This is a genomic window from Caballeronia mineralivorans PML1(12), assembly GCF_001028175.1.
GTDB classification, from domain to species: Bacteria; Pseudomonadota; Gammaproteobacteria; order Burkholderiales; family Burkholderiaceae; genus Caballeronia; species Caballeronia mineralivorans.
In genome coordinates this window covers 1-40,963 of sequence record NZ_AEJF01000107.1, presented here as the reverse complement: position 1 = coordinate 40,963, position 40,963 = coordinate 1, and the positions used below count along the sequence as shown (strand labels likewise).

Annotated in this window: 38 protein-coding genes and 3 pseudogenes; 5 read left to right on the top strand and 36 right to left on the bottom strand. The window is 59.6% G+C overall.

The window, feature by feature from the left end:
* From EOS_RS48130 to EOS_RS16785, 7 genes and pseudogenes are all read right to left on the bottom strand, one after another.
* Nucleotides 1-302, bottom strand: a pseudogene (locus EOS_RS48130) (IS5/IS1182 family transposase); the annotation flags it as partial.
* 456 nt (nucleotides 303-758) lie between these two features.
* The gene (locus tag EOS_RS48965) at nucleotides 759-1,184 is read right to left on the bottom strand and encodes a rubredoxin (RefSeq protein ID WP_075645356.1); all 426 of its coding nucleotides are present in this window, start codon (nucleotides 1,182-1,184) and stop codon (nucleotides 759-761) included.
* Nucleotides 1,185-1,296: 112 nt separating this feature from the next.
* Entirely contained in the window at nucleotides 1,297-2,319 is a 1,023-nt protein-coding gene (locus tag EOS_RS16805; RefSeq protein WP_047847793.1) for an LLM class flavin-dependent oxidoreductase, read from the bottom strand.
* Between the two features lie 37 nt (nucleotides 2,320-2,356).
* On the bottom strand, nucleotides 2,357-2,761 hold the full coding sequence (locus EOS_RS16800) for a DoxX family protein (protein WP_047847792.1): 405 nt from the start codon (nucleotides 2,759-2,761) through the stop codon (nucleotides 2,357-2,359).
* A gap of 19 nt (nucleotides 2,762-2,780) precedes the next feature.
* Entirely contained in the window at nucleotides 2,781-3,452 is a 672-nt protein-coding gene (locus EOS_RS16795) for an alpha/beta hydrolase (protein WP_082163387.1), read from the bottom strand.
* Between the two features lie 23 nt (nucleotides 3,453-3,475).
* Nucleotides 3,476-4,150, bottom strand: coding sequence for an NADPH-dependent F420 reductase (locus EOS_RS16790; RefSeq protein WP_326972932.1), 675 nt, complete (start codon nucleotides 4,148-4,150; stop codon nucleotides 3,476-3,478).
* 54 nt (nucleotides 4,151-4,204) lie between these two features.
* A complete protein-coding gene (locus EOS_RS16785; RefSeq protein ID WP_047847790.1) occupies nucleotides 4,205-4,522 on the bottom strand; it encodes a DUF4148 domain-containing protein in 318 nt (105 codons plus the stop codon).
* A gap of 143 nt (nucleotides 4,523-4,665) precedes the next feature.
* Between EOS_RS16785 and EOS_RS16780 the strand changes: the two genes are divergently transcribed.
* The gene (locus EOS_RS16780) at nucleotides 4,666-5,586 is read left to right on the top strand and encodes a LysR family transcriptional regulator (protein WP_047847789.1); all 921 of its coding nucleotides are present in this window, start codon (nucleotides 4,666-4,668) and stop codon (nucleotides 5,584-5,586) included.
* Nucleotides 5,587-6,191: 605 nt separating this feature from the next.
* On the opposite strand, the gene EOS_RS16775 is transcribed toward EOS_RS16780, so the two are convergent.
* From EOS_RS16775 to EOS_RS48765, 13 genes are all read right to left on the bottom strand, one after another.
* On the bottom strand, nucleotides 6,192-6,602 hold the full coding sequence (locus EOS_RS16775; RefSeq protein ID WP_235442846.1) for a PH domain-containing protein: 411 nt from the start codon (nucleotides 6,600-6,602) through the stop codon (nucleotides 6,192-6,194).
* 58 nt (nucleotides 6,603-6,660) lie between these two features.
* Nucleotides 6,661-7,356: an LPD7 domain-containing protein gene (locus EOS_RS43555; protein WP_152693132.1), complete on the bottom strand. Its 696-nt coding sequence runs from the start codon at nucleotides 7,354-7,356 to the stop codon at nucleotides 6,661-6,663.
* Complete coding sequence (locus tag EOS_RS43550) at nucleotides 7,353-8,486, bottom strand: hypothetical protein (RefSeq protein WP_152693131.1); 1,134 nt, start codon at nucleotides 8,484-8,486, stop codon at nucleotides 7,353-7,355. Before EOS_RS43550 ends, EOS_RS43555 begins: the two co-directional genes overlap by 4 nt.
* A gap of 644 nt (nucleotides 8,487-9,130) precedes the next feature.
* Nucleotides 9,131-10,942: a DUF4209 domain-containing protein gene (locus tag EOS_RS16765; RefSeq protein WP_047847788.1), complete on the bottom strand. Its 1,812-nt coding sequence runs from the start codon at nucleotides 10,940-10,942 to the stop codon at nucleotides 9,131-9,133.
* Nucleotides 10,943-11,182: 240 nt separating this feature from the next.
* The gene (locus EOS_RS16760) at nucleotides 11,183-12,607 is read right to left on the bottom strand and encodes an SEFIR domain-containing protein (protein ID WP_047847787.1); all 1,425 of its coding nucleotides are present in this window, start codon (nucleotides 12,605-12,607) and stop codon (nucleotides 11,183-11,185) included.
* A 179-nt stretch (nucleotides 12,608-12,786) separates the two neighbouring features.
* The gene (locus tag EOS_RS16755) at nucleotides 12,787-13,365 is read right to left on the bottom strand and encodes a PIN domain-containing protein (protein ID WP_047847786.1); all 579 of its coding nucleotides are present in this window, start codon (nucleotides 13,363-13,365) and stop codon (nucleotides 12,787-12,789) included.
* Nucleotides 13,365-13,961, bottom strand: coding sequence for a helix-turn-helix domain-containing protein (locus tag EOS_RS16750; protein ID WP_082163386.1), 597 nt, complete (start codon nucleotides 13,959-13,961; stop codon nucleotides 13,365-13,367). Before EOS_RS16750 ends, EOS_RS16755 begins: the two co-directional genes overlap by 1 nt.
* A gap of 1,353 nt (nucleotides 13,962-15,314) precedes the next feature.
* Nucleotides 15,315-15,935, bottom strand: coding sequence for a PIN domain-containing protein (locus tag EOS_RS16745; RefSeq protein WP_047847785.1), 621 nt, complete (start codon nucleotides 15,933-15,935; stop codon nucleotides 15,315-15,317).
* Nucleotides 15,935-16,285, bottom strand: a complete 351-nt coding sequence (locus tag EOS_RS16740; protein WP_047847784.1) for an STAS-like domain-containing protein — start codon at nucleotides 16,283-16,285, stop codon at nucleotides 15,935-15,937. The genes EOS_RS16745 and EOS_RS16740 overlap by 1 nt, the downstream gene beginning before the upstream one ends.
* A gap of 16 nt (nucleotides 16,286-16,301) precedes the next feature.
* Nucleotides 16,302-17,144, bottom strand: coding sequence for an ATP-binding protein (locus tag EOS_RS16735; protein ID WP_047847783.1), 843 nt, complete (start codon nucleotides 17,142-17,144; stop codon nucleotides 16,302-16,304).
* Nucleotides 17,145-17,999: 855 nt separating this feature from the next.
* Nucleotides 18,000-19,412: an ABC-three component system protein gene (locus EOS_RS16730; RefSeq protein WP_235442845.1), complete on the bottom strand. Its 1,413-nt coding sequence runs from the start codon at nucleotides 19,410-19,412 to the stop codon at nucleotides 18,000-18,002.
* A gap of 6 nt (nucleotides 19,413-19,418) precedes the next feature.
* Nucleotides 19,419-19,922: an IS630 family transposase gene (locus EOS_RS48770; protein WP_268760333.1), complete on the bottom strand. Its 504-nt coding sequence runs from the start codon at nucleotides 19,920-19,922 to the stop codon at nucleotides 19,419-19,421.
* A 10-nt stretch (nucleotides 19,923-19,932) separates the two neighbouring features.
* Entirely contained in the window at nucleotides 19,933-20,424 is a 492-nt protein-coding gene (locus EOS_RS48765) for an IS630 family transposase (RefSeq protein ID WP_047847781.1), read from the bottom strand.
* Nucleotides 20,425-20,591: 167 nt separating this feature from the next.
* Here EOS_RS48765 and EOS_RS43545 point away from each other — a divergent pair, with 167 nt between their 5' ends.
* Nucleotides 20,592-21,200 (top strand): DUF4145 domain-containing protein, encoded by a 609-nt coding sequence (locus tag EOS_RS43545; protein ID WP_160312505.1) that lies wholly within the window; start codon nucleotides 20,592-20,594, stop codon nucleotides 21,198-21,200.
* Nucleotides 21,201-21,387: 187 nt separating this feature from the next.
* Here the strand turns inward: EOS_RS43545 and EOS_RS16710 are convergent, their stop codons facing one another.
* Nucleotides 21,388-22,434 (bottom strand): DNA-binding protein, encoded by a 1,047-nt coding sequence (locus EOS_RS16710; RefSeq protein ID WP_047847780.1) that lies wholly within the window; start codon nucleotides 22,432-22,434, stop codon nucleotides 21,388-21,390.
* Nucleotides 22,435-22,577: 143 nt separating this feature from the next.
* On the opposite strand from EOS_RS16710, the gene EOS_RS16705 reads away from it, so the two are divergent.
* Nucleotides 22,578-23,789 carry a tyrosine-type recombinase/integrase gene (locus EOS_RS16705; RefSeq protein WP_047847779.1) on the top strand — a complete coding sequence of 404 codons (1,212 nt, stop codon included), beginning with the start codon at nucleotides 22,578-22,580 and terminating at the stop codon, nucleotides 23,787-23,789.
* A 91-nt stretch (nucleotides 23,790-23,880) separates the two neighbouring features.
* Here EOS_RS16705 and EOS_RS49530 read toward each other — a convergent pair.
* The 15 genes and pseudogenes from EOS_RS49530 to EOS_RS16645 form a co-directional block, all read right to left on the bottom strand.
* Nucleotides 23,881-24,021, bottom strand: a pseudogene (locus EOS_RS49530) (IS110 family transposase); the annotation flags it as partial.
* A 238-nt stretch (nucleotides 24,022-24,259) separates the two neighbouring features.
* A pseudogene (locus EOS_RS49525) lies at nucleotides 24,260-24,442 on the bottom strand (IS110 family transposase); the annotation flags it as partial.
* Between the two features lie 103 nt (nucleotides 24,443-24,545).
* On the bottom strand, nucleotides 24,546-25,742 hold the full coding sequence (locus EOS_RS16700; RefSeq protein ID WP_326972931.1) for a porin: 1,197 nt from the start codon (nucleotides 25,740-25,742) through the stop codon (nucleotides 24,546-24,548).
* A 713-nt stretch (nucleotides 25,743-26,455) separates the two neighbouring features.
* Nucleotides 26,456-26,593, bottom strand: coding sequence for a hypothetical protein (locus EOS_RS47095; RefSeq protein WP_160312504.1), 138 nt, complete (start codon nucleotides 26,591-26,593; stop codon nucleotides 26,456-26,458).
* Nucleotides 26,590-27,603: a hydroxyacid dehydrogenase gene (locus EOS_RS16695; protein WP_047847778.1), complete on the bottom strand. Its 1,014-nt coding sequence runs from the start codon at nucleotides 27,601-27,603 to the stop codon at nucleotides 26,590-26,592. The genes EOS_RS47095 and EOS_RS16695 overlap by 4 nt, the downstream gene beginning before the upstream one ends.
* 5 nt (nucleotides 27,604-27,608) lie before the next feature.
* Nucleotides 27,609-28,862, bottom strand: a complete 1,254-nt coding sequence (locus EOS_RS16690; RefSeq protein ID WP_047847777.1) for a Zn-dependent hydrolase — start codon at nucleotides 28,860-28,862, stop codon at nucleotides 27,609-27,611.
* Entirely contained in the window at nucleotides 28,859-30,565 is a 1,707-nt protein-coding gene (locus EOS_RS16685) for a dipeptide ABC transporter ATP-binding protein (protein ID WP_047847776.1), read from the bottom strand. Before EOS_RS16685 ends, EOS_RS16690 begins: the two co-directional genes overlap by 4 nt.
* A gap of 3 nt (nucleotides 30,566-30,568) precedes the next feature.
* Complete coding sequence (locus EOS_RS16680) at nucleotides 30,569-31,408, bottom strand: ABC transporter permease (protein ID WP_047847775.1); 840 nt, start codon at nucleotides 31,406-31,408, stop codon at nucleotides 30,569-30,571.
* Nucleotides 31,409-31,415: 7 nt separating this feature from the next.
* On the bottom strand, nucleotides 31,416-32,402 hold the full coding sequence (locus EOS_RS16675; RefSeq protein ID WP_047847774.1) for an ABC transporter permease: 987 nt from the start codon (nucleotides 32,400-32,402) through the stop codon (nucleotides 31,416-31,418).
* 45 nt (nucleotides 32,403-32,447) lie between these two features.
* On the bottom strand, nucleotides 32,448-34,052 hold the full coding sequence (locus tag EOS_RS16670; protein ID WP_047847796.1) for an ABC transporter substrate-binding protein: 1,605 nt from the start codon (nucleotides 34,050-34,052) through the stop codon (nucleotides 32,448-32,450).
* Nucleotides 34,053-34,181: 129 nt separating this feature from the next.
* Nucleotides 34,182-34,961 (bottom strand): LamB/YcsF family protein, encoded by a 780-nt coding sequence (locus EOS_RS16665; protein WP_047847773.1) that lies wholly within the window; start codon nucleotides 34,959-34,961, stop codon nucleotides 34,182-34,184.
* A 20-nt stretch (nucleotides 34,962-34,981) separates the two neighbouring features.
* Nucleotides 34,982-35,992: a 5-oxoprolinase subunit C family protein gene (locus EOS_RS16660; RefSeq protein ID WP_047847772.1), complete on the bottom strand. Its 1,011-nt coding sequence runs from the start codon at nucleotides 35,990-35,992 to the stop codon at nucleotides 34,982-34,984.
* Nucleotides 35,989-36,729 carry a 5-oxoprolinase subunit PxpB gene (gene pxpB, locus EOS_RS16655; protein ID WP_047847771.1) on the bottom strand — a complete coding sequence of 247 codons (741 nt, stop codon included), beginning with the start codon at nucleotides 36,727-36,729 and terminating at the stop codon, nucleotides 35,989-35,991. Before pxpB ends, EOS_RS16660 begins: the two co-directional genes overlap by 4 nt.
* Nucleotides 36,726-37,946 carry a pyridoxal phosphate-dependent aminotransferase gene (locus EOS_RS16650; RefSeq protein WP_047847770.1) on the bottom strand — a complete coding sequence of 407 codons (1,221 nt, stop codon included), beginning with the start codon at nucleotides 37,944-37,946 and terminating at the stop codon, nucleotides 36,726-36,728. Before EOS_RS16650 ends, pxpB begins: the two co-directional genes overlap by 4 nt.
* Before the next feature lie 46 nt (nucleotides 37,947-37,992).
* The gene (locus EOS_RS16645; RefSeq protein ID WP_047847769.1) at nucleotides 37,993-38,766 is read right to left on the bottom strand and encodes a LamB/YcsF family protein; all 774 of its coding nucleotides are present in this window, start codon (nucleotides 38,764-38,766) and stop codon (nucleotides 37,993-37,995) included.
* A 141-nt stretch (nucleotides 38,767-38,907) separates the two neighbouring features.
* On the opposite strand from EOS_RS16645, the gene EOS_RS16640 reads away from it, so the two are divergent.
* Both EOS_RS16640 and EOS_RS16635 read left to right on the top strand, forming a co-directional pair.
* On the top strand, nucleotides 38,908-39,924 hold the full coding sequence (locus EOS_RS16640; RefSeq protein ID WP_047847795.1) for an ABC transporter substrate-binding protein: 1,017 nt from the start codon (nucleotides 38,908-38,910) through the stop codon (nucleotides 39,922-39,924).
* 97 nt (nucleotides 39,925-40,021) lie between these two features.
* A partial coding sequence (locus EOS_RS16635) for an ABC transporter permease (RefSeq protein ID WP_047847794.1) occupies nucleotides 40,022-40,963 on the top strand: 942 nt, incomplete at its 3' end.

Genomic DNA, 40,963 nt, shown 5'->3' with positions numbered 1-40,963 from the left:
CAGACCTGCATCTCTTCGAGCAATCCTTCGTGCTCCGAGTGTGTTACCCGGCGTGCGGCGCTTGGGGTGCATTTATCTTTCAATGAGCACTGTTGGCACTGCGAGCTCCAGTAGCGATCTAACTTCAGGCCACGTTCAGTTGTCCTGTAGCGCCATATGAGACACTCGCCCGCCGGACATCGATACTCGTTCTTCTCAGCGTCGTAAATATAATTTTCTTTGCCGAAGCGGCCGTCGAAGGTCGCACCCGGGGTGTTCGTCTTGGGAACAAACGCCGTGATGCCGGTCTCGTGGCAACCGAGATAACGCAGTCACCGTTCCGCGTATAAAGGTGTCACCCCTTGAAAAGCCAGGGTAAAAGGGAAAAACGTCTCCCTGACGCATTTTCTTGCGTCGTTGCAAACGATCTCAGCCATATGGTGTCGCGTTACTAGATGACGCGTCCGATAGCTCGTCTGCTTGGTTGCAGAACTGATTCGCACCAGTAACCCATCGGGATCAAGGCGACCGTCGCTGCTTTGACGCTCACCGCTCGCTCAAATCGCGCTTCACAAATACCGTCGGTTCCAGGAAAATGTCCAGGTATGCATACAATTCGAGGGTTGCCCATGTGTGGGCACCAGGCTCATTTCGGCTCATGGCCTGGGCGTATCACCGGTCGCTACTACGGGATGGCCGAGGGCTGGTCCCAATCAATTCACTGGGTTCGGACCAACACTTTTATCGGGCTCTTGGCCCCCCGCCAAACCGTAGCATCCTCAAAATTCCACTAAGACAAAGTCTTCCTTTCCTACATCGCATAAGGGGCAGCGCCAATCCTCGGGGACGTCGGCCCATCGGGTGCCGGACGCGATGCCTTCCTCGGGAAGGCCTGTTGACTCGTCATAAATCCAGCCACAGATCACGCAGACCCATTGCTTGAAATCGCTGGATGGAACTTCAGTAGACGTGCTAACAGGAACCGCTCCTTGATCTGCATTGTGCCCTTCGAGGGCATCGCTACCCGAGCAGTCCATACTGAACACTACGGGGGCGGTCGTGCCGCCCTCCAGTTGCGACTGCAATGCCTGCAACAGCGCCTGTGCTTCCTCGCGCGTCAGATCGATCCAATACGGATCGCCGGCTCCGTCGTTCAGACGGTCAGGCGAAAACTGAATTTCAACCGCTACACCTTTTTTATACATGGCAGATCACTAGCAATGAACCGGCCTGCGGCCGGTGGTAGATACGCAGACTTCGTGAATGATGAGAAGCACCGGCCAGCATCCCTGTGTGGTGCTGCAGGCAGTTCGCCGGCTATGCAATAGCCCGTCGAACTGCGGGGATTACTTCGGAGGCGAGCAGTTCAATCGATTCCCTGACCATAGCGAATGGAAGGCCACCGATGTCAAGCTGCGCCATATAGCGCTGATGCCCGAATAGCTGATGTTCCATCAGGATCTTGTCGACGATTTCCTCTACGCTTCCGACGAAGAGCGCCCCGCGCGGCGAAGATACAGCTTCGTAGTCGCTCCATGACATCTCTGCGTGCCCGCGGGGAAGATTGTTTGCTATGTAGTGCCGGTAGTAGGGAAAGAATTCCTCTCGCGCACGTCGGCCGTCGCGTTGAACATGGAGATGGCCGGAGACAGCCATTTTCAGTTGCGCTGGGGAATGCCCGGCCTCCATACCCGCAGTCCGATAAAGGTTGACGAATGGTACAAACTGCTCGGGCATTCCGCCAATGTTCGCAAGATTCAACGGCAAGCCTGCACGGCCAGCACGAATAGCACTCGACGCCGTTCCGCCCGCGGCGACCCAGATTGGAATGCGACCATGCAACGGTCGCGGCATGATCCTGGCGTCGGTCAGAGGCGGCCGGTGCCTACCTGACCATGTGACGGACGCTGGTTCGTTGATCGAGACCAGGAGGCCCAGCTTTTCGTCAAACAGCGAGTCGTAGTCAGTAAGCGAATGGCCGAACAACGGAAACGACTCGCTATATGCGCCGCGTCCTACCAGCAGTTCGGAACGTCCGCCCGACAGGAGGTCGAGCGTGGAGAACTGCTGGTAGAGTCGGACAGGATCGTCGGAGCTAAGTATGCTTACGGCGCTCGTGAGCCGGATGCGTTGTGTCACACTCGCTACCGCACCCAAAACGACCGATGGAAACGATACGGCGAAATCCGGGCGATGGTGTTCGCCCACACCAAAGACGTCGATTCCGGCCTCATCGGCGATCCGCGCCGCACTGACGATCTCGCCGAGGCGTTGACGCGCGTGCTCGGTGCTGATTTGTCCGGGAGCAAGATCGCCAAACGTGTAAATGCCGAATTCCATTGCGTTCTTCCTGTGACGTCGTAATGGTCCGTCGCGCTCAGACCTTGCGAACGGTCGGTTTCACAGCAAAGACACCATCGCCAAGCAGCGCCAGCGTCGCAGCCGCAATCGCGAGGAAAACTGGGTACTCCCAGCCACCGTTCGGATTGGTAAAGGACCAGCCGTTGCCAAAGTGCACGGTCGACGCGGCGAACAGCTCGATGGCGGCAACTGCCGCGACGGCGCGCGCATAAACGCCCGTCAGCAGGAGGACCCCGCCGACGATTTCAAACAAAATGATTGGCCATGCGAACCAGCCTGCGAAGCCGACCGATTCGAAGAATTTTGCGGTGCCTGCGGGTGTGAAGACGAACAGCTTAGTCAGTCCGTGCGCAAGGAACATAATGCCCAGCGCGAAGCGCAGGAGGAAAGCCGCATAAGGAGCGGTACGGTCATCGGTCATGATGAAACTCCAGTTCTGGTTAAACGAGATTGGTTTGCTGGCTGACCCAGCGTGAAAAGTCACCGACTATGTCGCCCGTCAGGGTGTGGCCCACGGAATACAAGTGCATTTCATGCGGGACACCGAGCCGGGTCAACCACGAGTGAGCGTGTTCTGCGAACTTCACTGGCAGTTTGTCGTCGAGTCGGCCGTGTGAAATGAATGCCGAGAGTCTGGCGAGCTTTTCGGCTGGTGCGAGATGCGGCTCCAGCTCCGGAAGAATGCGACCGCTCAGGACGGCAAAACGCTCCACGTCCTCGGGCGAGGACAAAGCAACACTCGCGCTGAGAATCCCGCCCTGGCTGAACCCCGCCATCAAGACCGGCACCGATGCGTTCGCGTCGGTGCTGGCCATGGCCCGGACCAGCCTCAGAAGGCTCAGGCGACTTTCGTCGGCTTGGGCCGCATTGATGACCGGTCCTTGCGAGCCGAATCGCACATCAAACCAGGCATATTGTCCGGAGCCGAGCTCCAGTGGGCCGCGCACGAAGACCACTTGCACCCGCTGGTCGATCGTGTCTGCAAGCGGCAGCAGGTTAGTTTCATTGCCTCCGACTCCATGCAGCAGAAAGAGTCGTGCGGCGGGCTGACCCGCTGCCGGGCGTAGACGAAACGCGAGACCGGAAGCGGCGTCTTCGTGCAGGACGTTCATGATCTGCTCTACTCCGTGTGCCGTCACTTTGCGATCCAGGTGGGCGCGATCGCCGTGCCCAGACCCGCGCCATAACCCAGATAAATATTCAGGCCCGCAAGAGGCTCGAGGTAGCGGGAGTTTTTCAGCGGGCCGGCGTCGATAGGCTTAAAACCGAGGCTTTCGATGAGTGCCTTGACGGTCTGTTTGGCAGGCTCACTGTCACTGGCGAAGAACACCGGTGCGGTCTGCTCGTTGGCAAAGACGGGCCCGTCGGCTAGAACCTGAGCAAACAGGGTGTTGAACGCCTTGACCAGTTGAACACCGGGCACTGCCTTGGAAATTTCTTCCGCGGCCGACGTGTCATGGCCAATGATCAGGCCCGAATAGTCGGCATTCAGCGGATTAGTGATGTCAATGACGACCTTGCCAGTGAGGTCGCCCAGACCTTGCAGGGCAGGCACGGCATCGCCGTAGCCCGTCGCGAGAATGACAAGCTCGCTGTTACCCAGCGCTTCGGTGAGGGGAGCGGCCTTTACACCAGCGTGCCCAGCGGCAACTGCCTGGGCCTTGGCGATATCGCGGCCGGTGACGCGGACCGCATGGCCTGCGTTGGCGAGCTGCTTGACGAATGCCGATCCCATGTTGCCGGTGCCGATGACGGTGATGTTCATATCAATAACCTCGTTAAGCTGACACGTTGAGTAGAAAGTAATCACATTTGGCGCGCAGCGTTTCAGCAGTGAATTGCTCGCGGCTCGCCAATCCGACGGTCAATGACCCGCGTAAATCGACTTCCCTGAGGTATTCGCTGCGGACACACCAGATTGCGACAAACCGCTGCTTGCCCCACCAAAGCCGGTGTTTTCAGCTCGTGCCGCGCCGTTCTGTGCAGCCACCCGAGCCTCAGCAGCCTGGATGTCGGCCGGGTAGTACGGATCTCTGCCATGGGGGCTATAACCGGCCTTTTCGAGCAGGAGCAATTCGGCGCGCACCTGAGTGCGGCTCACGGGCTGGTTTGATTGGGCGAACGATACGACGGGAGCGGCGAATGCAGCGGCAACAACAACGGCTTGAATGAGCGACTTCATGATGGCGTACCTCAGAGTTTTGGCTATTCAGCTGCGAACCTTTTTGTTCATAGCCGTAACCAGTGAGTCCATTCTATTGACTCGACGCAGGTTGATAAACCGCTATCATCTGGACATATAGTCCCACTTATCGAGACAATAAAATGGATCGAACTCTTGAAATGAGCGTTTTCACGGCCGTCGTCGATGCCGGAAGCTTCGTTGGCGCGGTCGATGCACTGAGGATGTCAAAGGCCGCGGTCTCCCGTCATGTTGACTCCCTCGAGCAGCGCCTTGGCGTCCGCCTGCTACAGCGCACTACGCGCCGGCTTTCGCTGACTGAGGAAGGAAGGCTCTTCTATCAGCGCTCGAAAGAGATTCTGGTTTCGCTGGATGACGCCGAATCGGAGGTGACCTCGCGCACGCAGGAGCCCAGCGGACTGATCCGTGTCAATGTGCCGTTGACCTTCGGCATCATGCATCTGGCGCCGTTATGGGGTGCCTTCATGGAAACGCATCCGCAGGTCGATCTGGACATCACGCTCAACGACCGCGTCGTGGACCTCGTCGACGAAGGTTACGACTTGGCGGTACGGATCAGTATACTTCCGGACTCATCGCTGGTGTGTCGCAAGCTTGCAGCGACGGAGATGCTTGCATGCGCATCACCGGGTTATCTGTCGCGCCACGGCATACCGGCTCATCCGAAGGAACTTGCTGCCCACCGGGTCGTGGCGTACTCGCATCTTGCCGGGCGGGACGAATGGAAATTCGAGGGCCCGGACGGCGAAGTGGTCGTACGCACGCGTGCGCGGGTTTATTCAAATAATGGAGATACCTGCCGCGCGATCGGATTGCGCGACGGCGGCATCATATTGCAACCCAGTTTCATGATTGGAGAGGATCTGAAGCGCGGGGATCTGGTGAGAATCCTGCCCGATTACCGTTCGGTCGAACTGGGCATTTACGCGGTATATCCCAGCCGGAAGCAGTTGCCGATCAAGGTTCGGCGGCTGGTCGATTTTCTGTCCGACGCGTTTCTGAAACCAGCGTGGGCGGTTACTCATTCACGTTCGCAGGCCTGAGTGCGCCCCGCCAACTTTGCGACGCCCGTTTTGTCCTTGCACTAAGGAAACCCCGGAGGACAGTGTCACAATTGCACGATATTTTATTTAGGATAGCTTTATATTTTATGGTAATTGAAGAATGACGTAATAGCGGAATTAATGGGCAGGGCCAATGCGCTAGCAGAATTAACGAACATCTCGCCGCCTGCCAGCGATTGACCGATATCGGAACAACGCGACTATCGGCTGTCCATTCTCTGTTGTAGTGAATGCCCGTGCATGACCGATAGCGTCAGTTCAACTTAGGTCCCTGAAGCCGACATTCGCGCTAACTGGACGAGCTCGCCAACGACCTCTTGCTCTAGGGATTCACTGCGACGGCGTCGAACGGCGTAGTGCCGTGAAGTGACGAACCTTGCCGCTTGATGATCAACTGTTTTAAGCGTTGTCGACCCTGCTCCACGTGGCCGACGTAACTACGCAGGATCAATGCGTCATTTCCACAGCTAGACTCGACCCATATTGACTTCCCGTACGCCTTTCACATCGCGCAATGCGATCGCCGCGCGGTTAAGCTCGTTGCGCAACTGTTCCGCGTCCTTCATCCCCGGCAATCGCCACACCTAGTTGTTCGAATCGCTCGTCATCACGACGACTGCGCCGATTCCGAACATGCGTTGCCACCAGGGATGAACCGAGGTCACGTCTTGAATCCGGAACAGCTCGACGCTCTGCACCGTTCTATTGAGGATCCCTTTGCGACAGGTGATCCGTTCCACATCGATCTCAAACTCAGTGAATTTGACCTGCAGATATGCGAGTCCAATGCCACCAAGCACCAGAAGGACAGCCAGCACAGGAACGAACCATGGCACCGGCCACTGGGTTGACGCGTATTCGAAGCCGATACCAACGGCCAAGATGGCAACTGCGCCTTTGATGAAGACCGGCAGGTTGATAATCTGCGACGGTGCCCCCCGAAATATCGCTGCGTTAATAGGTTCGCTTCTCGGAACGATGCCATAACGTGCCATAGGTTTTTACCTTTAAATTGTGCTTTCTGAGCCGCGACCGAATGCGGCCGTGCGGTCATTATCGATCGATCTCGGGCTGGTCAGGCTCGCCCGAGTCGGGTTCTGGATCGTCATTCTCTCTCTGTTGTTCCGATGCGCCGGGCGCGTCCGGCTTCGAAGTGCGCGCAGGCAGTTCGTCACGGTCCTGACGACGCGCGGTGTCATCCCGCTCGCGTTCAAGTGCGCGCCGGCCATCTGCCTCAGCATCCAGTTCGGCGCGCCGCGCATGCAAGATGCCGCTCACCACCTCATCATCAAAATCCACATTCATGCGCGCCTCGGCCGCCACACGCGCAGTCGCCATCTTGAAATCCTCAGGCCCGGTAAGCGTGAGCGTCGGCCCGAACTTCTGCTGCGCGAGGCGTAGGCCGATCTCGATCGCGTCGCGGTCGTGGACCCACATCCGCACCGTGCGGCCTTCGTCGATCATCAGCGCCACACCATCACGCTTGTAGTCGACATTGCCGTTTTCCTGCACATGATGCGTGATGACCGGGCCGCCATAGATGATTTCGTTCAGCTCGCTGGCACTGACCCGGCGGCTCGCTCCGAACGCGATGCCGGTGCTCTCGCCGTCGTCGCCCGTTCGCGGCGTTGGCTGCGTTGTCTGCATCCTTCTCAGCTCACGCAGTGCCCGCACATTACCGAGTTGCGCCTGATCCTGCAGGAAGTCCCGGTACTGGTCCGTCAACGGCCGGCGCATCGCCGCTTTCAATGCATCCCGCTCGCGAGCGATCTGTTTTCGCAAGACAGCCTCAGCTTCAATCCGCTCCACGCGAGCCACTGACACCGCAGCACGGCGCGCGGCCAGCGACATGCCGTGTTGTCGACGACGGCACTACGTTTCGCGTAAAAGGTCGATTTAATCGCACTGCGCCACGCTTGCTCACGAGCACCTTGCTCCAGCCATTCGGCACGCAGTGCATCGCCGTACTGCTTCCGAAAGCGCTGAAACTCGCTCCACAGATCCTGCTCCGGCGTGCGGCGGGGCGCATGCGCGGGATCAAGTCCGGTCTGCGCCCGGTATTGCTCGCGCATCAACTGGACCGCCTCCGACCACGGTAAATTCATCTCCTTCGTCAGAAAATCGGAGACATTCAGATTACGCGAGCCGGCCTGAATCCGGTCGCTACCGTCGCGCCCCTTCGTGATCTGATATTTACCGACGACCAGTCCGTGCGAGTGTGAAAGAGCCGCGAGGAGCCGGTACGCATCGAGCGTGGCTTTGATCTCTTGAAACTCCGAGCGCGTGGCATCGTTGCGTGCCGCACGGGCTTCAGCCAGGTCCCGTGCAAACTGGTCGCGCACCGAATCGGCTTGCCGTCCGGTGGCGGATTGCGGGGAGATCGTTAGTTGCGGTAAGGCGCCATCAGGTTGCAATACGTCGACGTTGCCAGGCGTCGAGACCGCCGGCATGCTGTGTGAGCCTTCGGCGGTGCTCGGTGGCTCGCCAGAGGACTCATAAGCCCCATCAGCGCCATCGAAACCGTATGGGTGATCCGCAACGCCCGGTGAATCGGGCGATGCCATGCGCGACCGTCCACCACTTGAGTCGCTTGAGCCGCCATCCCCACCGGCAACGCCGCCTTGAGCACCGGCCGCTGGGCCGCCAAACGAAAGCGACGCAACACCGCCCAGCGACTTGACCTGAGCCAGACTGGGCGGCTCAGTGTCCGGGTCGAAATCGCGGGGCAGCTTGCCACCGCCTTTGAGGCCAAACTTTTCTCGTACGAATTTTTCCGCGCTCGTGGCAATGAGCCGTGCGCGCTCTTCACTGTCCGCGCGCTCATACGCCGCATACATCCGCTCAACCACCGTGCGCCAGCCTTCGCCGCGCTCCGCCAACTGCTCTTTGGCGCGCTTGCTTGATGTTGAAGTCCGTTATTAACGCTAGCCATGTCCACAGGGACGCTAATCGTGCCCATTAATTCTGCTAGCGCGGCGCCCTGCTAACTCGTCCGGCATAGCGTGGAGGAAGTGGTTCAATGCTTCGCCCATTCGAATATGCGCGCTGTCCAAAAACAAGGTGTTTTCCGACTGTTGCACCACCTTTTGTTAAGGATAGCTTTGTATTATTTGGAAAATATAAAAATGCCGCATTAGCGGAATTGATGGGCGGGGCCAACGCGCTAGCAGAATTAACGAACATCTCGCCGCCTGCCCGTTGCCGAAACGCAACATCGTCCAACGCGGCGATTTCGCTTCAATCCCTTTCTGGACATGCTTCACGGCTATTTTCCCGCTAGCATCATCTATGGACACTGCTAGCGGAATTAACGGACAACAACAGCATTCTCGCGTGCCCGCTGCCGGTGGGCAGAGATGAAGGATTACGAGTCCCTCAAAAGGAGGGACGTTTTTCGTTACTGGCTGAAAGGCGTTTCGGATGGCTACATGACGGCGAACGGATTCCTGGCGAGCGACGACGAGTAATACTGTCAACTCAAACTAGCAAGCCCCTCTGCGGCCGGGATTTTGAGTTGACAGATTTAATGCGTCCCACGTGCGCTCACTTCTACTTTCATGGATGTGAGCACGCAGCAGCGCAGCAAGAGCCACCACGCATACAGTGCGTCGGTGCTGAACATCCCCTCGTCTTCGAGAAGACCATGCGCCACCTCGTTACGGAGGTTTGCGCCAAGTTGGTCGACAAAAAGATCGTTAAGTTCGAGGAGCCCTGCTTCACCGAATACTTCCAGTGCTTCGTCGGTCTCAAGCAGCGCATTAAGGGACTTCTCAGGTTGAAGTCCCTGAGGGTCGAACATCGACGTCGACCCGCCGGCCATTTCCACCACATACCGCACCATCGCTTCGAACTGTGGCGGCACTAGATGGGTCGCCACGAGCATGTCGCCCTGAAACCCAGCGACCAATGCTCTGGCGAAGCTTTCCACGTGGCCAGGCGGAATCCAGGGGCTATATTGAATCAGACTCGCTACGTCCTGCCTTGAAGGGTTATGCGCAGCAACAATTTCTTCCCGAGCCGGATTTAGCATGGCTTGAACTGTCAGGCTTCGCCCTAGCCGCGCGTTCCTGTACATGCGAAACCTCAGACCCGCATTGTCCGAATCGGCTTCACCTTGCGGCAGCGGAGGCGCTTTCGCGACTACTCGACCACGCGAATTGACCACGTCGCTGCCCAGCATGCTTCCCAGGATCGCCAACCCGGCCTGATGCTGAACCTGCTCTCGCAGCTTCTCCGGAGACGGGGGACTTGCCATCGTGCACAGAGACAACACTGCCTCGCGAAACCTCTTATCACGAACAGCGGTGAGCGCACGTTCGACGAGTTCAGAAGCATCACTCCCGGTTGAGATGGGCTTCATCTCCGTCATCGACTTCTCCTGGAGCTCCAACAGCCGTTCGTGCAACTCATCGGCACGTTCCTTTCCGCCCGGCGCCTGCCGCATTGCATTGACCGCCTGCGCCATAATGCTGGCCCCCGCCATAGCGCCCCTGCCAGGTTGAGGAGTTGCCGCCGCTGACTCCGCCTCCTTAACGAGTGCTTCCGCGGCGTGCCTCAGCGCGTCCGCACGTGCATCCGAGTCTCCAGTTGCCGCATGGCATTCGGCGACCCGCTCGAAATAGTCCTTCATGCGCCAGAAGTCACCCGCCGCTTCGGCGCGGTCCGCCGCGATGGCGGCGAACCGTGCGAGCGCGACAGCGTCCCCATGTCGAAACTCGAGCAAAAGACCGACAAGCCGATATGTCACGTACAGAGGATCTTCGCCTCGATAGCGGATTACCGCAGACTCAATTTCAGCCAGCACGCCGTCACGCAAGAGGATCCCACCTTTCCCCAGGCTGGATGCGATCCGAAGCGCACGTTCAAGCCGCTCGACGTATGGTGTCCATTCCTCTGGATGTTCCAGGCGCTTCGCCGACTCAAGGTACGCGTGAATTGCGCCCTGCGCCGCCTTGAACGCCTTCGCTTGCACCCACAACACATCGAGAAATCGCGCCCGGAGTTCCGGGTCAACAAGGGCTATCGCCCATTCAAGCAGTCGCAGCAACGCATCACGGGGAAAATCGGCGGGCACCGCACCCCGGCTGTTCCCCATGACAAATAAGGGGCCGAACGGTTCTGATGGCTCGCCAGCCCGCAGCATCATCGTCATCGACGCCCCAGCAAAGCGCAAGCCTTCATGCTGGGCGGTCGTCCACCGTGCTTCATCTTTGACGGCTGCCGAAAGAGCATCCCCGTAAGCCATGCACTCTTTTTGCGGAACCGTCTCCACCAGCCTGTCAAGCTCAAGAGAGGTCATAACGTCCGCAGTAATCAAGTCCCAGTCGATCGGCATGCTGTACTCCAGTCAAGAAGAAGATACGGGCTTCGCAAAACCAGCACTGCCAGTCTCGGGCAACAGACCTGCAAAACGGATACGCAGTCTGGGTGGCCGTGTTGGTAAGTCGCAATCGTCGCTTCGCAGCGCGATCCAGACCGGGGAAAATACCTGCGGGACCTTGTCGAGCGCGCAGCCCTCTTGTGTTCCTTTAGACGCCCGGGCAGACGCAGGCAAATCGCCCACTGCGCTCTATCTTCAAGGTTTTGTAGCTAGGGACTCAGCCGCCGTAAGCCATTGAATTGGTAAACGCCGGTGACCCCACCGGGGAAGGTCATCATTTGCCTCGAGTTGCTGGAGGAAGTCGCGTAATTGCGTGCCGGTGTCGACCCCGAAAAGGACTCGCATTTTCTCGAAAAATCTTGTCGAATTGGCGCGAGCAAATAGCGGTAGCGGTGTCCGACCAGACCCAAGGTAAAGGGACGTATACGGCCACCAATGGAGCCCCCTTCGCCTGAAGTGAAGAAACAACACAAGGTCCGCCTGTGCCAGCAATTCGAAACGAAACGGCATGGTCTTCGTTCGTTCGTGTAGCAGGTCAGCCCTCAGCGAGACCCGTTTCAGTCCCAGTCGATGATTGCGGCGGTCGAGAGATTCGAGGTCGCGGTCAAGCGTCGTCGCCGATACCATCGGCTCACCGCCGGAGGATACATTGCGTTCAATATAAAAATCGGTTTCCATGAGCATCGCTGCCTGCTCGAAGCGATCATCGTCGAGAAGGATCGCGATCGTGTGAACGAAAAGTTCATATGTCAGGAACACAAAATTGTCGAAATCGTCACTGCTCCAACTGCTTACGTTCGAAAGTGGCCCGTGGTAACGAAGCAACTTCTCGAAAAAGCGATGCACCTTGGTAAGGTTTTCATCCGTGGGCTGGTAACGCGAGATCGTTCGTACAACGCCGAGCAGCTCATCGCGGGTCGGCGAAAACGCGTCGATAGAATCGATGACTTGCTGATCGAACTCGATACCTGGGACTTTCAAAATCCGCAACTGCTCTACTCCTTCGGCCACGCTCGACAGGTAATCATCGAGCGCGGCGGCCGCCGTCGCCTTGCCATCGCGCAGTTGATCAAGGGCGCGCTTCATCGATGAGCGATTTCCGATCGTTACCGCAGTTGCTGCTTCCAGAAACGCCGGTGTCTTTCCTAGCGGCGGTTTCACATATAGAGGTTTGTCGAATACCCAACGGACCAGACGCTCGTATTGCTCTTCATGCCGATCCAGATCCGCAAGATCAATGTGGATGCGGCCAGTGTAGTACGCCGGAAGGTACGGCTTGCCGTCGTCGTCCTTTTCGGCGATCACTGCCACAAACTTATCTTGGGTCGTAGCACCGTAGATTTCTCCGGTGATGATTTGCGTTTCGGCACCCACTCCGCGCGCGCGCTCGTTCGCTTTACGAACGTAGGCGGCGTCGCAAATGATTGCGACTTTTTTGATTTCCTTATCCGTGACCATTCGCTCCATAAAAGCGTGCGCATCATGTCCCTCGCGCAGGTCCCATTTATCAAGGATGACGTCAATGTTGTCCTGACGCAGTCGCTCGGCGAGGTCCAGAACCCACTGCTCGTGACTCGGCGTTGTCCAACTGTACGAGATGAAAAGCTTGGGTGGGGTCATTACTCTTAGCCCAATTTGTTGTTTTTGCGGGTACCCGGGCGATGCAGATTCCGGATATTAGGAGGGGGAAAGCGTTCACTCGGTCCTTAGACGCGCTGTCTTGTCCAGGACCGCGTCGTTTGCCATTGCTTGCAGGAGGCGCAGCAGAAAGTGTTGAACACGCTCGTCGACGTAAGGGCCTAGATCAAGTCAATTGCGCTTGTGAGAATCTGACTTGTCTGCGGTAAGCCGTGGGTCTCGTAGATTTTCAATAGCTCGGTCGCACTTAGCACCGGTCGGGTCAGAGTTGCCCGAAGTGCCTTCACCGTCGCTAAAACCCGCAATTTATCGAGCCCGTATTGTAAAACGATGAAATCATCGGGGTGGATGATCTCGATGTCGTATGGCTTGACCGCGTGCTCGGGAAAATCTCGAACGTTGAATGTGACGATAGCATCGACATGCCCTACTATGCCCGCAGCAAGCACGTGCCGATCATTTGAATCGGGCAAATCCATCGAATCGATAATCTTTTCGTAGTTCGTAATGATGCTGTCCGGGACCGCATCAATCATGAGGTCTCTGGTCGCATGCAATTTACCTAGGCCGATATCGGGTCGATTCTTATTGAGGTTTCGAATCCATTCGTCGTGAATCTCGTACGTCCAGCGGGCATGGTACAAACCATCAACGGCGAGGCGCATCAACAGATCTCGGAGCGGCGCTGGATACAGCACGCATGCGTCGAGCAGCACCGTGTAGGACCGGGCGCCCGCCATTAATAGCCCATGCCCTGTTCTTGTGCTTGCTCCGATAGCTCTCTCAGCGCATCAAGCGACCGCGCCCGTCGTTTTTCCTTAAAAACTCTCACATCGTCAAAGGTGACTTTTCGATGCGATCCGACTTTGTGGAAAGGTATTTCGCCGGCGTCCAACATCCGGACCAAGTACGGTCTGGAGATGTTGAGCATCATTGCGGCTTGCTGGGTGGTGAGGTCCATTTCCTTCGGAATCACTGCAACGGGCTTTCCTTGCGAGAGAAAACCCAGCATATCGGCGAATAGTCGCAGGATTTTGGGCGGCAGCTGAAGGGTGGGACTGCCGTCATTTGTATGCTCCGCCCCCTCCTCAATCAGCACGACGCTGACGGCCCGCGAGTGATCCAACGCGGCAACGATACAGCGTTGCGCGGCCTTTGCGATCTCCACTTCCCTCTCGTCCAAAACCGTATCTAGGACGTCATCTTCATTGGACATGTTTTCCTCGCGCGATGTTAAAAAGCTCGGCTTTGTTTTTTTGACCGCAGCAAGCCGGTGATCCGTCTGGGCCGCGAAAAGCTTTACCCCGCGGCCCAGACGGATCACCGGCGAATTCATTGTAAAAGAATTATCCGAAATAATCGAAATAAACGCAACCTTTTTTGGAAGGCAAACGCGTTGGAAGACGCACGTGTTCGGTCAACTCCGACCCGCGTAATACGGAACGTCGGCATCTAGCACGCCTCACACAAGCGCCAGATGTCAAGATGCGCGATCGCCTGACCGGCCTTCTCGAATTCGGTGGCTGACGTAACAACAAATGGCATCGTCTCGACCGGGTCCGGTGCCATCCCCGCTTCGCTGATCCGCTGGCGCACGCACATCATCAGGTGATCGACGACGTTGGGCGAGAAGAGATACCAGGGGTGCCGTCACTCAATGCGAGCAGGTTGGGGCGCCGCGCCGGTCGCCAAACTTGAAGTCACGAACTGAAGGGTATGATAGCTCTAACTATCTACCCCTTCATTTCCCCCGCCAACGGTCCTGATCAACATCTACAAGGGCCCGACTTCGTCACAGCGCGTTCACTGCATTCTTGAACGCCTTGACGGCCTCGAACATGGCGGACTGGTACCGGAACAATCGTGCTGGGTGGCTTGCCGCCCGGTCTCCTTCCTACCGATCGCTAATAGCGATGTTCAGTGAGTGAGGCCCGCACCCTATCGCGTCGGACTGCGCACAGGCAAACACGGGCAATCGTGACGCCGGCCGACGTCAGCGTGGCGACGCCACCCTGCCATTCCCGCGCGCTTCCCGATCATCGTTTTGAACTCGAGACCGCTCCGCTTCGGCCAGTCCAGGTGTGATAACCGTTATTACGACACCTGCATTTGCTTCCCCCGCAGTGCGTGCAACGGAAAACGTTCTTTCGGCCATTTTCAAGCCGGTTCAATGGCGACAACCGGTAATATCAGCATTGAAAAAATTTATGATCAATGAGAATGGCAATTTGACGTCTTATCTACGATTGTTTGACAACAACATCGAACATTATTTGTGTTGGTGGGGGATGATCTATTAATTATGTTAAATTAGTCCGACTGTTCGGTCGTGCCTCTGCGTCCGAGCATGCGGTCTTCCAAGCGGACCCTATGACCGCTGTCTTATTCATGCATCTGACAGCAAGTATCAACGCAGCGAGTCAATTCGGGAACCGCAACTGATTCCAAGATCGTGCGAGCACGTAGCGCTCGGCGTTACGGGTCTTCGTATGTGGATGGACCTGCCCATGGACCGCTCGCACCCTTATCAAATCACAGCTGGCAAACTTCCGTTGCTGACCATAAGCTGGATTGCGCGGGTTACGACTAGGCCTTGATCCAAGTCTGTACGCCATCCACCGGCGCCTGCGAATTTCGCGTTGGCGCAGCGGACGAAAGTCAGATTGCCGCGATTCCAATTCGAGTGAAGTTATCGAGTACGCAGTCTGTTGGCAGCTTTTGCCAACCTAATCACGGTCGGATTTGCAGTGAACACCGTCAAGCCCGCCACTGATGCATAATCACCGTCGTCGGTGATTACGTTCGTGATGTTGGATGACTGCATTGCCGTGATGATGAAAAGATCGTAGCCGTCCACCTGGGCGTTAAGAAAAGTCGACATGCTTGCATCGGTGGTAGCTTCATCTAGCAAAGTTGGCGCGCATCCCCCGAAGCCTTTAACCTGATGCCAACAGTCGCGTATGAGATTGTTGATCCTCATCCTGTTCTGGGGATAGTCATGCCGAAACTCTTTGACGGAGATCGGTCGCCCTGCGGTATCTGAATAGATCTGTCGCTCGGTTCCTTCGATATTGTGAGCGAGTTCCGCGAGTGAAAGGCTTGACCAAAAAATGGCCGCTTGTTGTTCGAGTGCCTTGGATAGGTACGCCGGATAATGGTCGAGTTGGTACGCCTGCGGGGGATTCGGATTAAGAGACGCCCGCTCGTAGACCATCCAGTACCAAACGTTTGTATCGATTAAAAATTGGTCGTCCGGATTCGGGCTGTCACTGCTGATATCGACGACATTGGCACGAATTGTGATTTTCATTATCTGTGAGAATGCGGATCCGCAATAGCATCGTCGACAATTTTCCGTCCTGCTGCCGTTGAACCGTAATATTCCTTCGCATTTTCTATGACGCGACGCAGGACGCTGCTGCCAAGCGGCGACAGGTTTCGGAAGATGAGTCTATCGCGCAACACGTCTGACGAAAGGTCGGACAGCAGGCGGCCGACTGCAGCGTTGAAAAACGGCGTCGCGAAGATGTTGACACCTTCAAAGTCGAGGATGACAGCCTCATCCCTCTTCAAGTTCGGGTGAATCGCGTCAAACACCTTCTGCCCGTCCGTCATGGTCAAAGCATTGGCGCCTACGAGATCCTTAATGAAGATGTGCATGGCAGCCTCGATACTTTTAAAAATATGGGGTCGATTCGTCGATTTCATCGGATAGAACGTACAGCGCTTCGACGCAGGTCAGTTTTAGCAAAATCACGGTTGCCGGGAACCAGTCAACTAGATTCTCATATGTTTCGGCGTCGCTGTCGATCCGAGCGTACCCATCGTGGCTGTAGACCTGCAGTACACCGCCATTTACTCTTACAAACTCCTTCAGGAGATCGAGTCCCAGACCTCTCGCCACCAATGAACCCTTAACATCGTGCGCGGTCGACTTGCCGCGCGAGAACGCCCAGCGCATCGCGTCTTTGGCCTCCATGATAGGCGCAGCCAGAAATCCGCGAACGTTCGCCGGCACACCAGGGCCCAGGTCGCCGACTGCTAGTACTAATTCACCGCTTCCGGCGTAGTGGTGTCCACACGAAAACACGCCCGATTGACTCCTCCCGTGTTCGAAGGCATTCGCATACACCTCCCAGACTTGCCCCGCGATGAGATGGGCCAATCGGGCACTGACCTGAACCCAGCCACGTCCCAACCATGATCCCAATAGATAGGCGTCAACTATTGCACTCTTGTCTTCGAAGAGATCGTGCCGGAACGGAATGGCGTTATCGCCGCGTTCGCCATCCTGTCCCCACATGGCAGCAGCGAAGCCGTTCTGCAGCAGGTTGCGTTGAACATTGGAGCGCATGCTCTGGTGGAGCATGGACACCTCAATTCCGCGCATCTCCAGCGTTTTCTTCAAGCCGGCGAGGAAGATCGCAGCGTTAGGCCGCAAAAAGGCGCAATTCCGGAAGTCGAATTCAACCTTTGCACCATCGGGCAACGTGTCCGCGTGCCCCCAGATACGGGCCATGCTGACAAAATCCGCACGCTCATCATTAAGCCGAGGGATCCAAATCTTATGTGTCGGGTTCAATGCTAACGATCCCCTCGGCTGAAGCCCAATTTAGAACAGTCGGAAGCATAACCGATCCTGATTCTATATCGTGCCCTCCTGGGTTCGACATTTACACAACGGAACCGGCGCCCGCTATTTGTGGCATAGCCTTAGCACGGATCCTGCTGCTGAAGACACGGTCATCGAACTGGTGATAACCGCCAATGCGTCTGCGCCGACGCCCTTTGAACCATATCAACACTGATCCCGCCTAATCCGACAATCCCACCACGCCTAAGCCAGGCGGCGATTGCTCCAGACAGCGCTGCTTGAAACAAGAAACCGGATCCGCTCGCAGTTACCTAGCTGGCATTGTCAACCAACTGAGCTAAATATAGCCTCAGTGTCGAGGCCAGATACAAATGTCCGCCGCCCCCCTCTGGGCTAAGTTGAAATGTCCGGGTTTGCTGTTGGATTTGACGGTTTGTGTTCCATGGTCTCAATACAACGTAGCGTTGAAGTGCAACCTTGAACCGGCACTGGGTTCGTTCAACTGACTCCGGCAGATCGCTGGCGAGATTTGCGCCGCTGCTTCTTTGCCTGCAGATCTCGCTGCACAAGCTGCACAATCACACTGTTGAGCTCAGCCTGCGTGAACTCGCGCTGTTTCTTCGTGCCCGGCGCGCGGTCCATACTGCGCGCTTCAGCTCCGCGATTGGTTCGCGACGGCGAGCCCGATACACGACGGTTGGGCAGGTTGGTCGCACCATCGAGAATTTTTGCTGTTTCTTCGTCTAACGCGCGTGAAGCTTAAGACGTTTGCTAAGCTGATTACCCAAATCGAAAACCGAACAGGCCGCCCTCCTCTCCATCGTCGGACAATCGTGTTTGAAGCACGACCTTGCTTACGTCAATTGCTTCTGACAGTGGCAGGCGCCCGAAAATGTCCGAGTTCATTGTTACGATATATTGCAGTCCCTTACCTTGCGTAGCTTCGAGACCCAAAAGCAGCGCGCCGGCGATCTGTCGTTCGTCCACACCATCGAACAAGTGGCTGTCGTGCAGCAAAAATCCTGGTCCACCGCGATGCGCCGTCACGACTTCGAAGAGAGCTAGATCAAAGCAAAAAATCTCCATATTCGAAATGCCACCGCCCCTGTCCCCTGCAATCGAAATATGGAACTCGGGGCCATTGTCGGTTGCTTCAACAACGAACCGCCCGGTGCGATCGTCGTAGAGGCTTGCTATGGCATCCGCGATGACAAGGATCGCCTCGTCGAGCGCCGCCGAACGCACGTGATGATCTTCTTGCAGCCGACGCTGTAAGTTGGCACGATCGATATTAAGCTTCGTAGACTCGCCTTCCAGTACTTCTGCTGCCTTGAAGCGCTCCCGCAGCATAGCTGCTTGCGCATCCCAATCCGCCAGTTCACGTTGCAGTGACAGGAAGTCGTCCAATGCTCCCCTGCCATCAAGGTTCTGCAGGATCGTGCTGCGCTCCCTATCGAGCCGACTTACGGCAGCATCCTCGGTCGTCATTTGCGACTTGACACTCGCAATCTCGTTTTCCAAATGAACACGTCGATTGGCGACCACTGATTCATAGAACGAGCTAACCTCTTCAAACCTGCGCAAGGCAACACCCGGCAACTCGATGCCGACGGCTGCATACAGCTGCTGTATGTCCGTCCGCTGCGGTGCCTTCTCGGACGTGAGCGCGGCTTCGAGGTGTTCCAGGCTTTCGTTCAAGATAACCGTGCGCCGTACGATGCCCTGCATCTCCGACTTTGCCTGCGCCGCTCGCCTCGAGAGCTCCTTGTAACTCTCGTGAACCTCGAAGTTCGCCAGTTCGCGCCGTAATTTTTCCGCTCTGGCGTCAGCGATAGTTACCTGTGGCCGAAGTTCGGCGACTGTGCCGACGACCTGCCCAAGCGCGCCAACCTTGACCGCTTTGCGCAACTCTTCGAGGGTCTTTTCGCGGTGGCGAATCTTCGTAAACTCAAACGGAATCTGCCAATCCAGGCCCAAGAGATAGGAGAGATTTACCTGCCAGTCCGAACGGTGCTGCTTCTCGGCCTGACGTTCCGGGTCGATAAAACCGCCAGAATCGCGCCGTCGGGCGAAGTAGGAGAACATTGAACGGAAGGTCGGCGTATAAGCCTCATCGAAGGCGGTTCCGCTTTCGTCCTGCGGCAGTCCGAACAAATTGTGCCCGAGAAAGGCTTTCCAGTTCGTATTAAACATAGCGTCTTAAATAATGCAGCATAGTCTTCGTAGGACTTCGTTTGGTCCGATCCAGTGCCGGAAACAGGCCTCGACGGCCGAGAGGACTTCGGCGAGCGTGGCGAAGTACCGGTTATGCAGCGCCAGACGCCTTGTCAGCTTCCAGACCCGTTCAATAGGTGCCAGTTGCGGGCTGTATGGCGGGAGGAACAGCAACGTCAGGTCCCGCCTGTATTTGCGCAGCAGTGGCTTGAGCATGTTGGCATGGTGGTACTTGGCGTTGTCCAGCACGACGACGATGCGCTTGCCACGACGTCGATGACGCAGTAGCCGGCGCAGAAAGGACACAAACGTTTCTGCGTTGAAGACAGGGCACACCTGCCAGACGAAGCGCCCGGTGCTCAGGCTCACGGCGCCAAAGCACGCCACCGACTTGCGCGTGGGCGCGTGCATCAACACCGGATCGCGAACCTCCGGGGCCACCCACATGCGACAGCGCGATCCATGCTGCTGGAAATGGCATTCGTCCAGGCTCCATAACTCAACGTCGTCGCGCTTTGCCAGGCGCCGCAGTTTTTTTTACTGTCGCAACCCGTACGGGATCAGACTGGGCGACTTGCGGGCGCGGTTTGCGCAGCCGAAAACCCATCTGGCGAAACAGCCGCTGGCACTGTCGCACGCCCAGCTCGATGCCGTAGCGCTGACGCAAGTGCTCCGACAGAACGGGTCCATCCCACAGGCCCGCTTCAAATCCGAAGTCGCGTGGTGTCTTGCGCAGGTCAGCCTCGATGAGAGCCCATTGCGATTCATCCAACGTACGCGGACGTCCGGGCCGCTCACCTTCCCGTAATCCCTCGAAGCCGCCGCGCTCGAAACGTTGGACCCATCGCTGAACGGTCGTGGCCGCCTGACCGAACAACTGGCCCACTTCAGTGCACGAGTAACCGCTGCTTACCAGCAGCACCCCATGGAGACGATGGTCATACCGCGATTCCTCGCTCCGTTCGATCTCCTGTTGAATCGCAACCTGCATGATCTGCGGATCTGCAATTTAGAGCTTGCGCATGGTCGCCTCTCCAAAAGAGTAACCACGCAATCATATAATGCTGCAATATTTATGTCGCAATGTTTAGCACGCTGTCGGGCCTCTGCCCTCGCTGCAAAACCCAATCGAGTTTCGAATTGGGCGGATCTCTCCCCGTGACGTTTAGCACTTTGATCGCTATGGGCCGCGACGGGTCCCAGGTCCGCGTGCCATACGACCAGGTGGTTGTCCTGATCTGTCGCCACTGTGATCAAGGGGTCGCCGTGATTGAGGAGCAAATGACCGGCGACCACCCCTCGGTGGCTCGCAAAGGCGGCGGCCAGGTCTGGTGGCGAGGCGTCCACTGGTGGCCCTTCCCAAGCGGCGTCAACGATCCGGCAATACCGCCCGGCATTCAAGACACGTTCGACGAGGCATGTCGGGCCATCGCCGCGAACTGTCCGCGCGCCGGTGCCGTAATGGCGAGACGGACGCTCGAAGCGATTGCCGCCGATCGAGGCGAAAGCAACGGCACACTCGTGAAACGACTGGAAGCTCTCACGCGCAACGGCCAACTCCCTCCGACCTTTGCGGATTGGGCAAAAGAAGTTCGACTTGTCGGCAATGTGGGCGCTCACTTTGATTTGCAGAAAGACGTTTCCGTAAAAGATGCAGAACGGCTCAGAGACTTCATCGCGGAGCTCCTAAACCATCTCTACACTCTTCCGAGTAAACTTGCCGCTCGAAGGGCGAGCGCAAACCGTGAAGATCCTCCATCTCGATAGATGGAGCACGCGTCATGTACTATCCTTCGTGTAAGGCGTTGTTCGCGGTCGCACGCGTTCTGACGACAGCGCCTAGCGCGCGCGTCGTCAACAGGGCCTCGGCGGTGAGGAGAGGTACAACGTTCTGAGGCTTGTGCGCTGCGCTGAATTGCGAATGAGACACCGACATCGGATGGAAGCAATGCAATCAAGATTTTCGCGTGCGAGGCGCTTTGCGCACCGGCTCACTGCTTGCGCGTGAGCCGGCCGTCCGCTTCGCGGTAGGAACCTTCTGCTTTGCCCCGGCATTTGCCAGTGACAACGCGAGTTGGTCTCGCTGTGCACGCGCCTGCGCCGCTTCATCGACATAACGTGCGTTCGCGGTGCGCAGCCCATCCAGATTGCCCTCCAATACACCGACCTGCTGACGCAAATTACCGAGTTGAACCTGCAGCTTCTGCACGTCATCGCGATGCCGGGTACTGCCCTGCTCCGCTTTACGGGACGCCGCGTCCAGTTCCTTCTGCAAGCGTGCCGCCCCTTGCCGCTCGCGATCGATTTCCAGCAGCGCCCGGGTCTCGGCGGCTTTGAGCCGCTCATGCGCCAACTTTCCGTCGGCACGCAGCTTGTCCAGCTCAGAAGCGAAGTCATGTCGAGCGGTTTCGAGTGCCCGCTGCAACTGCTGCTCGCCCTGTTGCGCAAGGCCCAGCTGGTCCTGCGACGCTGATGCAGCGGCGACGGAGACGGCCAGCGCCTGCTCCAGTTCGGTGATGCGGGTCTGCGCTGCTTCCAGCGCCGCCGCACTGCCCGTCAGTTCCTGGCGCACCTGGTCACGCTCGGCCTCGGCGCGAGCCTGCCGAGTCTGCGCCTCCGCGACCGAGCGTTGCGCCTCGAGCTGCGCGGCGGCCAGTTGCTCTTGCGCCATATCGACTGCCCGCGTCCACACCGCCGCCGCCAGCTCGCCGGTGGCGGATTGCAGTTCGGTCGGCAGGTCGGGATGTTCGATGCGCACCCGGCTCTTTTCACGCAGCGTGGCCCAAAAGCGCGTCAGCGCCTCGGCCGGCGCGTTCATGCTGCCCTTCTTCACCAGTTGATAGAGCCGGTTCGCGGTGGGCGCGATGCCGTGCCTAAAAAACAGCAGCACGCAGACCTCGCGATACAGGTCCTGCGTGCGTGGAAACTGCGCGCGCAGGAGCTCGATTTCCTGCGCGATGTCCGCGTGCAGCTGCGCCTCCGAGGCGAGTGAGGCATCCATGGCGAGTTTTTCCGGGAAGTCGAGATGTTGATAATATACCGTATAACGTTAATTAACTTGAAATGGAAGATTGAATTTAGACATTATGGCTATAATGTCGAGTAGAATGACGCATTTTCTGAATTGGCTACGTCTCACCCCATATGCCGCTTCCTGAGCCCCTCCGTGTGTCCGACGGCGCCCTCGTGCCACTTGAGTCGCTTAAGCCGCTTGAGCAGCTACACCTGCCGCCCGAGTTCGACGGTGGCAGCGGCACGAACCGCGCGCTCGGCAACCGCCCTCAAATTGCAGCGCAAAACGACATCGACGCGATCCGGGCGTGGCTCGCGCGCTTCGTCGACACGAAGGCGACCTTCGACACCTATCGTAAGGAATCCGAACGCCTGCTGCTGTGGTCGACCACCGAACTGCGGAAACCGCTCTCCTCGCTCACGCACGAAGACCTGCTCCTCTACCGGCGGTTTCTGGCCAACCCGCAGCCGGCGCTGCGCTGGGTCATGACCGGTCGCAAAGTGGCCCGCGCGGACCCATCTTGGCGCCCGTTCGCGGGACCGCTCTCCCCCGCGAGCGAGCGTCAGGCATTTGTGATTCTGAATACGCTCTTCGCGTGGCTCGTCAACGCGGGCTACCTGGCCGGCAATCCGCTGTCCCTGTCGCGTCAACGCGCGCGCAAGGCTAAGCCGAGGGTGACGCGCTTCCTCGAGGACGATCTCTGGCAGGCCGTCAAAACCTCGATCGACGCGATGCCCCGTGACACGGCACGCGAGCAGGAGCACTACGCGCGCGTGCGCTGGCTGATCTCGCTCTTGTATCTGATGGGCCTGCGCATCTCGGAAGTCGTGAGCAATCCGATGGGCGGCTTTTTTAGACGGCGCGATCGCGACGGCCAGGACCGATGGTGGCTGGCGATCACCGGCAAGGGCGACAAGGAACGCTTACTGCCGGCGACAACCGAATTGATGGCGGAGCTGAGCCGCTACCGCCGACACCATGATCTGGCCACTCTCCCCTATGGCGGCGAGACGACACCGTTGCTGTTGCCGATCGGTGGCACCCACCGGACGCTGACCCGCGGTGCTGTGCATCTCATCGTTAAACAGGTGTTCGACAACGCGATCGGGCACTTGCAGTCCACGGGCGAAGCGCACGAGCGCGCATCCGACCGATTGCGCCAGGCATCTGCCCATTGGCTGCGGCACACCGCGGGCTCGCACATGATGGACGGGCAAGTTGACCTGCGATACGTGCGGGACAACCTGGGGCATGCATCGCTCTCGACCACTAGCCAATACCTGCACGCGGACGACGATGATCGGCATAGTGCGACGGAGGCCGGACTGAGACTCAATTGGTAGCGAAATGACGATCGATCCAACGTCTCATTGGCAAAACCGGGACTGTGCCACTCAGATTGCAAGCTCGCTAACTGGCGCGCGCACTCGTAAGCTGTGCGACCGTGTGCACGGCCGGCTTCTCGCGCCGGCCGTCGCGAAGCGCGACTTTCCATTTGGCCGCCGCCAGTTCCAGCGACACCGCCAGCACCGATACGTCACCACCACCCGTGTATGCCTGATCGGTACGCGTGATGTTCTCCCGCGAGCAAACCTTAGCACTTTGATCTAGGCGTTAGCTTGTCGAGGGCCACGCTTCATAGCATCTGATTCCGCGGGTTGCGTGCCGCATTACAGAGATCCGTCTCATGAGCCTGCAGCCATCTTTGGCCGCAAATCGGATGGTGCCCGTTGCGAAGTGGAGTCACGGGTTACTCGAGTACCGGGCTACGCCGCCTTCAGGAAACTCTTCTAATTGTTCTCAAGGACGACCATCAAATCGACCGTACGCTGCGCGGCACGGCGAGGGACATCGCCAGACGGCTGATGTCCCAGCTGAAGCCCGAGAACTCGTGGGCGACGGCGATCACCGCGATGTTGACACCTTTGCCGCGTGTAGCGAGCCTGCGAAATCGCCGACACAGTCGGACCTGGGTGTCCCACGCGCGATCGACGATCGCCGTGAAAAAATAGCCTTCTCTTCCCGGGAAAAACTGGAGAGAGAAGGCCGCGTTCTTCAGGATACGCTTAGTAATACTGCCCGAAGCGTCGAACTACCGCTTAGAACTTGTGGGTTATACCAACGATGGCTGCCAACTGGTGGTTGTTGGACGAATAGGACGATCCGCTGAAGTCAGCAACTGCTTGCTTGCCCGTCGAGTCCACACCCGAAGCGGTCTCGAAGAAACCGGTCGCGTACAGCGACGTACGCTTGGACAGCGAGTAGATCGTGCCTAGGTTGAACTGGTTGTACTTGGCGCTGCCAACGCCATCGGCGCCGCTGTTATGCGTGTAGATGTAGGCTCCGGCCACGGTAAGAGCCGGGGTCAGCGCGTACTTCACGTTCAGTTCGCCTGAATTGAACGTAGCGGTGCCGCCGTTGTACTTGGTGCCGTAGCTGCCGATTGCATTGACCTGACCGAGGTTCTGGAACTGCGTGTTCGAGTACAGCAGCGCGATCGTTGCCGATCCCAGCACGTACGAACCGCCGGCCGTGATGATCTGCTGCGAGCCCGCCGACGCGTAGCCGCCGTAGATACGGCTCGCCATGTTGTTGGTCCCGCCTGCGGCCGAAGTCGGTGTCGACGAATTCCCCTGATTGCCGAACGTAGCGTAGTACGGGTCTTTCGTGAACATGTAGCTAGCACCCAGCTTGATCGGGCCGTTTGCGTACGAAACCCCTGCGTCGGTGACTTCGTTCCTCGAGAACTGGCCGGCCTGGCCGCCCAGGCTGTACAGGATGCCGACCGTTACACCACGATAGTTGGGGCTCGTGTACTTGATGGCGTTCTGGACGCGGTTCGACGTATCCACGTTATCGACGTCGCCTGCACGCGTACCGTAGCCGAGGCCGGATGCGGCCCAGTCGGCGCCGGATGCGAACGAGGAGGTAGCGTCATTACTTGCCGAGTACTGGCGGCCCAGCGTCACCGTACCGTAGGTATCGCTCTTCAGGCCGACGAAGGCCTTGCGGCCGAACTCCAGGCCACCCTGGCCCAGCGCTCCGGTGCCGAGCGTATAACCGTTTTCAAGTGTGAAGATCGCCTTGAGGCCGCCGCCCAAGTCTTCAGCACCCTGCACACCCCAGCGCGACGAGTTGGCGCTCGACAGACCGTAGAGTTTGCTGCCCTTGACGTTGTTGTTGAAGAGAAACCCGGCGTCGGCAATGCCGTACAGGGTCACGCTGCTTTGTGCGTGTGCGGCGCCAGCAAATGCTCCGATAGCAAGGATGGCAGCCGTGGTCTTTTGAATGTTCATTTTGTAGTGTTTCAGTTTGTAAAAGAGGAGATATCCTTGTTTCATAAGGTCGGAAAGACCACTGATGTTTGATTGTTTGGTTATTCCGTTGCTTTCTAAAGCAACATGCCAAAAAATTCATATAGCGGAAATAATTGGCATATCAAACGGTATGGCAATCACTCGACCCCATCACAAGTAGGCGAATCGTTCTTTAGTCAACGAGGTTTAAGGATGTTGAAGACTACTGAACGTCCGGCTCGACGAACCTTAGAGTGGTCCTGCTCCATTTTAATCAAAAGATATTTACCTTTGCGGGCACATCGGGCATTCGATCCGAACACGTATTATTTGGACAACAATTTATTGAAAAGCTGGTAAATCCGGGCGAATTCAGGCTCGTCTGCTGAAGCAGAATTCTCAGGCCCGAGGCAGGCACCCTGTGCAAAGGCCAGGGGGACCCTCTCGATTCGAAAAGGCAGCGAGGGTTGCCGCTATCAGACGACGCCGGTCGAGCGCACATTGGCCAGGCGTTTTTCATGTCCAGCACGGCGAGCGCATGAGCGTCGCCTTTGATCAACTGGAGGAAAATGCGATGACTACGCCAACAGGTTCACTTGCAGGTTCGCAACCGATATCGCTGCCTCTCGCGCTGGCATGAGTTGCAAGTCTCCGATTTGCTCGCGCGAACGGGCGCACCAACGGCTCTGATGCAAATGGCAGGAGCCGGTAGGTTACGCTCGCGTTGCGACGATCGCGAGCACGCTATGAGTAAGCAGAAGGACATTGACCGGCTGTTCGACGGCCGTCACTTTGACCGCGAATTCATCGTCCTGGGCCGCGATGCGAAAACGGTTAAATGAGATTTTCAAGCGCCTGCTGCAGCGACCCCAATACTGCCCGCCGGCCTCCGGCGCGCTGGCCAGACGGCGGGTTCCACCAGGTGAGGTGGCTGTCTGCCGGACAGCACGTCGATGATCTGCTCGGCGCACAGCAACGCGGTGTCGCGCAACGCCTCCTCCGTGGAGCCCGCCACGTGCGGGGCAAGCACAACGTTGTCGAGCGTGTTGAACGGCGACAAACGATCGAGCGGTTCAGTTTCGAAAACGTCGAGGCCCGCACCGAACAGATGGCGGCTGCGCAACGCATCGGCAAGCGCCGCTTCGTCGATCAGCATGCCGCGCGACGTGTTCACCACGATTGCACCAGGCTTCATCCGCTCAAGTGCAGCGCGATCGAGCGTGTGCCGCGTGTCGGGCCGGGCCGGGCGATGCAGCGACACGACGTCGGCAGCCTGGAGCAGCTCATCCAGCGTCGCAACCATTCGTACTCCTTCTTTCACGTTTGCGCATACCGGTCCGGCATGCGGCGACCACACAAGTACCGACATGCCTAAGCCGTGCACCGCCATGGCGGCCACCATCCGGCCAATCGCGCCGAAACCAACAATACCGAGCGTCTTGCCATACAGGGAACACATCGGCACTTCAAACCTGAAGCCCCAATTTCCCTGCCTGACCGCGGCGTCCGCGGTGATCGCACGGCGGCTCACCGCCAGCATCAGCATCAGCGTGTGCTCGGCGACCGATCGGGCGTTTGTGTTCGGCGTGAACACCACCGGGATGCCAAGGCGATGCGCTCGCTGCACATCGATCTTGTTCGTGCCGGAACCGTGATTCGCGACCACGAGCAAACGCGTCGCGCAATCGAGCGCGTGCGCGTCGAGTCCAGCGTCGCGCGTGATCACGGCATCTGCATCGCGGATCTCGCGAGCTACCGTATCCATTGCAGCCGACGTTGCGAAGCGAACCTCGATGCCGGCAGCGGCGAGCCGCTCGATGCCGGCCCGATGCACCTGTTGTGTGACGAGGCAAAGTGTCATGACGGTTATCTGCCTTGCAGGACTTGAGAGAGCAGCCGCGTGCCCTGGGCGAAGTCCGCCAGGTTCATGGCCTCGTCGGGGTTGTGGCTGCCTTTCGCGTTGCGCACGAAGATCATTGCGGTCCGCACCCCCTGAGTTGCGAAGACGGCGGCGTCGTGACCCGCGCCGCTCGGCATCTCGCGTGTTCGTATTGCCAGGCACTTCGCCTCATCGAGCAACGCCGAGCGCAGAGCGTCAGTCATCTGTGCCGGGGCGCTGCGGGTCTGCGCGCCTAGTTCGATGCGCACGCCGAATGTAGCGGCAACCTGCGCCACAGCCTCGCCGATGCGTTTGTCCATTGCACCGAGGGTCAACAGGCTGAGCGAACGCACGTCGATACAAAAATCGACGCACCCCGAGACTTTGCTGAAGTCTGCGCGCAATGGATCGGTGGCAAAACGCCCGACCGTAACCGTCAGCTCGTGACCCGCGCCTTCCAGTTCCGCCCATGCTGCATGCAGTGCGATGACGAACGCCGACACGCCGAGCACTGCATCCTGGCGATGGCTGCGCGGCGTCGCACCGGAATGCGCATACACGCCGAAAGCACGCGCGCCGCGATAGCGCAGACTGCCGCAGATCCCGCTGACGATGCCCACTTCGTCTCCTGCGTCGATCAGCACGGGTCCCTGCTCGATGTGCAACTCGATGAAGCACTCAATTCGCGCTGCATCGAGATGTCCAATGCCCGCACGCACCTTCTCCGGATCACCGCCGAGGCGCGCGAGACAGGCTGAAAGGCGCTCTCCGGAATCACTGCGTGCCGCGTCAAGTGCGTCGGGCGGCAGCAAGCCGAACGCCGCGCGACTGCCGACGTAGGACACGGGAAACCATGCGCTCTCTTCCGCACGGATCGCCATCACGGTTGTATCGGCACGTGGTACATGACCGGCCCTGATCCAGCCAGACAACACCGCGAGTCCGGCCACGACCCCCGCAGCGCCGTCGAAATTGCCTCCGCAAGGCACCGAATCGAGATGCGAACCGGTCATGCGGGCGGGCGCGGCGCGGTCCCGCCCAGGCAGTGTCATGTACAGGTTCAGCGCGGCATCGGTGCTGATTTCGAGCCCGATGCCGCGCGCCGCTTCTTCCACCGCGTCGTGCGCACATTGCTCGCCTGCCCCATATGAATCGCGCGTAATGCCAACGCCGTCGAAACTTTCAGCACGCAATCGCTCGAACAGCGCGCACGCCAGGTTGAAGTCCGGTTCGAGCGTCATGGGCCGTCCTGTTGCAGGATGGATGCGTCCGCAGACGGAGCGGCACCAGCGTTTGCGGGGCCGGGAACAGCCATGGGCGGCTGCCAATTTCGCCCCGGGATCGCGTCGATCAGCGTGCGGGTATACGGATGGGCTGGTGTGTCGAAGATGTCGGCCGGACTGCCCCGCTCGACGACCTTGCCGCGATGCATCACGAGCACCGCATCGCAAATCTGTGCGGCAACCCGCAGATCGTGCGTGATGAAGATCAGTCCGATCTGCAGACGCTGTTGCAGGTCCTGCAGCAACTTGAGCACCTGGGCTTGCACGGACACATCGAGGGCGGACACCGATTCGTCGGCAACGAGCACTTGCGGCTCGAGCATCAACGCGCGGGCTATCCCCACCCGCTGACGTTGCCCACCGGAAAACTGGTTCGGATAACGATCGAATGCCGAAGCGTCGAGTTCGACCAGCCTGAGATACTCGCGGGCCTGCCGCTCGGCCTGTTGCCTCGGCACGCCGTTCGCAACCGGACCATCGCACAGGGTGCGCCCGATCGTATGACGCGGATTGAGCGAAGCGAACGGGTCCTGAAAGATCATCTGGATGTGCTTGCGCTGCGTGCGAAAGCGCCGCTCTATGAGTGGCGCGATGTCGACCCCGTTGAAACGGATCGCACCGCCGTCGATGCCGGTCAGCTTGAGCAGGCATTTCCCGATCGTCGATTTGCCGGACCCCGACTCACCGACAATGCCCAGCGTCTCTCCGCGGCGCACGCTGAAACTCACGCCGTCGACGGCCTGCACGGTCCGCTTGTGCCAGCCGCCGTGTCTTGTCACGTACGTCTTGCGCAGACCGTCGATCTCCAGCACCGGGGGAGCCGCCGCAACCGTGGCGCGCGCCGCGGTACGGCGCAGGTGCGGAACGGCCGCGATAAGGCGTTGCGTATAAGGATGCGCCGGCGCATTCAGGATCTGTGCCGCAAGTCCCTGCTCGACCAGCACGCCTTTTTCCATCACGGCCACCCGATCAGCAATCTCGGCCACCACACCGAAATCGTGCGTGACGAACATCACGCCCATGCCTTTCTCCCGCTGGATCCTGGCGATAAGCGCGAGGATCTGCGCCTGCGTCGTCACATCGAGCGCGGTGGTCGGCTCATCCGCAATCAGCAACGACGGTTCAAGCGCAAGCGCCATCGCGATCATCACGCGCTGGCGTTGCCCGCCTGAAAGCTGGAAAGGCCGGCCGTGGTAAAGCATCCGGGGCTCCGGCAGCCCTACGAAGCCGAGCAGGTCGAGCACGCGTTGCTTACGCGCGGCGCCAGGGTAGGCCCCGTGCACGCGCATCACTTCGGCGACCTGGTCGCCGACAGTGGCAAGCGGGTTCAACGCGGACAGCGGCTCCTGAAAAATCATCGCCATATCCTTGCCGCGCATGCCCCTCAGCGTGCGCTCGTCTTGCGCCAGCAGGTCGAGGCCGCGGAACAGGATGCTGCCCTGCTGTGCCCGTATCGTGTCGGGCAACAGGCCCATGATCGCGTTCGCGCTCATCGACTTTCCCGATCCCGATTCGCCCACGATGCACAGGATCTCTCCCGGATAAATGTCGTATGACACGTTGCGAATCGCGTAGGCACGCTCACCGCCCGCAGGCAGCGCAATGCTCAAGTCACGCACTGACAGCAACGGTGCGGCGTTCGTATGATGGCTCGGGTTCACGGACTACTCCCCCCTCTTGCGCAATTGCGGGTTCAGTGCATCGTTCAGGCCTTCGCCAACGAGATTGATTGCGAGGACCGCGAGCAGGATCGCGACGCCGGGCCATACGCTCATCCACGGTGCGTCGCGCAGCATCGTGCGCGCGGCGCCGATCATGAAGCCCCAGCTCATCAGGTCGTGGTCGCCGAGGCCGAGGAACGACAGCGCCGACTCGGTCAGGATCGCGGTCGCGGTCATCAATGAAGCGGTGACGATGATCGGCGATACGGCATTCGGCAGGATCTGCGTGAAGATGATCCGGCTTGGCCGCTGTCCGATCACGATGGCTGCCTGCGTGAACTCGCGCTCCTTGAGCGTCATGAATTCCGAGCGCACCAGACGGGCCACGGGCGGCCACGACACCACGGCAATCGCGCCGACAATCGAATAGACCGACGGTGTAAAAATGGCCACCAGGACCAGCGCCATCGCAAGCTGGGGAATCGTCTGGAAAAACTCGGTCCAGCGCATCAGGAGATCGTCGACCCAGCCACCGTAATAGCCGCTGACCGCGCCGGTAAGCACGCCGATCAGCACTGCCATCGCGGTCGAGACAACAGCGATCAGCAGCGACACGCGCGTGCCGAACACCAGCCCCGCGCCAATGTCGCGGCCTAGCATGTCGGTGCCGAACGGATGGGCCGGATCCGTGAATGGCGGAATCAGCGGTTGCGCGACCATCATCCACGGCGATTGATCGTAGAGGACGGATGCGAACGCCGCAATGAGCACGACGCCGAGCAGCACGAAGGTACCGAACGCCGCACCTTTGTGTGCCAGGAACCTGCGTAGAAAATGTCTCATGTCGCGCTCAACTCCTTGCCTGAATTCGCGGGTCGATCAATCGGCAGACCAGGTCCGTCAACAGATTGAACGCGACAACCATCGTCGAAGTGACCAGAAATACGCCGAGCAACAACTGGTAGTCCCGATGAAAGAGCGCGTCGAACATCAGGCGTCCGATGCCCGGCCAGCCGAACACGGTCTCGGTGAGCACCGCCCCTCCCGCGAGCTGTCCGAGCTGGATCCCCGCCAGCGTCACGACCGGCAGCAGCGCGTTGCGCAATACGTGACGGCGGATGATCTGCCCGGGCGGCGTGCCCTTCGCCCGGGCTGTCCTGACGAAGTCCATGCCGAGCACGTCAAGCATCGACGCGCGCGTGAGACGCGCATACACGGCCATGAAGAAACAGCCGAGCGAGATCGTGGGCAGCACCAGATGCAGCGCGACATCGCCAACGCGTTGGATGCCGACGTAACCCGCACCGACGGTTTCCATGCCGAACGCCGGCAGCCAGTCAAGTTGCAGGGAGAAGAAGATGATGGCGAGCAGCGCGAGCCAGAATTGCGGCGTCGCATAGATCAGCAGCGCGCCGCCCATCACTGCGCTGTCAATCCATTTGCGCCGCGCGTAATGGCTGCTCGACGCGAACACACCGAGCAGCACGCCGGCCGCGAGCGAGAACACGAACGCGCACCCCATCAACAGCAGCGTCGCCGGCAAGCGATCGAGGATCAGCGACAGCACCGGCACGCGCTGCTGATACGAGTACCCCAGATCGAGGTGCGCAATGCCCTTCAGGTAGATACCCAGTTGGACGTAGAGCGGCTTGTCGAGGCCGAACTGGTGCCGCAACTGCTCGACGTAGGTGGTGTCGGACGCGCCGGCATCCCCGGCCATGACCGAAGCGGGGTCGCCGGGCGCGAGCCGGATCAGGAGAAAGTTGATGATGACAACGCCCACGACGACGGTCACCGCCTTGCCGAGCCGCGCAGCAACGATGTATAGCAATTTCATGAAACGATTCTCCTCGGCGATGGCTGCCGGACAGGCCTTTGCACGTCACTTGTCCAGGTACACATCGGCAAACGTATCGTTAAGGCCGATCGCGGTCGTCACGAGGTTGTGGATGTTGCTCCGGTAGAGCGTGGGGTTCTGGATTTCGAACAGATAGCCGTTCGCGACGTCGTCGACGAGCATCTGCTGAAGCTGCGAATAAAGCTTCTGGCGCATGTCGTTCGACGTGGCTGCTGCAGCCTGATCCCACAATTCGTCGGCTTTCGGGTTCCGATAACCCTCGTTGTTGACGAACGGCGAGCCCTTGACCTCGTTGCGGCTCAGGTAAAGACGCGAGACGCCGAGCGCCGGGTCGCCGTATTGGGCCGTGAAGCTGAAGGTCATGTCGAAATCGAAATTCGACACACGCGTAGCCCACGTGCCCGGGTCGGCAGCCTCGATGCTGACTTTGAAGCCGACCTGTTCAAGGCACTGCTTCGTGTACTCGGCAAGCCGGTCCCAAGCGGAGCCGTACGGGTACGACAGGATCCTGATTGGCGTCTTCGACAGATCGACACCAGACTCGGCGATCAGTTGCCGCGCTTTCTTCGGGTCGTAGGTATAGGGCGTGACATGAGCGTCGTAGAACGGCGTGGTCGATGAAATCGGACCGGTCGCGACCTTGCCGATCCCGAAGAAAATATTGTCGACGATGAACTTGCGATTGATCGCAGCCATCACCGCCTGACGCACCTTGATGTTGTCGAACGGCGGCTTGTGCTCGTTCATCTGTACGTAGGCGAGCTTTGAGAACATCTCCGCGCCATTGAGCGTATAGGTCACCTTCGGTAATGCCTTGAGACGCTTTACGTCGACGTTGTCCACATCGCCGCTGCTCAGCACCTGCACATCGCCGCGCTCGAACGCCACTGAACGCGACGCGGCATCCGGAATGACGCGAAACACGATCTTGTCCAGGTAAGGCAGCCCCGGCCTCCAGTAATCAGGATTGCGGACGAGCACGATGTACTGCCCTTTTTTCCATTCCTGGAATTTGAACGGTCCGGTGCCGATCGGATGCTGGTTCGCCGGGTTCGATGCGAAGTCGGTGCCGTCGTAGATATGCTTCGGCACCATCGGCATGTTGTCGCTGACGAATGCCTTCAGGAACGGGGGAAACGGCGTCTTCAGCACGATGCGGACCTGTGCCGGGCTGGTCGCCTTGATCGACTCGACGAACTGGTTGATGATGACGCGGGCACGCGGATGCACCTGCCGCAGGAACTTGTCGATGCTGAACACGACGTCGTCGGCGGTGAACGGCTGGCCGTCGTGCCATTTCACTCCTGTTTGCAGGTCGAATGTGTAGACCTTGCCGTCATCCGAGATGCGCCACGCTTTCGCGAGGCCCGGCGCCGGCTTCAGATCGGGCGTCCACGTCAGCAGGCTTTCATAGATTTTTCCCCCGACGTATTGCGTGGTCGTCTGCTGATTCAGTCCGAGCATCAGCAACGGCGGCTCAGGCTGCGCGATCGCCTGCAAGGTGCCGCCTCGTACCTGTGCCTGGACCGGCGTGGTCAAAACGGCGCCGGCCGCTAGCGTCGCGCCCAGTACGGCTCGAATTCGCTGCCGCCATACACTAAAATCAGTAGTCCTTTTCGAGGCGTTCATGACGGATCCAAGCAAGGTTGTCGTATTGAACATCGGAGATTCCGGCAAAAAGCGGGTTGCGTTTACACCACCGCTTGATAGCGGGTGGGTAGCGAGGTTACGTAAGTCCTTTGTGCGCCGCTTCGGCTGTCACATGCAATCGGTCATGCAGGCACTTCCGGGCGCGCGAATCGTGATGCCATCAGCTTCGAGTCCGGCCCGCAATTGCTGCGCAAAGGCGAGCGCGCCCGGCTGATCGCCATGAATGCACACGGTATCGGCAACGACCGGCACGTCGTTGCCGTTCAGCGAACGCACCACACCGTCATGCAACATGCGTCGTACCTGTGCAATGGCCTCGCCGACGTCCTCTATCATCGCGTTCGGCATGTGACGCGGCGTCAGCGTACCGTCGTCCTGGTACGTCCGGTCTGCGTAGACTTCGAAAGCGACGCGCAGCCCGGCACGTTGCGCAGCCTGTGCCATGTTCGGGTTCGCCACGTAGACAATCAGCTCCGCGTCGACATCGCGCACGGCGCTTGCGATCGCATCGGCCAGCGCCACGTTGCGTGCGGTCATCTGATAGAGCGCACCATGCGTCTTGACGTGATGCAGCCTGATGCCGAGCGCCCGCGTGAATCCGGCCAGCGCGCCGACCTGGTAGACCGTGAGGGAATACGCTTCTTGCGGCGTGATCACCATCTCGCGGCGGCCGAAGCCCTGCAGGTCCGGCAGCCCCGGATGAGCTCCGACCGCCACCGCGCCGGCCTTGGCCGCCGCGACCAGATGGTGCATCGTCTGCGGGTCCCCCGCGTGAAAACCGCACGCAACGTTCGCGGAAGTCACATAGTCGAGAAGCGCTGAGTCGTTACCCATCGTCCAGGGGCCGAAACTCTCGCCCATGTCGCAATTGAGATCAATCGATGCCATTGTCGTCCGTGTGGAAAAGGTCATGTCGGGTCGTGCGCCAGCGCTTCGGGCAGCGTCTTTCGGATGGCAGCACGCAGGATCTCAAGCCGGTCCTCCCGATCCAGATAGGCTTGCTCCGCTTCATCCAGCGTCGTCGGAAGAAAACCCACGGCGTCTCCCGGCAACGCCTGCGCAAGCGCGGGCAAGTCGGCGCTGATCACATAGCCGATCTTCGGATAGCCGCCCGCGCCTTGCCGATCAGCCATCAGGACGATCGGGTTCCCGTCCGGCGGGACCTGGATCGTGCCGAAGTTGACGGCTTCGGACACCATCTCAAGCGGATGTTTCAGGTCGAGCACGGGACCATTGAGTCGATAACCCATCCGGTCGGATCTGGCATCGATGCGAAATACGTCATGGGTGAAGGACTGCCTGGCCTTGTCGCTGAACGCATCCCACTGCGGCCCGGTAATGAAGCGCCATGCGCCCATCGGAGCAGCGTGGGACTGGAAGCGGAACACCGGACCATTCACGAACGGCATGCCGGATGAGATGAGCGCGGCCTGAAGCTCCGGATAACCCGCGTCTGCCGGATGCAGCGGCACCTGATCTCCTTTGCGCAACGCGCGCCCCTCGAAGCCGCCGAATGCTCCGCGGACGAACGTGCTGCGACTGCCCAGCACCGGTTCGGTCGCAAAACCGCCGCGCACCGCCAGATAAGCGCGTGCTCCGCCCGTGCGCTTGCCGAACGCAAGCGTCGCGTTGCGTCGAACGAGTACCGCCCGGTTGCGAGGCGCCTGCACACCGTCGATCACGATCTCCATGTCGGCGCCGGTGACAGCGATCAGCGTGTCATGATCGAACCGCAGGTGCGGGCCCTGCAACGTACATTCGAGTGTTGCAGCCGTTTTGCCGTTGCCGACGAGAAGGTTCGCCACGCGGTGCGACCATTCGTCCATCGCACCGTTGACCGGCACGCCGAGCCGCTGCACCCCGTAGCGCCCGCAATCCTGCAGCAATGAAAAAACCCCGGGTTTGTCGACGTGCATCATGACCGGCGCTCGTCCATGCTCGCGAACCTCTCAGGCGACACCGGCACAAAGCGCAGGCGGTCACCGAGCCGCAGGCGCGTTGGAGGCGTCCACGCGAGATCGAACATGCTCCATGGCGTTCGTCCGATCACGTTCCACCCGCCGGGTGACGCGACCTGATAGATCGACGACAGGCCGTTGGCGATCGCTACCGACCCCGCCTCGACGCGCGCGCGGGGAGTGGTGCGACGCGGCACGGTGAGCCGTGCATCAAGCGGGCCCGCGAACGGATTGCCCGGAGAGAAGAAGAACGTCTGCACGACCAGTTCCGATGCACCATGCAGACGGATCACTTCGTCCGTGGTGAGATTGCAGCGCTGCGCGACGTCATCGAGATCGGGGCCGTACTCGCCGCCATAGCAGACCGGCACCTCGACCAGCCGCGTACTCTGTTCGACTGGCGCAATGCCGCCTTCGAGCAGCGCCGCAAGCGAGTCGGCGAGTTGCCGGTAGGGAGAACCCCCGGCACGCGGCAGGCGCTCAGGCAGATAATGCAGCGCGACCGTCGTGAAGGCGGGCACAACGTCCACGACCCCTGTCGGCATGTGAGCCAGCAGCCAGGCCGTGAGCGAATGCACCTCGCGGGTGGTCGCCGGGTCGATCCGGTCGCCAAAGCGGACCATCAGACAGCGATCGCCCAGCGCTTCGATACGTGGGAATGCACGCTCGCACGAGAGCGTCTCTTCACGGCCGGTCATGCGAGCCTCAGGCAGGCAGCGACAATCCGCTCGCAGGCTTCCTGCAGGCGTGAGTCCGATACGGCATAGGCCAGCCGCAGGTATGGCGCCATGCCAAACGCCGTGCCGGGCACCACTGCGACGCCTGCATCGTGCAGCAGATAGCGCGCAAGATCAGCATCCGTTTCGATCAGCACACCCTCGGGCGTACGTTTGCCGATCGCCGCACTACAGTCCGCATACAGGTAGAACGCTGCCGGCGGCTCTCCGAGCGTGAGCAAGGGTGCAGCCGATGCGAGAATGCGGAGCGCCAGCGCCCGGCGTTCCCGAAGCCTCGCGCGCCATTCATCGAGAAACGCGCGAGGTCCCTCGAGCGCGGCCAGTGCCGCAGCCTGGCTGATCGAGCTCGGATTACTGGTGCTCTGCGACTGCAGCATCTCGAGTGCCTTGATGAGCCAGCGCGGCCCGCCCGCATAGCCGAGCCGCCAGCCTGTCATGGCGTAGGCCTTCGATACACCGTTGATCGTCAATGTCCGGCTGCTCATGCCGGGGGACGCCTGCGCAAAGGAGCAGAACGTGCCGTCGAAAACGATTTCCTCATAGATGTCGTCCGACATCACCAGCACGCGCGGATGATCGCGCAGCACGTCGGCGAGCGCGCGCAGTTCGTCGGCCGAGTACAGTGCCCCCGATGGGTTGCACGGCGAATTCAACACGAGCCAGCGCGTCTTCGGCGTAATCGCTCGCGCCAGATCCTGCGGCTGCAGTTTGAACCCCTGCCCGGCATGTGGCATGAGTTTCACGGGTATGCCGCCCGCCAGGCGGATCATTTCCGTGTACGAGACCCAGTAGGGCGCAACGACGATCGCTTCATCGCCTTCATTGAGCGTAGCCAGAAACGCATTGAAGAGAATCTGCTTCGCCCCTGTCGACGCGATGACTTCGCTGCTCTCATACGACAAGCCATTGTCACGACGAAACTTGTCGACGATGGCGGCCTTCAGACGCGGCGTGCCACCCACATCGGTATAGCGCGTTTCGCCCTGCACGATTGCCCGGATCGCCGCGTGCTGAATATGCACCGGCGTATCGAAATCAAGCTCGCCTTCGCTAAGGCTGATGATCGAACGCCCTTGGGCGGTGAGTTCGCGGGCTGCCTGCGACATGGCGCCGGTGGCCGAAGGTTTGAGCACAAGCAATCGGTCGGAAAGATAAGCGGCGGTAAGAGCGGAAGACATGAATTCCTTGTGATGATCCGGTCATTCTTGCGATGAAGAAACGTTTTCAGATGTCCAGTTCGCTGATCGGCCGCACACGTATGCCCGCGCCTTCGAGCGCGGCGCGGACTGCGGCAGCGATGATCACGCCGTGCGGGTTGTCGCCATGCACGCAGATCGTGTGGACCGGCATGCCGACCTTGGCGCCGCTCACGGTGCGAATGGCCTGTTCGTCAACCATCCGCAGGGCAAGCGCTGCGGCCTCCGCCGGATCATGGATGACTGCACCAGGTTCGCTTCGGGGCAGTGTCAGCCCGTTGTCCCCATAGAGGCGATCGGCGAACACTTCGCAGGCCACGCGGATATCGCCGCGGCGGGCAGCCCGTTCAGTCTCGTTGTGAGGTGTACTAACCAGAATCAGGTCGCGATCCAGGACGCGCATCGCCCGCACCAACGCTTCCGACAGGTCCCTGTCATCGAAAGCCAGCGTCGCCAGCGCCCCATGCAGCTTCACATGAGTCACGCGGTGACCGACGGCACGGGCCATGCCCTGCAGGGCTGCGATCTGATAGATCAGCATCTTCTCGATGTCGGCCGCGCTGTCGCCGACAATCTTGCGGCGACCGAAGCCCCAGAGGTCATTGAACCCTGGGTGTGCACCAATATCGATGCGCCCTTCCAGGGCACGCGCCGCAGTACGGTGCATCACGACCGGGTCGCCGCCATGAAATCCGCAGGCGACATTGGCCGACGTAATCAACCCCAGCATTGCCTCGTCATCGCCCATCTTGTAAGGACCAAAGCTTTCGCCCAGATCCGAATTCAGGTCCACCTCTGACATTTTTTCCCTTGGAAAAATACGCCCTTGCGGGTTTGGTATGCCATTGGCATGCAATGTGCGTGCCAATGGCGGGAACCCGGAGTGAACCTCTTCCAAGCGGAGCAATTGATGACGAGCATGTTGCAAAAGATGAGCTGTGCCGTGGTGGCCGCCGCGGCTCTCCTGAGCGGGGCCGTGCAGGCGGCCGAACTGGATTTTGCGAGCTGGGGCGGCGCCTACCAGAACGCAATCCGCGAAGCCTGGCTCAAGCCTTTTGCCAAGGAGACAGGCATCAAGGTGCAGGAAGACACCGATCCGCAGGTCGCCAAGATCCGCGCGATGATCGATACCCAATCCGTCGCGTGGGACGTCGTGACTGAAAACAGCGCCCGGCTGACACGCGGCATCAAGCTCGGCGTGTTCGAGAAGATCACGCCGGCCATGGTCGACCAGACTCACGTCATTGCGGGTGCCCGCAATGACTACGGTGTGCCGTCGGAGATTTTCTCGACCAACATCGGTTTTTCGACCAAGGCGTTCCCGGCCGGCAAGCCGCAGCCGAGTACTTTTGCCGACTTCTGGGACGTCGCCAGGTTTCCCGGCAAGCGCACACTGCAGGACGACCCGGCGACCGTGATCGAGGCCGCGCTGATTGCCGACGGCGTTGCGCCCGCCGATGTCTACAAGGTGCTGTCCACCCCCGAGGGCATGGATCGCGCGATGAAGCAGATCGAGAAGATCAAGCCGTATGTTGCCGTGTGGTGGAAGAACGGTGCCGAGCCGGTGAGTGCGCTCGCCAGCGGCGAGGCGGTCATGGCCCTCGGCTGGAACGGCCGTTTTCAGGCTGGCATGGATTCGGGACTGCCGATCCAGATGGGCTGGGGTAACGCGGTGGCGCAGGTCGGTTATTTCGCCCTCGTCAAGGGCGCGCCGCATCGCGCCGAAGGCATCAAGCTGCTCAACTACATGAGCCAGCCGAAGAACCAGGCCGAGTTCAGCAAGTACATCGCCTACGGGCCGACAACCGAAGCCGCCTTCCCGCTGATTGACGACGCGCGCAAGCAGCGTCTGCCGTCTACGCCTGAGCGCCTGAAGAGCGCCTTGTTCTTGGACTCGGAGTTCTGGGACAAGAACGGCCCGGCCATCACCGAGCGTTACAACCAGATCCGTGCCCGCTAGGCACGCGTTGCCCGCATTGCCCGCATTGCCCTGTAACCTGCCCTCCGCCTCTTCGCCTTTACCGGGCCAGAGAGCCGGCGGATAAACTGGAACACCGATGGCAAGCACCGCCCCCCTCCCGCCCCACGCCGCGCGCACGGACGCCACTGCACGGATACGGCGCAGCCGGAACCACGCGGCCATTCTCGCCGTCCTGCCCCTGCTGCTGTTCCTGCTGCTGTTCTTCGTCGGGCCGATTGCCGGCTTTCTCAAAGAAAGTTTCTACCACGACGGCACGCTCACGTTGGCCCACTACCGGCACGTGCTCGATACACCGATCTATCGCATCGTGCTGGGCAATACTTTCACCATTGCCGCAGCGGTCACGGTGTCGTGCGTGGTGATGAGCTACCCGCTCGCCTATTTGATGGCCACGGTGCCGCCGGCGGCAGCACGCCTGCTGTTCTTTGCAGTACTGCTGCCTTTCTGGTCGAGCGCGCTGGTACGCACCGCGGCCTGGATCGCGCTGCTGGGCAAGAACGGGCCACTCAATACGTTGCTGACCAGCGTCGGCATCGTCGATGCGCCCATTGCCTTTCTGTATAACTTCACGGGCGTGATGATCGGCATGACCCACGTGCTCATGCCTTTCGTGGTACTGCCGCTCTATGCCTCGTTCCGCGCGATGGACACCACGCTCGTGCAGGCGGCGCAAAGCCTCGGTGCGCGCTCCGCCAGCATATTGCGCCATGTGGTGCTGCCGCTGACCAGCCCGGGTGCAATAGCGGGCGCGATCATCGTCTTCATGAACGCCGTGGGTTACTACATCACGCCGTCGCTCATGGGCGGTCCGGGCCAACGCATGGCGGCCGAACTGATCTCGTACAACATCACGGAAGAACTGAACTGGGGACTGGCTGCCGCCCTGGCTGGCATGTTGCTGGTCACCGTGTTGATATCGATGTGGCTTTTCAACCGGTGGTTCGGACTGGACCAGCTGATCAGCGGCACGGCCAGCAAAGGCAGCAGCGCGAGCGGCGCACGGCGCACGCCAGGCGGC

Excerpts from the sequence above, each read along its gene's own strand:
- EOS_RS48965 (WP_075645356.1), bottom strand. The coding sequence starts at position 1,184 with ATGTATAAAAAAGGTGTAGCGGTTGAAATTCAGTTTTCGCCTGACCGT.
- EOS_RS16805 (WP_047847793.1), bottom strand. The coding sequence starts at position 2,319 with ATGGAATTCGGCATTTACACGTTTGGCGATCTTGCTCCCGGACAAATC.
- EOS_RS16800 (WP_047847792.1), bottom strand. The coding sequence starts at position 2,761 with ATGACCGATGACCGTACCGCTCCTTATGCGGCTTTCCTCCTGCGCTTC.
- EOS_RS16795 (WP_082163387.1), bottom strand. The coding sequence starts at position 3,452 with ATGAACGTCCTGCACGAAGACGCCGCTTCCGGTCTCGCGTTTCGTCTA.
- EOS_RS16785 (WP_047847790.1), bottom strand. The coding sequence starts at position 4,522 with ATGAAGTCGCTCATTCAAGCCGTTGTTGTTGCCGCTGCATTCGCCGCT.
- EOS_RS16780 (WP_047847789.1), top strand. The coding sequence starts at position 4,666 with ATGGATCGAACTCTTGAAATGAGCGTTTTCACGGCCGTCGTCGATGCC.
- EOS_RS16775 (WP_235442846.1), bottom strand. The coding sequence starts at position 6,602 with ATGGCACGTTATGGCATCGTTCCGAGAAGCGAACCTATTAACGCAGCG.
- EOS_RS16765 (WP_047847788.1), bottom strand. The coding sequence starts at position 10,942 with ATGCCGATCGACTGGGACTTGATTACTGCGGACGTTATGACCTCTCTT.
- EOS_RS16760 (WP_047847787.1), bottom strand. The coding sequence starts at position 12,607 with ATGACCCCACCCAAGCTTTTCATCTCGTACAGTTGGACAACGCCGAGT.
- EOS_RS16755 (WP_047847786.1), bottom strand. The coding sequence starts at position 13,365 with ATGGCGGGCGCCCGGTCCTACACGGTGCTGCTCGACGCATGCGTGCTG.
- EOS_RS16750 (WP_082163386.1), bottom strand. The coding sequence starts at position 13,961 with ATGAATTCGCCGGTGATCCGTCTGGGCCGCGGGGTAAAGCTTTTCGCG.
- EOS_RS16745 (WP_047847785.1), bottom strand. The coding sequence starts at position 15,935 with ATGAAAATCACAATTCGTGCCAATGTCGTCGATATCAGCAGTGACAGC.
- EOS_RS16740 (WP_047847784.1), bottom strand. The coding sequence starts at position 16,285 with ATGCACATCTTCATTAAGGATCTCGTAGGCGCCAATGCTTTGACCATG.
- EOS_RS16735 (WP_047847783.1), bottom strand. The coding sequence starts at position 17,144 with ATGGCCCGTATCTGGGGGCACGCGGACACGTTGCCCGATGGTGCAAAG.
- EOS_RS16730 (WP_235442845.1), bottom strand. The coding sequence starts at position 19,412 with ATGTTTAATACGAACTGGAAAGCCTTTCTCGGGCACAATTTGTTCGGA.
- EOS_RS48765 (WP_047847781.1), bottom strand. The coding sequence starts at position 20,424 with ATGCAGGTTGCGATTCAACAGGAGATCGAACGGAGCGAGGAATCGCGG.
- EOS_RS16710 (WP_047847780.1), bottom strand. The coding sequence starts at position 22,434 with ATGGATGCCTCACTCGCCTCGGAGGCGCAGCTGCACGCGGACATCGCG.
- EOS_RS16705 (WP_047847779.1), top strand. The coding sequence starts at position 22,578 with ATGCCGCTTCCTGAGCCCCTCCGTGTGTCCGACGGCGCCCTCGTGCCA.
- EOS_RS16700 (WP_326972931.1), bottom strand. The coding sequence starts at position 25,742 with ATGAACATTCAAAAGACCACGGCTGCCATCCTTGCTATCGGAGCATTT.
- EOS_RS16695 (WP_047847778.1), bottom strand. The coding sequence starts at position 27,603 with ATGACACTTTGCCTCGTCACACAACAGGTGCATCGGGCCGGCATCGAG.
- EOS_RS16690 (WP_047847777.1), bottom strand. The coding sequence starts at position 28,862 with ATGACGCTCGAACCGGACTTCAACCTGGCGTGCGCGCTGTTCGAGCGA.
- EOS_RS16680 (WP_047847775.1), bottom strand. The coding sequence starts at position 31,408 with ATGAGACATTTTCTACGCAGGTTCCTGGCACACAAAGGTGCGGCGTTC.
- EOS_RS16675 (WP_047847774.1), bottom strand. The coding sequence starts at position 32,402 with ATGAAATTGCTATACATCGTTGCTGCGCGGCTCGGCAAGGCGGTGACC.
- EOS_RS16670 (WP_047847796.1), bottom strand. The coding sequence starts at position 34,052 with ATGAACGCCTCGAAAAGGACTACTGATTTTAGTGTATGGCGGCAGCGA.
- EOS_RS16665 (WP_047847773.1), bottom strand. The coding sequence starts at position 34,961 with ATGGCATCGATTGATCTCAATTGCGACATGGGCGAGAGTTTCGGCCCC.
- EOS_RS16660 (WP_047847772.1), bottom strand. The coding sequence starts at position 35,992 with ATGATGCACGTCGACAAACCCGGGGTTTTTTCATTGCTGCAGGATTGC.
- pxpB (WP_047847771.1), bottom strand. The coding sequence starts at position 36,729 with ATGACCGGCCGTGAAGAGACGCTCTCGTGCGAGCGTGCATTCCCACGT.
- EOS_RS16650 (WP_047847770.1), bottom strand. The coding sequence starts at position 37,946 with ATGTCTTCCGCTCTTACCGCCGCTTATCTTTCCGACCGATTGCTTGTG.
- EOS_RS16645 (WP_047847769.1), bottom strand. The coding sequence starts at position 38,766 with ATGTCAGAGGTGGACCTGAATTCGGATCTGGGCGAAAGCTTTGGTCCT.